Origin of the sequence: Sphingobium terrigena (assembly GCF_003591655.1) — a bacterium.
GTDB lineage: Bacteria > Pseudomonadota > Alphaproteobacteria > Sphingomonadales > Sphingomonadaceae > Sphingobium > Sphingobium terrigena.
In genome coordinates, this window is record NZ_QVRA01000022.1 from 1 (window position 1) to 55435 (window position 55435).

59 protein-coding genes and 1 tRNA gene are annotated in these 55435 nt (G+C 64.0%); 18 read left to right on the forward strand and 42 right to left on the reverse strand.

Going from position 1 to position 55435, the window contains the following annotated elements; all coding sequences use genetic code 11:
• Nucleotides 1-96 precede the first annotated feature (96 nt).
• The 6 genes from D0Z70_RS24990 to pabB all read right to left on the reverse strand — a co-directional run bounded on the left by D0Z70_RS24990 (nt 97) and on the right by pabB (nt 5247).
• Nucleotides 97-816 carry a hypothetical protein gene (locus tag D0Z70_RS24990; protein WP_182914029.1) on the reverse strand — a complete coding sequence of 240 codons (720 nt, stop codon included), beginning with the start codon at nt 814-816 and terminating at the stop codon, nt 97-99.
• A 132-nt stretch (nt 817-948) separates the two neighbouring features.
• A complete protein-coding gene (gene msrA / locus D0Z70_RS18595; RefSeq protein WP_119749037.1) occupies nt 949-1620 on the reverse strand; it encodes a peptide-methionine (S)-S-oxide reductase MsrA in 672 nt (223 codons plus the stop codon).
• Complete coding sequence (locus D0Z70_RS24995; RefSeq protein WP_182914030.1) at nt 1607-1759, reverse strand: hypothetical protein; 153 nt, start codon at nt 1757-1759, stop codon at nt 1607-1609. The genes msrA and D0Z70_RS24995 overlap by 14 nt, the downstream gene beginning before the upstream one ends.
• A 326-nt stretch (nt 1760-2085) precedes the next feature.
• Complete coding sequence (locus D0Z70_RS18600; RefSeq protein WP_119749039.1) at nt 2086-3288, reverse strand: pyridoxal phosphate-dependent aminotransferase; 1203 nt, start codon at nt 3286-3288, stop codon at nt 2086-2088.
• A 126-nt stretch (nt 3289-3414) separates the two neighbouring features.
• Nucleotides 3415-4038 carry an aminotransferase class IV gene (locus D0Z70_RS25485; RefSeq protein WP_119749151.1) on the reverse strand — a complete coding sequence of 208 codons (624 nt, stop codon included), beginning with the start codon at nt 4036-4038 and terminating at the stop codon, nt 3415-3417.
• Between the two features lie 33 nt (nt 4039-4071).
• The gene (gene pabB / locus D0Z70_RS25490) at nt 4072-5247 is read right to left on the reverse strand and encodes an aminodeoxychorismate synthase component I (protein WP_119749041.1); all 1176 of its coding nucleotides are present in this window, start codon (nt 5245-5247) and stop codon (nt 4072-4074) included.
• Nucleotides 5248-5341: 94 nt separating this feature from the next.
• On the opposite strand from pabB, the gene D0Z70_RS18615 reads away from it, so the two are divergent.
• Nucleotides 5342-5725, forward strand: coding sequence for a DUF983 domain-containing protein (locus D0Z70_RS18615; RefSeq protein ID WP_119749043.1), 384 nt, complete (start codon nt 5342-5344; stop codon nt 5723-5725).
• A 163-nt stretch (nt 5726-5888) separates the two neighbouring features.
• Here D0Z70_RS18615 and D0Z70_RS18620 read toward each other — a convergent pair whose 3' ends face one another.
• Nucleotides 5889-6326, reverse strand: coding sequence for an acyl-CoA thioesterase (locus D0Z70_RS18620; protein WP_119749153.1), 438 nt, complete (start codon nt 6324-6326; stop codon nt 5889-5891).
• Nucleotides 6327-6566: 240 nt separating this feature from the next.
• Between D0Z70_RS18620 and D0Z70_RS18625 the strand changes: the two genes are divergently transcribed.
• The 5 genes from D0Z70_RS18625 to D0Z70_RS18645 all read left to right on the forward strand — a co-directional run bounded on the left by D0Z70_RS18625 (nt 6567) and on the right by D0Z70_RS18645 (nt 13601).
• On the forward strand, nt 6567-8864 hold the full coding sequence (locus D0Z70_RS18625; protein WP_119749045.1) for a TonB-dependent receptor: 2298 nt from the start codon (nt 6567-6569) through the stop codon (nt 8862-8864).
• 101 nt (nt 8865-8965) lie between these two features.
• Nucleotides 8966-10309 (forward strand): alkaline phosphatase family protein, encoded by a 1344-nt coding sequence (locus D0Z70_RS18630; RefSeq protein ID WP_119749047.1) that lies wholly within the window; start codon nt 8966-8968, stop codon nt 10307-10309.
• An 86-nt stretch (nt 10310-10395) separates the two neighbouring features.
• Complete coding sequence (locus D0Z70_RS18635; protein WP_119749049.1) at nt 10396-11616, forward strand: YceI family protein; 1221 nt, start codon at nt 10396-10398, stop codon at nt 11614-11616.
• Between the two features lie 125 nt (nt 11617-11741).
• Nucleotides 11742-12101, forward strand: a complete 360-nt coding sequence (locus tag D0Z70_RS18640; RefSeq protein WP_119749051.1) for a Rap1a/Tai family immunity protein — start codon at nt 11742-11744, stop codon at nt 12099-12101.
• A 129-nt stretch (nt 12102-12230) separates the two neighbouring features.
• On the forward strand, nt 12231-13601 hold the full coding sequence (locus D0Z70_RS18645) for a class II 3-deoxy-7-phosphoheptulonate synthase (RefSeq protein WP_119749053.1): 1371 nt from the start codon (nt 12231-12233) through the stop codon (nt 13599-13601).
• Between the two features lie 261 nt (nt 13602-13862).
• Here D0Z70_RS18645 and D0Z70_RS18650 read toward each other — a convergent pair whose 3' ends face one another.
• Complete coding sequence (locus D0Z70_RS18650) at nt 13863-14159, reverse strand: DUF2185 domain-containing protein (protein WP_220475672.1); 297 nt, start codon at nt 14157-14159, stop codon at nt 13863-13865.
• A 458-nt stretch (nt 14160-14617) separates the two neighbouring features.
• On the reverse strand, nt 14618-15403 hold the full coding sequence (locus tag D0Z70_RS18655; RefSeq protein WP_119749055.1) for a TerC family protein: 786 nt from the start codon (nt 15401-15403) through the stop codon (nt 14618-14620).
• Nucleotides 15404-15621: 218 nt separating this feature from the next.
• Between D0Z70_RS18655 and D0Z70_RS18660 the strand changes: the two genes are divergently transcribed.
• A complete protein-coding gene (locus D0Z70_RS18660) occupies nt 15622-16626 on the forward strand; it encodes a class 1 fructose-bisphosphatase (protein WP_119749057.1) in 1005 nt (334 codons plus the stop codon).
• Between the two features lie 434 nt (nt 16627-17060).
• Complete coding sequence (locus D0Z70_RS18665; RefSeq protein ID WP_119749059.1) at nt 17061-18908, forward strand: acyltransferase family protein; 1848 nt, start codon at nt 17061-17063, stop codon at nt 18906-18908.
• A gap of 3 nt (nt 18909-18911) precedes the next feature.
• Here the strand turns inward: D0Z70_RS18665 and D0Z70_RS18670 are convergent, their stop codons facing one another.
• Nucleotides 18912-19805, reverse strand: coding sequence for an N-formylglutamate amidohydrolase (locus D0Z70_RS18670; RefSeq protein ID WP_119749157.1), 894 nt, complete (start codon nt 19803-19805; stop codon nt 18912-18914).
• A gap of 142 nt (nt 19806-19947) precedes the next feature.
• Between D0Z70_RS18670 and cpdR the strand changes: the two genes are divergently transcribed.
• Entirely contained in the window at nt 19948-20325 is a 378-nt protein-coding gene (cpdR, locus tag D0Z70_RS18675) for a cell cycle two-component system response regulator CpdR (protein WP_017182848.1), read from the forward strand.
• A gap of 10 nt (nt 20326-20335) precedes the next feature.
• Here cpdR and D0Z70_RS18680 read toward each other — a convergent pair whose 3' ends face one another.
• Nucleotides 20336-21667: a dicarboxylate/amino acid:cation symporter gene (locus tag D0Z70_RS18680; protein WP_119749061.1), complete on the reverse strand. Its 1332-nt coding sequence runs from the start codon at nt 21665-21667 to the stop codon at nt 20336-20338.
• A 128-nt stretch (nt 21668-21795) separates the two neighbouring features.
• Here D0Z70_RS18680 and D0Z70_RS18685 point away from each other — a divergent pair.
• A tRNA-Val gene (locus D0Z70_RS18685) sits at nt 21796-21870 on the forward strand.
• Between the two features lie 64 nt (nt 21871-21934).
• Nucleotides 21935-22552 (forward strand): 5'-methylthioadenosine/S-adenosylhomocysteine nucleosidase, encoded by a 618-nt coding sequence (locus D0Z70_RS18690; RefSeq protein ID WP_119749063.1) that lies wholly within the window; start codon nt 21935-21937, stop codon nt 22550-22552.
• Between the two features lie 15 nt (nt 22553-22567).
• On the opposite strand, the gene D0Z70_RS18695 is transcribed toward D0Z70_RS18690, so the two are convergent.
• From D0Z70_RS18695 to petA, 5 genes are all read right to left on the reverse strand, one after another.
• Nucleotides 22568-23107 (reverse strand): P-loop nucleotide/nucleoside kinase family protein, encoded by a 540-nt coding sequence (locus D0Z70_RS18695; RefSeq protein ID WP_119749065.1) that lies wholly within the window; start codon nt 23105-23107, stop codon nt 22568-22570.
• Nucleotides 23097-23630, reverse strand: a complete 534-nt coding sequence (locus D0Z70_RS18700; RefSeq protein ID WP_119749067.1) for an adenine phosphoribosyltransferase — start codon at nt 23628-23630, stop codon at nt 23097-23099. Before D0Z70_RS18700 ends, D0Z70_RS18695 begins: the two co-directional genes overlap by 11 nt.
• Before the next feature lie 78 nt (nt 23631-23708).
• Nucleotides 23709-24560 (reverse strand): cytochrome c1, encoded by an 852-nt coding sequence (locus D0Z70_RS18705; protein ID WP_119749069.1) that lies wholly within the window; start codon nt 24558-24560, stop codon nt 23709-23711.
• A 15-nt stretch (nt 24561-24575) separates the two neighbouring features.
• A complete protein-coding gene (locus D0Z70_RS18710) occupies nt 24576-25868 on the reverse strand; it encodes a cytochrome b (RefSeq protein WP_119749072.1) in 1293 nt (430 codons plus the stop codon).
• Nucleotides 25869-25879: 11 nt separating this feature from the next.
• Nucleotides 25880-26446 carry a ubiquinol-cytochrome c reductase iron-sulfur subunit gene (gene petA, locus D0Z70_RS18715; protein WP_119749074.1) on the reverse strand — a complete coding sequence of 189 codons (567 nt, stop codon included), beginning with the start codon at nt 26444-26446 and terminating at the stop codon, nt 25880-25882.
• Between the two features lie 197 nt (nt 26447-26643).
• Here petA and D0Z70_RS18720 point away from each other — a divergent pair, with 197 nt between their 5' ends.
• The 3 genes from D0Z70_RS18720 to D0Z70_RS18730 are packed head-to-tail and all read left to right on the forward strand — an operon-like array spanning nt 26644 to nt 28618.
• Entirely contained in the window at nt 26644-27114 is a 471-nt protein-coding gene (locus D0Z70_RS18720) for a tRNA (cytidine(34)-2'-O)-methyltransferase (RefSeq protein WP_119749076.1), read from the forward strand.
• Nucleotides 27111-28013, forward strand: coding sequence for an oxygen-dependent coproporphyrinogen oxidase (hemF, locus tag D0Z70_RS18725; protein ID WP_119749078.1), 903 nt, complete (start codon nt 27111-27113; stop codon nt 28011-28013). The genes D0Z70_RS18720 and hemF overlap by 4 nt, the downstream gene beginning before the upstream one ends.
• A 5-nt stretch (nt 28014-28018) precedes the next feature.
• On the forward strand, nt 28019-28618 hold the full coding sequence (locus D0Z70_RS18730) for a GNAT family N-acetyltransferase (RefSeq protein ID WP_119749080.1): 600 nt from the start codon (nt 28019-28021) through the stop codon (nt 28616-28618).
• On the opposite strand, the gene D0Z70_RS18735 is transcribed toward D0Z70_RS18730, so the two are convergent.
• Nucleotides 28600-29394, reverse strand: coding sequence for a DUF7847 domain-containing protein (locus D0Z70_RS18735; protein ID WP_119749082.1), 795 nt, complete (start codon nt 29392-29394; stop codon nt 28600-28602). The genes D0Z70_RS18730 and D0Z70_RS18735 overlap by 19 nt on opposite strands.
• Before the next feature lie 80 nt (nt 29395-29474).
• On the opposite strand from D0Z70_RS18735, the gene lipB reads away from it, so the two are divergent.
• The 3 genes from lipB (at nt 29475) to D0Z70_RS18750 (ending at nt 31268) form a co-directional block, all read left to right on the forward strand.
• Nucleotides 29475-30170, forward strand: a complete 696-nt coding sequence (gene lipB, locus D0Z70_RS18740) for a lipoyl(octanoyl) transferase LipB (RefSeq protein WP_119749084.1) — start codon at nt 29475-29477, stop codon at nt 30168-30170.
• A gap of 49 nt (nt 30171-30219) precedes the next feature.
• A complete protein-coding gene (locus D0Z70_RS18745; protein ID WP_119749086.1) occupies nt 30220-30498 on the forward strand; it encodes a hypothetical protein in 279 nt (92 codons plus the stop codon).
• A 74-nt stretch (nt 30499-30572) separates the two neighbouring features.
• Nucleotides 30573-31268, forward strand: a complete 696-nt coding sequence (locus D0Z70_RS18750) for a hypothetical protein (RefSeq protein ID WP_119749088.1) — start codon at nt 30573-30575, stop codon at nt 31266-31268.
• 161 nt (nt 31269-31429) lie between these two features.
• Here D0Z70_RS18750 and queE read toward each other — a convergent pair whose 3' ends face one another.
• From queE to D0Z70_RS18875, 25 genes are all read right to left on the reverse strand, one after another.
• Nucleotides 31430-32077 (reverse strand): 7-carboxy-7-deazaguanine synthase, encoded by a 648-nt coding sequence (gene queE, locus D0Z70_RS18755; protein WP_119749090.1) that lies wholly within the window; start codon nt 32075-32077, stop codon nt 31430-31432.
• Nucleotides 32078-32090: 13 nt separating this feature from the next.
• A complete protein-coding gene (gene queC, locus D0Z70_RS18760) occupies nt 32091-32783 on the reverse strand; it encodes a 7-cyano-7-deazaguanine synthase QueC (protein WP_119749092.1) in 693 nt (230 codons plus the stop codon).
• Between the two features lie 46 nt (nt 32784-32829).
• Nucleotides 32830-33234 carry a DUF3617 domain-containing protein gene (locus D0Z70_RS18765; protein ID WP_119749094.1) on the reverse strand — a complete coding sequence of 135 codons (405 nt, stop codon included), beginning with the start codon at nt 33232-33234 and terminating at the stop codon, nt 32830-32832.
• A 146-nt stretch (nt 33235-33380) separates the two neighbouring features.
• Entirely contained in the window at nt 33381-34346 is a 966-nt protein-coding gene (gene hslO, locus D0Z70_RS18770) for an Hsp33 family molecular chaperone HslO (RefSeq protein WP_239019021.1), read from the reverse strand.
• Nucleotides 34347-34365: 19 nt separating this feature from the next.
• Nucleotides 34366-35292: an ornithine carbamoyltransferase gene (gene argF / locus D0Z70_RS18775; RefSeq protein ID WP_119749096.1), complete on the reverse strand. Its 927-nt coding sequence runs from the start codon at nt 35290-35292 to the stop codon at nt 34366-34368.
• A gap of 122 nt (nt 35293-35414) precedes the next feature.
• Nucleotides 35415-36611, reverse strand: a complete 1197-nt coding sequence (locus D0Z70_RS18780; RefSeq protein ID WP_119749098.1) for an aspartate aminotransferase family protein — start codon at nt 36609-36611, stop codon at nt 35415-35417.
• A gap of 236 nt (nt 36612-36847) precedes the next feature.
• A complete protein-coding gene (locus tag D0Z70_RS18785) occupies nt 36848-37243 on the reverse strand; it encodes a flagellar export chaperone FliS (protein ID WP_119749100.1) in 396 nt (131 codons plus the stop codon).
• A 17-nt stretch (nt 37244-37260) separates the two neighbouring features.
• A complete protein-coding gene (gene fliD, locus D0Z70_RS18790; protein ID WP_119749102.1) occupies nt 37261-38664 on the reverse strand; it encodes a flagellar filament capping protein FliD in 1404 nt (467 codons plus the stop codon).
• 82 nt (nt 38665-38746) lie between these two features.
• Nucleotides 38747-39205 (reverse strand): hypothetical protein, encoded by a 459-nt coding sequence (locus tag D0Z70_RS18795; protein ID WP_119749104.1) that lies wholly within the window; start codon nt 39203-39205, stop codon nt 38747-38749.
• A gap of 90 nt (nt 39206-39295) precedes the next feature.
• Nucleotides 39296-40432, reverse strand: coding sequence for a flagellar type III secretion system protein FlhB (flhB, locus tag D0Z70_RS18800; protein WP_119749106.1), 1137 nt, complete (start codon nt 40430-40432; stop codon nt 39296-39298).
• A gap of 3 nt (nt 40433-40435) precedes the next feature.
• Nucleotides 40436-41218, reverse strand: coding sequence for a flagellar biosynthetic protein FliR (gene fliR / locus D0Z70_RS18805; protein ID WP_119749108.1), 783 nt, complete (start codon nt 41216-41218; stop codon nt 40436-40438).
• Entirely contained in the window at nt 41215-41487 is a 273-nt protein-coding gene (gene fliQ / locus D0Z70_RS18810; protein ID WP_017182874.1) for a flagellar biosynthesis protein FliQ, read from the reverse strand. The genes fliR and fliQ overlap by 4 nt, the downstream gene beginning before the upstream one ends.
• A gap of 134 nt (nt 41488-41621) precedes the next feature.
• Nucleotides 41622-42380, reverse strand: a complete 759-nt coding sequence (gene fliP, locus D0Z70_RS18815) for a flagellar type III secretion system pore protein FliP (protein ID WP_119749110.1) — start codon at nt 42378-42380, stop codon at nt 41622-41624.
• A 94-nt stretch (nt 42381-42474) separates the two neighbouring features.
• The gene (locus tag D0Z70_RS18820; protein WP_037490358.1) at nt 42475-42738 is read right to left on the reverse strand and encodes a FliO/MopB family protein; all 264 of its coding nucleotides are present in this window, start codon (nt 42736-42738) and stop codon (nt 42475-42477) included.
• An 85-nt stretch (nt 42739-42823) separates the two neighbouring features.
• Nucleotides 42824-43159, reverse strand: coding sequence for a flagellar motor switch protein FliN (gene fliN / locus D0Z70_RS18825; protein ID WP_119749112.1), 336 nt, complete (start codon nt 43157-43159; stop codon nt 42824-42826).
• Nucleotides 43156-44040, reverse strand: coding sequence for a flagellar motor switch protein FliM (locus D0Z70_RS18830; RefSeq protein ID WP_119749114.1), 885 nt, complete (start codon nt 44038-44040; stop codon nt 43156-43158). The genes fliN and D0Z70_RS18830 overlap by 4 nt, the downstream gene beginning before the upstream one ends.
• Nucleotides 44041-44091: 51 nt before the next feature.
• The gene (locus D0Z70_RS18835; RefSeq protein WP_119749116.1) at nt 44092-44712 is read right to left on the reverse strand and encodes a flagellar basal body-associated FliL family protein; all 621 of its coding nucleotides are present in this window, start codon (nt 44710-44712) and stop codon (nt 44092-44094) included.
• 27 nt (nt 44713-44739) lie between these two features.
• On the reverse strand, nt 44740-47415 hold the full coding sequence (locus D0Z70_RS18840) for a flagellar hook-length control protein FliK (RefSeq protein WP_119749118.1): 2676 nt from the start codon (nt 47413-47415) through the stop codon (nt 44740-44742).
• A 1-nt stretch (nt 47416) separates the two neighbouring features.
• A complete protein-coding gene (locus D0Z70_RS18845; RefSeq protein ID WP_119749120.1) occupies nt 47417-47842 on the reverse strand; it encodes a hypothetical protein in 426 nt (141 codons plus the stop codon).
• Nucleotides 47839-49167: a FliI/YscN family ATPase gene (locus D0Z70_RS18850; RefSeq protein ID WP_119749122.1), complete on the reverse strand. Its 1329-nt coding sequence runs from the start codon at nt 49165-49167 to the stop codon at nt 47839-47841. Before D0Z70_RS18850 ends, D0Z70_RS18845 begins: the two co-directional genes overlap by 4 nt.
• Nucleotides 49164-49811 (reverse strand): FliH/SctL family protein, encoded by a 648-nt coding sequence (locus D0Z70_RS18855; protein ID WP_119749124.1) that lies wholly within the window; start codon nt 49809-49811, stop codon nt 49164-49166. Before D0Z70_RS18855 ends, D0Z70_RS18850 begins: the two co-directional genes overlap by 4 nt.
• Nucleotides 49798-50814: a flagellar motor switch protein FliG gene (fliG, locus tag D0Z70_RS18860; RefSeq protein WP_119749126.1), complete on the reverse strand. Its 1017-nt coding sequence runs from the start codon at nt 50812-50814 to the stop codon at nt 49798-49800. The genes D0Z70_RS18855 and fliG overlap by 14 nt, the downstream gene beginning before the upstream one ends.
• Nucleotides 50807-52546 (reverse strand): flagellar basal-body MS-ring/collar protein FliF, encoded by a 1740-nt coding sequence (gene fliF, locus D0Z70_RS18865; RefSeq protein ID WP_119749128.1) that lies wholly within the window; start codon nt 52544-52546, stop codon nt 50807-50809. Before fliF ends, fliG begins: the two co-directional genes overlap by 8 nt.
• A gap of 3 nt (nt 52547-52549) precedes the next feature.
• The gene (gene fliE, locus D0Z70_RS18870) at nt 52550-52912 is read right to left on the reverse strand and encodes a flagellar hook-basal body complex protein FliE (protein ID WP_119749130.1); all 363 of its coding nucleotides are present in this window, start codon (nt 52910-52912) and stop codon (nt 52550-52552) included.
• 14 nt (nt 52913-52926) lie between these two features.
• Nucleotides 52927-54186 (reverse strand): sigma 54-interacting transcriptional regulator, encoded by a 1260-nt coding sequence (locus D0Z70_RS18875; RefSeq protein WP_119749132.1) that lies wholly within the window; start codon nt 54184-54186, stop codon nt 52927-52929.
• A gap of 334 nt (nt 54187-54520) precedes the next feature.
• On the opposite strand from D0Z70_RS18875, the gene D0Z70_RS18880 reads away from it, so the two are divergent.
• A complete protein-coding gene (locus D0Z70_RS18880) occupies nt 54521-55330 on the forward strand; it encodes a flagellin N-terminal helical domain-containing protein (RefSeq protein WP_119749134.1) in 810 nt (269 codons plus the stop codon).
• Nucleotides 55331-55435 lie beyond the last annotated feature (105 nt).

Genomic DNA, 55435 nt, shown 5'->3' on the forward strand with positions numbered 1-55435 from the left:
CTGGAAACAATCGGCTCGGTGAGCCATAACCCAATCGTCAGCCTGCCAGCTCTGGCCGCCTGACCCGAACCCGATCCTGCCGTGGATCGACGGTTCCTACACCACCCCGTGGGACACGACCTTCTTGCCGAGAAATTTGCGCTCTCGAAATACGAATTGAAATGGCCCCATCCGAAGCTGGCCCGCCGTCCAATTGTGACCCGACATAATTGTCCAACTGCCTCGGGTTTCATAAATATTCATCAATGCCATCAGCAAATGAAGCGCATCCAGCATCCGATCAACTGCGTCGTCCTCCATTCTCTCCCGGCAACTAAGGATTACGTAGCCAGAATGATTGGGTTGGGCTGGGTCGACGTACCCAATACTAGAGTTTTCAAATGGTTCAAGTCGAAGCCATTTTGGCAATTCTGCAACAGTGCGAATCGAAACATCCGCCCAATTGAATTTAAGATTTTGAACTTGGGCCATTCCCCTAGCCCTAATTTTTGTCCACAGAGTAAACTTCTTTAGCCTGACTGCTCGGTCTTGCCGATAAAACTCCTCTGCTCGCTCGATAACCGCTTCCGCAGTCAGAAGCCCATCACGGCGAGATTGGTAAAGCGCCCTAAGAAAAAGCCGAATAGCTGCCGAACGTCGCAGTGCTGGTTTCACAATAAAGGCATCCGGGAGAATCTCTCTCAGGTGCTGGGTTGTTCGGAAGCCAGGAAAACTGAGGCGTCCATCCTCTAGAACAGTCGAGTTGCTTTCAAAATCATCGAACAATGCCTGCAGCTGTTCATTCGACACGAGCTTGCTATTGCGCTTAATGGGCATCAAACGACCCTACCAGCAACCTGAGCGAACGTCACGTTGCTCGCGTAATATCCGCGATACGCCTTGCTCTACAAACGGCGGTCAGCGCGAACCCTTGGCCCGGATTCCCCGGCCTCAAACTACGCTTTTGAATTATGCCGACGGCTTGTCCCGATACAGCGCCGAAAACATCGCCTTGAACGCCGCCAGCTTGGGGGCGTCCCAGCGCAATATGTAGGGATGGCGCGGGTTATTGCGCATGAAGTCCTGATGGTCGGTCCCGGCATCCTGAAAGCCGGTGAAGCGCTCCACCTTCGTCACCACCGGGTCGCGCCACAGGCCTGCCTTGCTGAGCTGCGCCAGATAGGCGGCCGCTGCCTTGCCCTGTTCGGCGTTCAGCGGGAAGAGCGCGCTGCGATATTGGGTGCCATGGTCTGGCCCCTGATAGTTGAGCGTCGTGGGATCGGCGATGACCGAGAAGAAGATACGCAGCAGCGTGGCGTAGCTGACCTGTTTGGGGTCGTAGGTGACGCGAACCGCCTCGGCAAAGCCGGTGTCGCCGCCGCTGACCATCTCATAATCGACGCGGCGGTTGACCGGGCCACCGGCAAAGCCGGACTTGACCAGATGGACGCCCTTCACATGGGAAAAGACGCCCTCCACGCCCCAATAGCAGCCACCGGCAAAGACGGCGGTTTCCAGCTTGCGGGTGGGTGCGGCGTCGATGGTGGCGACGGGGGCCAGGACCGGGCGCTCGGCGCGCACCGGGGATGCGACGGCAAGCGCCGCGAATATGGCGAGGCTGATGCCGTCAGAGCGCCGCATGATTGGTGCTGGTCGCGGCAATCGCCGGGGAACTGAGGATCGGCTGTTCATCGGGCTGGAGCAGTACCATGCCGACGGCACCGATCGCAAACCCGCCCAGAAAGCGCAGGAACAATTCGGATTTCAAAAACGCCATCATGGCCTGTGCCTTTCTTATGCTTTGGTTTCGGCGGTTCAGGCCGATCGGTTACACCCCGCTGTCTTGCCCCTTGCTGAACATCGCGCGCCGTGCGTGCGGCTTTCGACCAGAACAAGGGACAGAACGACGAACGGGGCGTCGCCTTAAATCAGTTTCACTATGCAACGCGGATATAGAAGCTCCCGCGCTATCTGCAAGACGGCGCGGAAGGAAAAGGACCGTTTCTGTTTGTGCGGGAATGGGGGGTGTTGGCGTCTGGACGCCCCGCCCCTCCACCACTGGCTTCGCCAGCGGTCCCCCTCCCCAAGCAAGCTTGGGGAGGACTGTTATTTCAGGGCGGCGCAGGCTTCCTGGATGCGGGTGCAGGCCTTTTTCAGCACCTCTTCCGACGTCGCATAGCTGATGCGGAAGGCGGGGGATAGGCCGAAGGCGGCGCCATGGACGGCGGCAACCTTGGCTTCGTCCAGGAAGTAGCCGATCAGCGTTTCGTCGCTGTCGATCGTCACCCCCTTGGGCGTCACCTTGCCGATCACGCCGCTGGCGTCGGGATAGACGTAGAACGCGCCTTCGGGCGTGGGGCAATCGAGGCCGGGCGCATCGTTCAGCATCGCGACAACCATGTCGCGGCGCTTCTTGAAGGCGGCGTTGCGATCCTCCAGAAAATCCTGCGGACCGGTGAGCGCGGCGACGGCGGCCGCCTGGCTGATCGAGCAGGGGTTGCTGGTCGACTGCGATTGCAGCTTGCCCATCGCCTTGATGATCCATTCGGGACCACCGGCAAAACCAATGCGCCAGCCGGTCATGGAGAAAGCCTTGGAACAGCCATTGACCGTCAGCGTGCGGTCATAGAGTTCCGGGCAGACCTGCGCGATGGTGGCGAAGGGGGTCGTCGCATACCAGACATGCTCATACATATCGTCGGTCATGATGAGGACATGGGGATGGCGCAGCAGCACGTCCGCCAGCTCCTTCAGCTCCGCCGCCGAATAGGCCGCGCCACTGGGGTTGGACGGCGAGTTCAGCATCACCCATTTGGTGCGCGGGGTGATCGCGGCTTCCAGCTGGGCGGCGGTGATCTTGTAGCCCTGGCTTGCCGGACCCTCGATGAACACCGGGGTGCCGCCCGCGAAATTCACGATGTCGGGATAGCTGACCCAGTAAGGCGCCGGGATGATGACTTCATCGCCCACATCCACGGTCGCGACCAGCGCGTTGAACAGGGTGTGCTTGCCACCGGAGTTCACCGTGATCTGGCTGCGCTTGTAGGCCAGGCCATTGTCGCGCTGGAATTTGAACATGACCGCTTCCTTGACGTCGGCGGTGCCGTCCACGTCGGTATAGCGGGTCAGGTTGTTGCGAATGGCGGCAATGCCCGCTTCCTTGACGAAATCGGGCGTGTCAAAGTCCGGCTCCCCCGCCGACAGGCCAATCACGTCCACGCCCTGCGCCTTGAGCGCATTCACCCGCGCGCTCATGGCAAGCGTGGCGGAAGGCTGGATACGACCAAGGGCGGCGGAAGTCTGGCTCATGGTAATTATCTTTCGAAAGAATCCCCGTATCCGCAAGCAAAGCGGACGCGGCGGTCCTTAGTGCGCAACAGACGCAGGGGCAACCGGCCAGTTAGGGCTTAATGGATTTACGGCAGAATGATGTGGCTAATGCGCCCGCGTCGCCGCGACCATGCCGCGCGCGGCGTTGCCGATGAAGAAGCCATTGTCCAGATCATGCGGGCGCAGGTCCGCCTCGACCGCCTCGCCCATGTCGATCAGGCTCTGGCGCAAGATGCCAGGCAGCAGGCCGCGCGAGCGCGGCGGGGTGAGCAATTTGTCGCCGCGCTCGACGAAGATCGAGGAATAGCAGCCCTCGGTTACATAGCCCTGCGCATCGATCAGCGCGACTTCATAGGTTCCGCCGCGCGCCAGCGCGTCGCGATAGAGCGACCGGTCGGTCGTCTTATGCAGCAGCCGCAGGTCATCGGCAGGCGCATGGCGCGGCACCACCTTGACCGGGACGATCGCGGCGGGCCAGGCGATCCGATCACGCACCTCGATCGCCACCGCCCCGCCGCGCGACACCATTAGCCGCACCCGGCTATGGTCGCGCAGGCGGAAGGTCGCGGCCTGCAATTCGTTGCGCACGCCATGGCGATCGAAGGCAAAGCCGAGCGCGTCGGCGCTCGCCTTCAACCTTGTGAGGTGCAGCTCCAGCAACCTGATGCCTTCGAGCGGATCGAAGGCCATGGTTTCGAGCAGATCATAGCGTCCATCGGCCAGTGACATTGCCATTATTCCAAGCCGTTGGCGGCAAATATGTCAAGCGCCAGCAAGAAACCGCCCCTTGGCCAGACATTCCGCCCATTCCGAACCGGCCTCTGAATCCACCACCAGACCAGAGCCAAGCCCCAACCGTCCGACGCCAGCGCCTTCATCGATGGTCAGGGTGCGGATCGCGACGTTGAACGCCGCGTCGCCATCCGGGTCGATCCAGCCCATCGAGCCGGTATAGACGCCACGCGCATGGGGTTCGAGCGCGTCGAGTATCTCCATCGCCCGCACCTTGGGCGCACCAGTTATCGATCCGCAGGGGAACAGCACCCGCAGCACATCGACCGGCGACAGGCCGGGCAGGATGCGCGCGCGCACGGTCGACACCAGTTGGTGGACTGTCGGATAGGTCTCCACCTTGAACAGGTCGGGCACGGTCACGCTGCCCGCGCGCGACACGCGCGACAGGTCGTTGCGCAACAGGTCGACGATCATCAGATTTTCCGCGCGCTGCTTGGCGTCGCTTTGCAGCCATTGGGCCAGCGCCGCGTCCTGTTGCGGGTCGGCATGGCGGGTCGCGGTGCCCTTCATCGGTCGCGCGGTCAGCTGGCCGCGCACCAGCGTAAAGAAAAGTTCGGGCGAAAAGGACAGCAAAGCCTGCCCGCCGGTGCGGATCACGCCGCCATAGCCTGCCGCCGCGCGGGGGCGGATCGCGGCATAGAGCGCCATCGGATCGCCGGTCAGTCTGGTTTCGCAGGGGAAGGTCAGGTTCGCCTGATAAATGTCCCCCGCGCGAATATAGTCCTGCACCGCGTTGAACGCCGCGCGATACTCTGCCTCGTCGATCAGCGGGCGCGGTGGCGTGACGCTGGCCCCGGCCGGATCGGGCAGTAGGTCAGGCAGCGTCCCCGGCGCGATCAGCCGCACCCCTTCAAACAGGCCGAACCACAGCAGCGGCCCGGCGCTGCTGTCCGCCTGACGACGGCGGGCGATCGGCGCGAGCCGCTCCTCCAGCGCAAGGCCGGCCTCATAGGCCATGTAACCCGCCACATGCAGCCCGCTCTCACGCGCGTCGGCCAGCCGGTCGAGCGCGGGCTGGACCTCGTCCATGCTATGCGCCGCGATGATGCCCACCGGATCGCGATAGAGCCGCGCCGGGGCAGCGCCACGCACGCGCGCATCGTCGAACAGGGCAAAGACTTCGGACGGACCGGGGAGACGCATGGCGGCTTATTAACAGGCTTTTGCGCGGGCGAAAGGGTCAGTAAGGGAATATGCTGTGTTGCGCCGCATGGCCACAGACCCTACCTCAGCGCCTATGCCCGATCAGACCCCCAAAGCCGCCCCCGATCGTCCGCTTGGCGCCGCCATCGGCCTGGCGCTGCGCGGGCGTTGCCCGGCCTGTGGCGAGGGGCGGATGTTCGCCCGCTTCCTCAAGCCGACAACCGCCTGCGCCCATTGCGGCCAGCGCTGGGACACGCATCAGGCCGACGACTTCCCCTCCTATATCGTCATCCTGTTGCTGGGCCATATATTGGTGCCGCTGATGATCGAAGTGAACAGCGCACTCGACATTCCGCTGGGCTGGCAGGCGGCGATCTGGCCGAGCCTGGCGCTGCTGCTGGCGGTCGCGATGATCCAGCCGGTCAAGGGCGCAGTCATCGCCTTCCAATGGTCGCGGCGGATGCACGGGTTTGGGTGAATAGGGACATAGCCCCAATCCCGTTCGTGCTGAGTAGGGACTGAGCCTGTCGAAGGCCCGTATCGAAGCATCGCGCTGATACGCATCCTTCGATACGCCCCCCGGATCAAGTCCGGGGTCAGCGGCTACTCAGGACGAACGGCGGTAGTAAAGCGGCTCGGCGTTACCCCGGCTGGCGGATGAAATTCAGTTCCATCGCCTCGCGCAGCGTCTCGTCAATCTCGCGGCGGCCTTCGGCGCCATGGGTGACGACGGTGGTGTCGCAGGTGGCGACGCAGACGCCCTTCTGGAACCCGGCCGAGCTGATCGTCCAGCTGGTCCGGCCGATATGGCCGATCGCGCAATGGACGTCGAACGGATAGGGAAAGTGCGATTCCTCGATGAAATTGAGGTTCACATTGGCCACCAGCCAGCGCACGCCCTGTTCCTGCGGATGGCGGCCCATATGATGGTGAAAGCGGATGCGCGCGGTCTCGAAGATGCCGGAAATCGCCACATTATTGATGTGGCCCATCGTATCGAGATCCTGAAAGCGGGTGTCGATGCTGGTAACGAAGCGATAGGCTTCGGGACTGAAACGCCAGGATTCGGGTTTGGCCATGTCCTGCTTTCCAATAAGATAGGGATGGCAATGCCATAGCCATGCTGACGAGTGATGCAATCGCGCCAGCGAAAATGGCGCGACTGCGACCTTTATGACACAATCTGGCGCAAGATGCGCGCGCATCACAAGAGTGTCACGCAGACGACGCCAATCCGTCAAGCTCCTAACATTGCAGTGCAACATCACGCGCCTACGGCCCCGGACCAAGCCGATCACGGTCATCCAAGGGGAAATTTCATGCGTCCTGCCACTGCCCTGCTGCTCGCCTCCACCATGCTGGCCGCCACGCCCGCCTTCGCCCAGACGGCAACGCCCGCCGCAGAGGCAGCACCGGACGATGCGACGATCATCGTCTTTGGTCGCGGCGAAACCCGCCAGGTGCAGGAAATACAGGCGCGTGAGATTGTCGTGCTGACGCCCGGCACCAATCCGCTCAAAGCCATCGAAAAGCTGCCCAGCGTCAATTTCCAGTCGGCCGACCCGTTCGGCAATTATGAATGGTCGCAGCGCGTTACCATCCGCAGCTTCAACCAGAACCAGCTGGGCTTCACCTTCGACGGCATCCCGCTGGGCGACATGAGCTATGGCAACCATAATGGCCTGCACATCACCCGCGCCATCAGCAGCGAAAATATCGGCAGCGTGCGCGTGTCGCAGGGTGCCGGTTCGCTCGGTACGCAGGCGACCGGCAATCTGGGCGGCACGGTCGAGACCTTCTCGGCCGACCCGACCGGCGAACTGGGCGCGCAGGGCGGCCTGACCTATGGCAGCAACGAAACGATCCGCGCCTTTGCCCGCCTCAATCTGGGCACCAGGGATGGCGTGCGCGGCTATGTCTCCTACGGCTATGGATCGACCGACAAATATAAGGGCCAAGGCACGCAGGACCAGCATATGGGCAATGCCAAGGTGATCGTGCCCGTAGGCGAGGCCCAGATTGACGGCTGGCTGAGCTATTCAGACCGCCGTGAACAGGATTATCAGGACATGTCGATGGGCATGATCAATCGGCTCGGCTGGGATTGGGACAACACCTATCCCGACTATGCCCGCGCGATCGACTATGCCGCCCGCCTGAATGACGTGGACCGCGTCAGCAACAGCGGCGGATCGCCCTTCCCCGATGGCCGTTTCGACTATAGCGGCGCGAGCGTCGCCACCGGCCAGACCTATCCCGGCAATGTCACCAGCGCCGACGACGCCTATTATGACGCATCGGGCCTGCGCAAGGACTGGCTCGGCGCGATCGGCTTCACCACGCCGCTGGGCGAACAGGCCAAGCTGAACCTCAAGGGCTATTATCACAATAACAGCGGCATGGGCCTGTGGGCGACCCCCTATGTCCCCAGCCCCAATGGCGTTCCCATGTCGGTGCGCACCACCGAATATGAAATGGACCGGATCGGCGGCTTCGGCAGCGTCGATTTTACCATCGGCCGCCAGACTCTGAACGTCGGCGCATGGTATGAAAATAACAAGTTCAATCAGGCCCGCCGCTTCTACGCCTTTGCCAGCCGCACGGAACCCGGCCTGTCGTTCCGTGACTATCCGAAGAACCCGTTTGCGACGCAGTGGGAATTCGACTTCACCACCGACACCTTCCAATATCATGTGCAGGACAAGATCGACCTTGGCATGGTGACGATCAACCTGGGGTGGAAGGGCTTTTCGGTTACCAACAAGGCCGAAGCCGTCGTTCAGGCCAGCTTCCCGCAGGGCAAGATCAAGGCGCAGGACTGGTTCCAGCCCACCGCCGGTTTCGTCGTGCAGGTCACCCCGGAAGCAGAAGTCTTTGGCGGTTTCAGCCAGTCGACCCGCGCCTTTGCCAGCGCCACCACGACCGGTCCTTTCTCGACCAATCAGGCCGGTTTCGACGCGATCAAGGATGATCTGAAACCGGAAGAATCGGACACTTATGAACTGGGCCTGCGCTACAATACGCCCATCTTCAACGGCACGCTGGGCGCCTATCTCGTCAACTTCCGCAACCGCCTGCTCGCGGTGCAGGTCGGATCGGCGATCCAGGGCAACCCGTCGGCGCTCCAGAATGTCGGCGGCGTCCGCGCCATCGGCGTCGAGGCCGCGGGCGACCTGAAGCTGGGCGGCGGCTTTGGCCTCTATGCCAGCTACAGCTACACCGACGCGACCTATCGCGACGATGTGGTGAACGGCAATGGCGTGCTGGTCGCGGCGATCAAGGACAAGACCGTGGTGGACAGCCCCAAGCATATGGCGCGCGGCGAGTTCAACTATGACGATGGCCAGCGCTTCTTCCGTGTCGGTCTCAACTATATGTCGCGTCGCTATTACAGCTACACCAACGACGCCTCGGTCCCCGGCCGCCTGATCGTCGACGCCTCGCTCGGCTATCGCTTCACCGACACGCTGGAGGTGCAGTTCAACGCCACCAACCTGCTCGACAAACGCTATGTCGGCACGATCGGGTCGGGCGGCTTTGGCAATAGCGGCGACGCCCAGACCCTGCTGGTCGGCGCCCCGCAACAGTTCTTCGCCACGCTAAAGGCCGGGTTCTAAACAACACGCTCCGTTCGTTTCGAGCGAAGTCGAGAAACGTCGCGCACAGCGTAATCCGCTTCTCGACACGCTCGAAGCGAACGGCAGTTGGGACAATCATCATGAAAAAGACCGCGCTCCTCGCCACCGCCCTCGCCGCCCTCATTCCGACAACGGCACTGGCGGACCCCGTCCTCCTCATCTCGATCGACGGGCTGCGGCCCGGCGACGTGCTGGAGGCGGACAAGCGCGGCCTTTCCCTCCCCAACCTGCGCCGCTTCGTAACCCAGGGCGCACACGCAGCGGGCGTCACCGGCGTGTTGCCGACACTGACCTATCCCAGCCACACGACGCTGATGACCGGCACCACCCCGGCCAAGCATGGCATCGTCGCCAATAACAGTTTCGACCCCACCGGCATCAACCAGGGCGGCTGGTATTGGTATGCGCAGGACATCAAGGTGCCGACCCTGTGGGAGGCCGCGACCAAGGCGGGCCTGTCCACCGGCAATATCCACTGGCCGGTCAGCGTCGCGGCCAAGGGCGTGACGTGGAACCTGCCGCAAATCTGGCGCACCGGTCATGCCGACGACGCCAAATTGCTCGATGCGCTGGCAACGCCCGGCCTGAAAGCCGAACTGGAGGCGAAAGTCGGCGCGCCCTATGCCATGGGCATTGATGAAAGCCTGCCCGGCGACCAGCTGCGCGGCCGTTTCGCCACTGCGCTGATCGCCGCGCACAAGCCGCAATTCCTGACCGTCTATCTGACCGCGCTGGACCACGAGCAACATGCCATGGGACCGGACACCCAAGCCGCCAGGGCGGTGCTGGAAAAGATCGACGCCATCGTCGGTGATCTGGTGGTGGCCGAAATGCAGGCCCATCCCGACGCTGTCATCGCGCTGGTCAGCGACCATGGCTTTGAAGCGACCCAAACAGCGATCAACCTCTACCGCCCCTTTATCGACGCGGGTCTGATCACGCTCGACAAGGATGGCAAGGTCGCCTCCTGGCTGGCCATGCCCTGGATATCGGGCGGATCAGCCGCGATCATGCTGGCCCGGCCTGACGACGCGGCGCTGGCGGTGCGGGTGAAGGCGCTGCTCGACACGCTTGCCGCCAATCCGGCCAACGGCATCGTCAGGATCGCCGACAAGACACAGATCGCCGCGATGGGCGGCAATCCGCAGGCGAGCTATTACATCAACCTCGCCCCCGCCTATGTCACCGATATATTCCGCGGGGCCACCGCGCCAGTGGTCGCCCGCAGCCCGGTCAAGGGGATGCACGGCTATTTCCCCGGTCCCGCCAATGTGCGCGCGACCTTCATGATCATGGGCAAGGGCGTTGCGCGGGACAAGGATCTGGGCCTGATCGACATGCGCGCGATCGCGCCCACGCTGGCCAAGATCATGGGCGCATCCCTGCCCGACGCGGATGCCGCAGCGCTCCCCCTCAAGCCATAGGCAACGCTGCGTTTCCCGGCAGGGCGATGGACTTCACCCCGCGCGCGGCATAGCTTTCGCGCCACGTCCATCCTGCCGGGGTTTTCATGCAACGCTACAGCCTTGTCGCCATCATCCTGCACTGGGCGATCGCCGCCCTGCTCGCCTTCCAGATCAGCGTTGGCTGGGCGCTGGAGGATCTGGGCGCGCGGGGCTTTGCCCTCTACCAGTGGCACAAGTCGGTCGGCATCACGATATTGCTGCTGACCCTGTTGCGGATCGTCGTGCGCTACTGGAAGCCGCGCCTGGCCAAACTGGAAGGCGGCTGGCAGGGCGCGCTGGCGTCCGGCGTGCATGTCGGCCTCTACGCCTTCATGCTGGGCGCGCCGCTGACCGGATGGGCGCTGGTATCGACTGCCAAGGTCAAGGTGCCGACCCTGCTGTTCGGTGTCCTGCCCCTGCCCCATCTGCCGCTGCCCGCATCAGCGCATGAGTTGGCGGAGGGCGGCCATGGCCTGATCGCCTGGCTCGGCATCGCGCTGTTCCTGCTCCATGTCGCAGGCGCGCTGCGTCATCATTTTCTGATGCGCGACGGGCTGATCTGGCGGATGATACCGGGCCGCTCCACCGCGCTGCTGATCGCCCTGCCCGCGCTGATCCTGCTGGGTCTGGTCGTCGGCAAGGCTATCCTGCCCGCCCCCGCGCCAAAGGCCGCCGCTGCGGTCGAAGCGCCCGAAACGCCGGAAAATATCGCCGAACCCGCAAATGTCGTGGAGGCTGCGCCGGACAACGCCGCCGCCAACATTACCGAAGCCGCACCGGAAGAATCTGTCGGCCCGCCCCCCGCCTGGACCGTGCAACCTGGCGGCACAATCGGCTTTTCCGTCGGCAATGATGGCCAGACGATCAGCGGCAGCTTTGCCAAATGGACCGCCGCGATCGTCATGGACCCGGACCATCCCGAAACCGCCGACATCAAGGTGACGATCGACATGGCCAGCGCCAGCGTCGGCGATGCCTATCAGGACGGGATGCTGCCGGGCGACGAATTTTTCGCCGTGGCCGCCCACCCCACCGCAACCTTCACCGCAAAGGGCGCGGAGAAAACAGGCGCGAACGCCTATCGCGCCACCGGCACGCTCAGCCTCAAAGGCGTCGCCAAGCCCCAGACGATCCGCTTCACCCTGTCGGGCGACGGCGCGACCCGCAAGGTCAGCGGCACTGCCACCATCGCCCGCTCGGCATTCGACGTCGGCAATGGCGAGAGCAGCGGCGGGCTGACCCCGCAGGTAGCACTGACCTTCGCCTTCACGGCGAAGCAACAGTAAAAATCCGCTATCCTCCCGCGCAGGCGGGAGTCCAGTTCCAGTGCCTCGACTGGGCTCCCGCCTGCGCGGGAGCACTATGCTATAGTGTCGCTGATCAACTCTGATCCGTTGCTTGGAAACCCAATATGCGTGCGCTCCTCGTCTCCCTCATCCTTTCTGGCGCTTCAATCGCCGCTTCCCCCAACCCCGCCAGCGCGCAGGCCTTCATGTTTGAAAGCGGCACATCGCTGCTTGCCAAATGCCGCAACAAGGCGCCCGAATATGCGCTGGCCTGCACCGCCTATATCGTCGGCGTAGTCGATGGCATCCGCAAGGACAGCTTCATCGGCCGGGGTCGCCCGATCTGCTGGCCGGACAAGATGAGCGCGGACGACGCCCGCCGGACCGTCATCGCCTATCTCGAACGCTGGCCCGACCAGCGGCGCGGCCCCGCCTCCGTGCTGGTCAGCGTGGCGCTTAACGACCGCTATCCATGCCGGAAATAGCCGCTCGATCAGTCTGATCGAAAGGATCATTGCGTTTGAGCCACGCAAGACTGCTATAAACTTGCCTTGAACGGCGCGGCGGCGTAGGTGCGGCCCCTGTTTTTTTGGTTCATGTTCAGGAGACTCGTCGTGGCGGCGAAATGGACGCCGGATAGCTGGCGCGCGCATAAGGGCATTCAGATGCCCACCTATCGGGACACGCAGGCGCTTGCCGCCGTGGAGACCCAGCTTGGCCAGTTTCCGCCGCTCGTCTTTGCAGGCGAGGCGCGCAACCTGAAAACGGACCTGGCCAAGGTCGCGGCCGGCGAAGCCTTCCTGCTCCAGGGCGGCGATTGCGCCGAGAGCTTTGCCGAGTTCCACCCGAACAATATCCGCGACACGTTCCGCGTGCTGCTCCAGATGGCGGTGGTGCTGACCTTTGCCTCGAAGCTGCCGGTGGTGAAGGTCGGCCGCATGGCGGGCCAGTTCGCCAAGCCCCGCTCGGCCGATACCGAAGTCATTGGCGGGATCGAGCTGCCCAGCTATCGCGGCGATAATGTCAACGACATCGCCTTCACCGCGGAAGGGCGCGAGCCGGACCCGCAGCGCATGGTGCAGGCCTATAACCAGTCGGCCGCGACGCTGAACCTGCTGCGCGCCTTCTCGACCGGAGGCTATGCCAGCCTGGACCGCGTCCATGGCTGGATGCTCGATTTCATGGGGCGTAGTCCGTGGGCGGCAAAGTTCGAACAGATGGCCGACCAGATCGGCCAGGCGCTCGACTTCATGCGCGCCTGCGGCCTGTCGGCGGAGACCGTGCCGCAGCTTGGCGGGACCAGCTTCTACACCAGCCATGAAGCGCTGCTGCTGCCGTTCGAACAGGCGCTGACCCGGCAGGACAGCCTGACCGGCGACTGGTATGACACGTCCGCCCACATGCTGTGGATCGGCGACCGCACCCGTTTTGAAGGGTCGGCCCATGTCGAATATCTGCGCGGCATCGGCAACCCGATCGGCATGAAGTGCGGCCCCAGCCTGGAGCCGGACGCGCTCATCCGCCTGCTCGATGTCGTGAACCCAGGCCGCGAAGCCGGGCGGATCACGCTCATCACCCGCTACGGCCATGACAAGATCGAGGCGGGCCTGCCCAAGCTGGTCCGCGCCGTGATGCGCGAAGGCCATCCGGTGGTCTGGTCCTGCGACCCGATGCACGGCAATGTCGTCAAGGCCGCCAATGGCTACAAGACGCGGCCCTTCGAGCGTATCCTGGCCGAAGTGCGCGGCTTCTTCGCCGTCCACCGCGCCGAGGGCAGCTTTGGCGGCGGCATCCATGCGGAAATGACCGGCCAGAACGTCACCGAATGCACCGGCGGCGCCATCGCCATCACCGATGAAGGGCTGGCGGACCGCTACCACACCCACTGCGACCCGCGTTTGAATGCGGCGCAGAGCCTGGAACTGGCCTTCCTGCTGGCAGAAATGCTCAACGAAGAACTGAAAGAACGCCGCGCCGCTGCGTGAGGGGGACGAGACGGTCCATCTCCTATTCCCCTCCCGTTCACGGGAGGGGCAGCGAGACTTAGGCGCGCAGCGCCTTAGTCGCAGCGGGGTGGGCCAACGCAACCTCGCGCAGGCCCACCCCCTAACCCCCTCCCGCTTGCGGGAGGGGGAACACCCGCCGCAAAAGCCCATCCGTTCTAGAGAGGGAGTTTTTAACTTTATCGATGGGCTGTGGGCCGCCTGCTATTCATCGTCGCGAAGTTTTCGGAAGGTATCACCAACTCATTCATAGCGGCTTCCAAATGGAGCATCGAGATACGGCAGCACGCCTGAATCATAGTTTACGACCGTATTAACATCGTAAATACCATGCCGCTGAGCGTCTGCCATATAGGCGTCGTTTTCATCACCAGCAAAGAAACGCCAGCCGCTATTCTGCGAATTTATGTGGGCTTCCCTATACATGTAGCGCACGGGTTCACCGTCGACAACGATGCGATCGGTGGATAAGCATCCGCCACGACCGAGTGCGATAGGAGCAATTTGGTCGGGTTTGAGCTTGAAAATTTTGTGCAACATTGCAGTCCCTCAGTTAGTCCGGTTTTATATCGGACGGGAATTGATGCAACGTCCACTTTTGGCCGTTGATACCAATTGCCCTTTCGTCATGCCGGGCTTGACCCGGCATCCCGCTTTTCTTCGGAAGCGTCGGGAAAGAAGCGGGACCCCGGATCAAGTCCGGGGTGACGGTGGATTTAGGTCCGACTTGCCCATCGCCCACACCCCTCAACCCCACATCCTTCCAATGTAGGATAATCTCTGATCTATCCTGCCAGATGGAACCCACGCGTCCCCCTCCAGCCCGCGCTACACCAGCCCCGCCCCTGTCGCCTTCCCGGCGCGCAACCGTCGCGTCATTGTCGCCCACCTGTCGCGTCGCTGTGACCCATCTGTTACCTGACAGGCGCATCACAACCGTTTTGCAGGGGCTTGCTCATGACTATTACCCCCAAAATCTATACTTCGCTACTGTGACTCTACTCCGCCCTTTTCCGCGCCTGCGCCCGCCGCGCGAAGATGTTGAGGCACTCCACTAGCGTCGAAAACGCCATCGCCGCATAGATATAGCCCTTGGGCACATGCACGCCGAACCCGTCGGCAATCAGCACCGCGCCGATCATCAGCAGGAAGCCGAGCGCCAGCATCACCACGGTCGGGTTCTTGGCGATGAAGTTGGCGAGCGGATCGGCGGCCAGCACCATCGCCGCCACCGCCACCAGCACGGCGATGACCATGATCGCCAGATTGTCGGTCATGCCCACCGCGGTCAGGATCGAATCGAGCGAGAAGATCATGTCGAGCAGGATGATCTGCACGATCGCGCTGCCAAAGGTGATGGTCGCCACGCTCTTCTTGTCCAGCACATCGTCGCCGCCCGCCGGATCGACGCTGTGGTGGATTTCCTTGGTCGCCTTCCAGATCAGGAACAGGCCGCCCGCGATCAGGATCAGGTCGCGCCAGGAAAATTCGGTCTCGAACGTCGGCGCGCCATATTGGTTGAGTGGGCCGACAATCCCCAGGTTAAACACCGGCGCGGTCAGGCCGACGATCCACGCGATCATGGACAGCAGAACGAGGCGCATCCCCAGCGCCAGGCCGATCCCGATGCGGCGCGCCTTTTGCCGTTGATGCTCTGGCAGCTTGTTGGTCAGGATCGAAATGAACACCAGATTGTCGATACCCAGCACCACTTCCATCACCACCAGCGCGACAAGCGCAGCTAAAGCGGTGGGATCGGTAAAGGCGGTAAGCAGGCTGTCCATATTGATCCTTCCGTGCGGGCTTTTGGCACGCCATCGCAACGACAGGAAAGTCCCCCGGTTCCCCGCGACACACTTTGTCACATGACCACGTTGTCATCACGAGCAGCATGGCCCAAGCGACTGGACGGGAACGGTCCAGTCGCTTAGCGAAGGCCCGTTCTTCTCTTCATGCCGCGGCCTTGTCGCTGCGTCGTCATGCCCCAAGCGAAAGGCAGCCCATGGCCAAAACCACCCTCACCCGTTTCCTGATCGAACAGCAGCGCCTTGCCAATGCGCTGCCCGCAGAATTGCGTCTTCTGATCGAAACCGTGGCGCGCGCCTGCAAGACGATCAGCCATGCCGTCAGCAAGGGCGCGCTGGGCGAAGTGCTGGGCAGTCTGGACAGCGAAAATGTGCAGGGTGAGGTGCAGAAGAAGCTGGACGTGATCGCCAACGAATTGCTGCTCGACGCCAATGAATGGGGCGGGCATCTGGCCGCGATGGCGTCCGAGGAGATGGAGACGATCCATCGCATCCCCAATCGCTATCCCAAGGGCGAATATCTGCTGCTGTTCGATCCGATCGACGGGTCCAGCAATATCGACGTCGACCTGTCGGTCGGCACCATCTTTTCGGTGCTGAAAGCCCCCGACGAATGTGCCGGGCGCGAAGTGACGGAGGATGATTTCCTTCAGAATGGCCGGGCGCAGGTGGCAGCAGGCTATGCCATTTACGGGCCGCAAACGCTGCTGGTGCTGAGCGTCGGCACCGGCGTGCATGAATTCACGCTGGACCGCGAAGTCGGCAGCTGGGTCATGACCGATCGCGACATGAAAATGCCGCAGGGCAAGTGCGAATTTGCCATCAACATGTCCAACCGCCGCCAATGGTCGCCCGGCGTTGCCCGCTATATCGAGGAACGGGTGATGGGTGCCGAAGGGCCGTGCGGGGTGGATTACAACATGCGCTGGACCGCCTCCATGGTCGCCGACGTCCACCGCATCCTCAAGCGCGGCGGCATCTTCATGTATCCTGCCGACCATCGCACGCCGGGCAAGGCGCGGCTGCGCCTGATGTATGAGGCCAATCCGATGAGCTATCTGGTCGAGCAGGCGGGCGGCGCGGCCACCGATGGCTTCATCCCGATCATGGACGTCGACGCCACCAGCCTGCACCAGCGCGTCGGCGTGGTGCTGGGCGACAAGGCGGAAGTGGCAATGGTCACGGCCTATGGACGGGAATAGCCGCCTGGCGGGCAACCATCCTCCCCTTTAAGGGGAGGATCAGGAACAGTACAAAACAGATCGATTGCGACTTTGGGTAGAGTAAAGTGGGGGAGAGCGAAGTGTCGCTCAATCCCCCTTGCTATGGCCTCGCCTTGCCGGTCTTACCGGCGGCCCCTCTCCAGAAACATGTTATATGGCGCGGCTGTAGCCCAAACGGCCTAGCCCAAGCCGAGACCAAAAAAAAGGGCCGATCCGCAGACCAGCCCAAAAAGTTTAGGAGAGGATGCCTGAAAGGCACAGTATCTATGTCGTCCGGGCGTAATTTTCGCAAATGCGAAGGGTGAAGGCACGATTGCGTAAAATGCAATCGCTTGCGGAAACTTTAACCATCTACGGACCGAATCGAGTCGCGGGTAAAGCAAATGTCAGGGCTTTATCCCTAAGCGGGGCCAATGCATTATCGCCGCGACATTGATGGACTGCGGGCCTTGGCGATTCTGCCAGTCCTGCTGTTCCATGCCCATGTGCCGGGCTTTGGCGGCGGTTATGTCGGCGTCGACATTTTTTTCGTCATATCAGGCTATCTGATCACCGGCATCATCGCCCGCGAAGTCGATGAAGCCCGCTTCTCGCTGGCGCGCTTCTACGAACGCCGCTTCCGGCGGATCGTCCCGGCACTGGGGCTGATGATCCTGGTGGTGCTGGGCTTGAGCGCCTTGCTCTATCTGCCCGGCGATCTGGAGGGGGTGCCGCGGTCCGCGCTGGCCGCGACCCTGTTTGCGTCCAACCTGTGGTTTTTCACCGACACCGGCTATTTTGCGGGCGGCGCGGACGTCAAACCGCTGCTCCACACATGGTCGCTGGCGGTAGAGGAACAATATTATATCGGCTTCCCGATCCTGCTGATGGCCATAGCCCGCTTCGCCCCGCGCTGGCGCACGGGGGTGGTGATAGCCATCGCGGCAGGATCGCTGCTGCTGTCGATCGCGATGCAACGCGATACCAGCGGGTTCGCTTTCTACCTGCTGCCGACCCGTGCCTGGGAGTTATTTGCCGGGGCTTTATTGGCGCTGGGGGCGGTGCCTGCGTTGCGGACCCGCTGGTTGCGCGAGGGGGTGGCATGGGGCGGGATCGCCGCGATTGCGCTGGCGGTTACCTGCTATGATCGCGACACTTTGTTTCCCGGCATCGCCGCCCTCGCCCCGGTACTGGGCGCTGCCGCGCTGATCCACAGCGCGCCGGGGACCAGCGCCGGGCGGTTGCTGGGCTGGTCGCCGTTGGTGGGCGTGGGGCTTGTCTCCTACTCGCTTTATCTGTGGCACTGGCCGGTCATCGTGTTCACCGAATATGCGACCGACATGGCAGTGACAGGCTGGACGTGCATGGCCGTGATCGCCGGGTCGGTGATCGCGGCGATCCTGTCCTGGCGCTTTGTCGAACGCCCCTTTCGCGATTCGCAGGCGATGCCGGCGCGGACGATCTTTCGCTTCACCGGCGCGACGATGGCGCTGCTGTGTAGCCTGTCGCTGGCCTTGCTGGCGGCGGGACCATGGCCGTCGCGATTTGCGCCGACAGTGCTGGCGCAGGCGGCGGGACGTAACGACATCAGCCCGGAGCGCAAACGCTGCCATGACATATTCGCCCGCGGCGCGCGCGCCTGTGTGCTGGGGGCGGCCGCCCCGCCCGATGCGATGCTGTGGGGCGACAGTCATGGGGTCGAACTGGCCTATGCGCTGGCGCTGGAGGCGAAGGCGCAAGGACGGGCGCTGGTGCAGCGCACGACGTCCAGTTGCCCGCCGGTGCTGGGCTATGACGCGCCCAAGGATGCGCGCTGCGCGGCGGCCAATCGCGCCGCCTTTGCCGCCTTGCGCGCCGATCCGGCCATCCGCCGCGTCTATCTGGCGGCCTTCTGGGCCAATGGTGATTTTGACGATTCCGGCTTTGTCGCCAGACTGGACCGCACGATCGCCGCGATCCGGGCGGAGGGACGGGAGGTCGTGCTGATCGGCCCGGTGCCGCCGCAGCCCTTCGACGTGCCGCGCCGCCTCGCCCATCTGGCCCGCGCCGGGCAACTGGCACAGGCGGAGGGTGTCGCGCGATCCTGGGTGGACGGGCGCACCGTCCATTTGCGCGCGCTGTTTGCGCGATGGCAGGCGCGCGGGGTCCGGCTGATCGATCCCGTCGCGGCGCTGTGCGATGCCCGGCACTGCGCGATCGAGCGCGACGGCAAGCCGCTCTATTTCGATTCGCACCATCTGAGCGTAGCGGGCGCGCGGCTGGTGATTGCGCGCGGCGGCTGAGCCTTATTCGGCCGCCAGCGCATAGTGAGCGCGCGGCAATTCGTTCGCCAGCGCTTGGGCGATGGCCGTGATGATCCCCTGCATCCGGGCCAGCCCCGCTCCCGGCTGGTCCAGCGCGTCATCCAGATAAAGGCTGCGATCCACCTCTATCTGGATCGCGTGCAGCCCGCTTTCGGGCCGCCCATGGCGCTCGATCAGATGATCGCCCGGATAGGGATGATTTTGCGCCGCGACGATGCCATGGCCCGCCGCGACATCGGCCGCCAGCGTCATCAGCCGGGTGGAGGCGCTGCGCCCGAACCGATCGCCCAGCACGATGCCCGGCGCGGCCTGCCCGGCGGCGGGCGGCGGCAAGGGCGGCATGGAATGGAGGTCGATCAGGATCGCATGGCCATGCGCGTCACGCGCCGCCGTCATCAACCGGGCCAGCTCGGCATGATAGGGCCGGTGGATCGTTTCAATCCGGCGTTGCGCCTCGCTCCACGCCACCGGTTTGTGCCATAATTCATGCGCGCCGACCATGCGGCGGGGGATGAGGCCCAGCCCGCCGCGCAGCTTGGCGCTGCTCTGAAGCGCGGCATCACGCGGCACGCCGACCAGCATGGCAGGGTCGATTTCGCGCTCATGGCGATTGAGGTCGATCAGCGCACGCGGGGCGCTGGCAACGACTACGGTAAAGCCGCGCGCGATCAGCGGATGGACCAGCAGGTCGGCCCAGCGATCCTCCAGCCGTTGCAATTGTTGCCGCCGCACCCGTGCCTGCGCCAGCAGATCGGACGGGTAGTCGCGCCCGGCATGGGGCACGGAAAGGATGATGGGCCGGTCGGGGATGGCGGGGCCAAATCGGTCGAAACCCGCCTCTGTCCTGGCGGGAGGATGCGGCGCGGGACGATCCAACGAGGCTCCTTTCACCAGCTTGCCCAAAAATGGTTACTCGGCTGGATAATATTTACACCTTGTCGCATATATCGGTCAGGGACGCCACCCTGACGGGGGCATGGGGGACAAGCCGGAAACGGCAACAAGAGTAGCTGGCGCAATGGTTCGCATATTACTGGCCGAAGATGATGAGAGTATGCGGGTCTATCTGGCGCGCGCGCTGGAACGGTCCGGCTATGAGGTCGTGGCCGTGGCGACCGGCACGGAAGCGCTGCCCCATATCGCGTCCGACCGGTTCGACCTGTTGCTGACCGATATTGTGATGCCCGAAATGGACGGGATCGAACTGGCGCAGCACGCAGCGTCAGTGGCCCCGGACATGCGGATCATGTTCATCACCGGCTTTGCCGCCGTGACGCTGAAAGCCGGAAAGGCCGTGCCACAGGCCAAGGTGCTGTCCAAGCCGTTCCATCTGCGTGACCTGGTGCTGGAAGTCGAACGGATGTTCGGTAGCGAGAGCCTGACCGGGCTGAACTGAACCCCGCCCCTCAATCCTCGATCACTTCCTCCATATCGGGCGTGGGGTTGAGCGGGATGCCGGCCATGGCGGCGGCGAATCGCTCACGGTCCAGCCCTTTCTCCCAAGCCGATACCACCACCGTCGCGACGGCATTGCCGACGAAGTTGGTGAGCGCGCGGACTTCGCTCATGAAGCGATCGACCCCCAATATCAGGGCCATGCCCGCGACCGGCACCGACGGCACGATCGACAGCGTTGCTGCCAGGGTGATGAAGCCCGCGCCGGTCACGCCCGCCGCACCCTTGGACGAGATCATCGCCACCAGCAGCAGCAAGATCTGCTGTTGCAGGGTCAGGTCGACATTGCACGCCTGCGCGATGAACAGGGCCGCCAGCGTCATATAGATGTTGGTGCCATCCAGGTTGAAGCTGTAGCCGGTCGGCACGACCAGCCCGACCACCGACTTGCGGCACCCGGCCCGCTCCATCTTCTCGATCAGGCTGGGCAGCGCGGCTTCGGACGAGGATGTCCCCAGCACGAGCAGCAATTCGGCCTTGAGGTAGCGGATGAGGTGCAGAATGTTGAACCCCGCCAGCCGTGCGACGGTGCCCAGCACCACCAGCACGAACAGCAGCGAGGTCAGGTAGAAGGTCGCGACCAGCCCGGCCAGATTGGCAAGCGTGCCGACGCCATATTCGCCGATGGTGAAGGCCATCGCGCCGAACGCCCCGACCGGTGCCGCCTTCATCAGGAAGGCGACCAGCTTGAACACCGCATGGCTGGCCGATTCGAGAACCGCCATCAGCGGCGCGGCCTTGTCCCCGATCATGGTGAGCGCGATGCCGAACAATATGGCGACGAACAGGACTTGGAGGATATTGCCGTCCGCGACCGCCGAGACCATGGTCGAAGGAATGATGCTCATCAGGAAGCCGGTGAGCGTGGTTTCATGCGCCTTGTGCGCGAAGTCGGCAACCTTGCCCGCGTCCAGACTGGCCGGATCGATATTGAGACCCGCGCCCGGCTGCACCAGATTGGCGACGATCAGCCCGACAATGAGCGCGAGTGTCGAAAAGGTCAGGAAATAGGCAAAGGCCTTGGCCGCGACCCGGCCGATTGCGCCCAATTCCTTCATCCCCGCAATGCCGGTGACGATGGTGAGGAAAATGACCGGGGCGATGATCATCTTCACCAGCTTGATGAAGGCGTCGCCCAGCGGCTTTAGCTGCACGCCCATATCGGGGAAGAAATGGCCGATTGCGACACCCAGCGCGATCGCGATCAGCACCTGGACATAGAGCTGACGATACCATGGCAGACGCGGCGTCGTCTGGATCGGCGAGGATGGCGATGGCAGCATATGTCTTGGCGTCCCCCTGTTTGCGCCGCAGCATATGGGCCGTCCCTGCGCTGTCCAGAAGAATGTCGCACCCCTGCAATTTCCCGCTTGCGCAGGTCCGGTCCCCCGGCTATTGGCCCAACTCCCGTGGGCGTATAGCTCAGTGGTAGAGCACTGTGTTGACATCGCAGGGGTCGCAAGTTCAATCCTTGCTACGCCCACCATGACAAAGCCCGTCGCCTGTTTTCAGGTGGCGGGCTTTCTCTTTTGTCACAGGCGGAGGACCAGATGATCCCGGTTTGCGAGACGATTTCGGGCCAGCGCCTGTTGTTCGTGATGGCGGCGGAGGCGGAATATGGGCCGCAGTTGCGCGCCCGATTCGCGCCGCTGATGACGGGCGTGGGTCCGATCGAGGCAGCACTGGCGACCGGCATTGCGCTGCACGACATGGCGCTAGCGGATGCCCTGCCCGATCTGGTCGTGTGTCTGGGATCGGCAGGATCGCGCGTGTGCGGGCTGGGCGAGGTAGTGCAGGTCGCCAGCGTGTCCTGGCGCGACATGGATGCGTCGCGGCTGGGGTTCGTGAAGGGGGTGACGCCCTTTGTCGATCATCCGGTCGATCTGCCGCTGGTGACGCCATTGACGTTGCCGACTGCGCGGCTGTCGACCGGGGCCAATATCGTGGGCGGCGATGACTATGCCGCGATCGACGCCGATATGGTGGACATGGAGACATTTGCGGTCGCGCGCGCCTGTGCCCGTTATGGCGTGCCATTGATGGGGCTGCGCGGCATTTCCGACGGGCCGGGCGAGTTGGAGCATATCCATGGCTGGACGGCGTTGCTGGGCTTGCTGGACGAACGATTGGCGGCGGCAGTAGACGGGCTGGAAGAAGCACTGCGCTAGCACGCGGGCCGCAACCTATAGCAGGGCGACGATACGCTCGGCCGCTTGTTCGGGCGACATCAGGCCAGTATCGAGAGTCAGTGATGGCACTGGCATGGCGGCCATGCAGCGATCGCAATCGGCGCGAATGGCACGCAACAGGTCGAGCGAGCGCAACTTGCCAAATGCAGCGCGGCCCGGATCGGCAATCCGATCGTCCTGCACATCAGCAGCAACGGTCAGCGCGATGAAGCAAAGCTTCCCGCCTGCCGCTTCGACCTGGGCCTGAAGGCGCTGCGGGAAATCGGGCGCAACGCTGGGTTCGGGCGCGAAAGTGAAGATCAGCGACTGTCCGGCATCAATGGCCGAGACCATCGCCTCTATCCAGAATCGTTCCCGTAGCCGTACAAACTCCGGCGATCCGAACGGAAAGAGGGCCGCGACCGCGTCCACGATCAGATGGTTGTGAAACAGCGCAAGGCCGGTGCGGTCAGCAACGATCCGCGCAATCGTCAGCTTGCCGGCCGCTGCGGGGCCATAGAGAAAGAGCAGGGTCGGGGTCGTCTCAACGGCCATCGAACGTCATGATCGCCTGCGCGACGATGCCGTCCGCTTCCAGTGCCGCCATGCCGCCGAGATCGGGCAGGTCGATCGCAAATAGTGCCATCAGCACGCTGGCCCCCTGCTCGCGCAGCAATTGCGCCGCGGCCAGCGCCGTGCCGCCAGTGGCGATCAGATCGTCGACTAGCAGCACGCGCGCGCCCTGCGGCACCTGGCCTTCATGCAGTTCCAGCCGGTCGGTGCCATATTCCAGAACATAGTCGATGCCGACGGTCTTGCCGGGCAGCTTGCCTTTCTTGCGCACCGGCACGAAGCCTTTGCCCAGCGCAAGCGCCAGTGCTGCGCCCAGGATGAAGCCCCGCGCCTCGATGCCGACGATCAGGTCCGGGTCGAGTGGCCGGGCGATATCGGCCAGCCGTGCGGTCAGGTCGCGCAGCCCTTCCCCATCGGCCAGCAGCGTCGTGATGTCGCGAAACTGGATGCCCGGCTTGGGAAAGTCAGGAATGGTGCGGATGAGGTCGGTCAGGTCGCTGGTCATGGCGCCCCTATAGAGAAAGGGCGCGGCTTCCTCAAGAAACCGCGCCCTTTGCTATGCTTGTCCTGTCGGACGTGCCCGTCAGGCGGCCTTTTTCTTGTCCGCCCAGATATTCTGATAGGACATATAGGCCAGGCCCGTGGCGATCAGCAGGAAGATCAGCGTCGCCAGACCCGCACGGTGGCGGTTTTCCAGCTTCGGTTCGGCGGTCCAGGTCAGGAACGCCGCGACGTCCTGCGCCATCTGGTCGACCGTCGGCTTGGGCTGGCCCGGACCATAGGTCACCTGACCGTCAGCCGAGAGCGGCGGTGCCATCGCCAGGTTGAGGTTGGCGAAATAGGGGTTGTAGTGCAGCCCCTCCGGCGTCTTGGCGTCCGGGAACTTCTTGAGCAGTTCGGCCGGTTGCGCCTGATAGCCGGTCAGCAGCGAATAGACATAGGCGCTGCCATGATGGCGGGCCTTGGTCATCAGCGACAGGTCTGGCGGGATGGCGTTGTTGTTCGCCGCCGCCGCCGCGACATTGTTCGCGAAGGGCTTGGGGAAATAATCCGACGGCACAGGCTCGCGCGTGGAGGCTTCGCCCGTGGCCGGATCGACCGACGGGGTCTTGATCGCCCACTGCTTGGCGATCGCCTTCACTTCGGCTTCGTTATAGCCAAGTGCTTCAAGATCGCGGAACGCCACGAACTTAAGGCTGTGGCAGGCCGAGCAGACTTCCTTGAACACCTGGAAGCCGCGCTGCAGCTGCTGCTTGTCATAATGACCCAGCGGCCCGTCGAACGAATAGGCCACATGCTTGGGCAACTCGTGGAAAGCCTTTTCCACGGTCGGTACTGGCGGTTCGGAGACATAAGCCACCGCACCGATCAGGAAGGAGATGAACAGCCAGCCTGCAAAGAAGAGGCCGACGAGGAATGCGCCAATGCGAACCATGGTCTTATCTACCCCTTATTCGGCCGGGACCGCGACGGTTGCGCCGTCGGTCTTGCCATATTTTGCCAGCACGGCCTCAGTGATCGAGCCGGGCAGCGGCAGCGGCTTTTCAAAGCGCGAGATCAGCGGAAGGATGATCAGGAAGTGGGCGAAATAATAGGCCGCCGCGACCTGGCTCATCATCACGAACGGCTCTTCTGCCGGCGCGCCGCCCAACCAGCCCAGGATCAGCACGTCGATGACGAGGATCCAGAAGAATTTGTTGAAGGTCGGCCGATATTTGCCCGACCGCACCGGCGAGGTGTCGAGCCAGGGCAGGAAGAAGAGCAGCAGGATCGACGCGAACATCGCCAGCACGCCCAAAAGCTTGGCGGGGACGAAGAAGAAGTCCACGGTGAAGGCGCGCAGGATGGCGTAGAAGGGCCAGAAATACCATTCCGGCACGATGTGCGCGGGGGTCGAGAGCGGGTTCGCCTCGATATAGTTATCCGGGTGGCCCAGGAAGTTGGGGGCGAAGAACAGCAGCGCACAGAAGGCGATCAGGAACACGCCCGCGCCGAAGCCATCCTTGGCTGTGTAATAGGGGTGGAACGGCACAGTGTCCTGCGGCCCCTTCACTTCCACGCCGGTCGGGTTCGATGAGCCCGGAATATGCAGCGCCCAGATGTGCAGGATGATGACACCGGCAATCACGAAGGGCAGCAGGAAGTGGAGCGAGAAGAAGCGGTTGAGCGAGGCGTTGCCGGGGGCAAAACCGCCCAGCAGCCAGGTCTGGATCGGTTCACCCACCACGGGGATCGCGCCGAACAGGCCGGTGATCACCTTCGCACCCCAGTAGGACATCTGGCCCCAGGGCAGCACATAGCCCATGAAGGCGGTCGCCATCATCAGCAGGAAGATGACGAGGCCGAGCAGCCACACCATTTCGCGGGGCGCCTTGTAGGAGCCGAAATAGAGGCCGCGGAAAATGTGGAGATAGACGACGATGAAGAAGAAGCTCGCGCCGTTGGCGTGGGCGTAGCGCATCAGCCAACCGGCATTCACGTCACGCATCGTCTGTTCGACGGTGCTGAACGCGACGAGATCGTTCGCGCCATAGTGCATCGCCATGATCACGCCGGTGACGATCTGGATCATCAGCGCCAGACCGGCCAATACGCCGAAGTTCCAGAAATAGTTGAGGTTGCGCGGCACGGGATAGCCCGCACCCACCGCGTTATAGGCGAGACGCGGAAGCGGCAGCTTCTCGTCGATCCACACCATCACCGGATTTTTCGGCGTATATTGCTCAGCCCAGGGAAAGCTCATCGTTTCTTACCTCAGCCTACGAGAATGGCGGTGTCGGAAGTGAAGCTGAACTTCGGCACTTCCAGGTTCTTGGGCGCGGGACCTTTGCGGATGCGCGCGGCGGTGTCGTAGGACGAACCATGGCATGGGCAGAAATAGCCGCCATATTCGCCCTTATTCTCACCTTCGCCCGCGCCCAGCGGCACGCAGCCCAGATGGGTGCAGACACCCATGGTCACCAGCCACTGCTTCTTGCCGTCGACGGTGCGCTCTTCCAGCGTCTGCGGATCGCGCAGCGTGGAGGCGTCCACCTTGTCGGCTTCGGCGATTTCCTTTTCCGTCAGCTGGCGCACGAAGAGCGGCTGGCTGCGGAAGGTGGTCTTGATCGCCTGACCCGGCTGGATCGCCGAAAGATCGACTTCGGTCGATGCAAGCGCCAGCACGTCGGCGCTGGGGTTCATCTGGTCGATCAGCGGCAGCACGACGGCGACAGCGCCGACGCCTGCAAAACTCACCGCAGCGATGTTGATGAAATCGCGACGACGCACCCCATCATCGCCGGATATACCCGTGCTGTCTGTATGTTCAACGATCGCCATGCATCTCAAACCCTTGCAAGAACGTCCCTGATCCCGCCGCAGCACCGTTATCGGCACCTTTGTGTCAAGGAATTCGGATAGCCATGCGAAATGGCCCCGCCTTCCCCCCGGCGTGGTTCGCGGGCCTGATAACCTCAGTGCGCGCTCTTTGCCAACAGCAAAGTCACGCACCCTATGACAATTTGCCGCGCTGCATTATGGCGCGGGTCATGCGTATAGCCCTTTACCAACCCGAAATAGCGGGCAATGTCGGCGCGATCCTGCGTCTGGCGGCCTGTTTCGCCGTGCCGGTGGACATCATCATGCCGACCGGATTCGCCTTCTCCGACGCACGCCTCAAGCGCGCCGCGATGGATTATGGCGCGTCGGCCGATGTCACCCGCCACGCCAATTTCGCGGCCTTCGACGCGGAAAGGCGGGCGCAGGGCCGCCGCCTGCTGCTGATGAGCGCCCATGCGTCCCAGCGCCTGCCCGACGTCGAATTCCGCGCCGACGATGTGTTGCTGATGGGATCGGAAGGCGCAGGCGTGCCGGTAGAGGTGCGCGATATCGCTGATATTCGCATCCGCATTCCCATGGCGGAGGGGTTTCGGTCCTTGAATATCGCCGTTTCCACGGGCATCGCCGTCGCCGAAGCCCTGCGCCAGACCGGAAAGTTCCCGCAATGACCCCTGCCCCAATAACCCCAGCCCCTGTGCCGACCGTTCCCTTTGCCCTCGATTCCCGGCAGCAGGCCGCGCGCGCATGGTTCGAATCGCTGCGCGACCGAATCTGCGCCGCGTTCGAGGCGATCGAGCGGGAAGCGGGAAGCGATGCCAGCTTTGCCTATACCCATTGGGACAGGGAAGCGGAGGGTCAGGCACCGGGCGAAGGTGGTGGCGGCGTTCGGGGCGTGATGAAGGGCAAGATATTCGAGAAGGTCGGGGTCAATGTATCCACCGTCGGGGGCGAATTTGCCCCCGGATTCGCGCAGACCATCCATGGCGCGGACGAAAATCCCGCCTTCTTCGCCACCGGCATCAGCCTGGTCGCGCATATGGCCAATCCGCATGTCCCCGCCGTGCATATGAACACGCGCTACCTGGTGACGACCAAAAGCTGGTTCGGCGGCGGCGCGGACCTGAACCCGCCTTTGCCGCGCGAAGAGGATACCGCCTATTTCCATGATGTGCTGAAAAGCGCCTGCGACGCGCATGACGCGGACTATTATCCGCGTTTCAAGGCGTGGGCGGACGAGTATTTCTACATTCCCCATCGCGGCGTCCATCGCGGGGTCGGCGGGATTTTCTACGATCATCTCGAATGTGCCGACGATGCGGGATTCGACGCGAACTTTGCCTTCACCCGCGCGGTGGGCGATGCGTTTCTGGACGCCTATCCGCCGATCGTGCGGCGGCGCATGGGCGACACTTGGAGCGAGGCGGACTATGCACAGATGCTGGAGTGGCGCGGTCGCTATGCCGAGTTCAATCTGGTGCATGACCGGGGGACGCTGTTTGGGCTCAAGACCGGGGGCAATATCGACGCGATCCTGATGAGCCTGCCGCCGATGGCCAGCTGGAGCTGAGCGCGATGGGGCTGAGCGCAGTCGAGCCGGGGATGGTAGCGGCGGTCGTTACCCATCTGGAGATGCGCGCGCGTCCCCGCCCTGCGCCCATCCCGCCCGCGCCGCTGCAACTGGTGCGGTGGAAGGCGCCGAAACTTGAGACCTATCGCGCGCTGTTCCGCCGGGTGGGCGAGCCATGGCTGTGGTTTTCCCGGCTGGTGATGAACGACGAATCGCTCGCTACGATCATCCATAATCCGTTGGTGGAGATTTACGCCGTCACTGATCCGCGCGGGATAGAGGTCGGGTTGCTGGAACTGGATTTCCGGGCGATGCCCGATTGCGAACTGGGCTTTTTCGGGCTGGTGCCGCAGTTGAACGGTAAGGGCCATGGCCAATGGCTGATGGCGCAGGCCAAGGCGCTGGCGTGGCGCAAGGGGGTGGAGCGATTCTGGGTCCACACCTGCACGCTCGATAGTCCCGCCGCGCTGGGATTTTACATCAAGGCCGGGTTTGTGCCGACCAAGCGCGAGATCGAGACTTTTGCCGACCCGCGCCTCGCGGGGATTTTACCGCGCGACTGTGCACCGCATGTGCCACTGCTGGATCAGGCTGCCAACGCCTGACGATAGAGGCGGGCGATCATGACGAGCATATAGACCTGCAACACCGTCGAGATGGCAGCCCCCGCAACGCTGCCAGCCAGCCGCGCGGCATCAGCGCCGCCAATCACGCTGCCGAGCAGGCCGAATATCGCCTGTGCCGCCGTGCTGGTGATGGCCGATAAAATCGTGATGATCAGGATGAAGGCCAGCAAACGCCAGAAATGGCCGCGCGTGAGCGCCCAGGCCTGACGCAGCGAGGGCATGACGCCCGCGCTACCGTCAATCACGACCGGGTTCAGCAGCATCAGCCGGATACTGGCGAAGAGCGCCGCACCGGCGACCGCGAATCCAAGCAGGACGGCGAGGCCCGCCGCCAGCGCCTTCGACACGAGCGACAACAGCACCATCACGATCACGACGGCCAGAACCACCACCATCAGCGCGCCGATGACGGCCAGGGCCGTACCGATCAGCACGGGCAGGCGGTGGAAGGCGAGGCGCAGGGCTTCACCCACGCTGATGCCGGGGCGCAGTGCCAGCGCAAACAAAGTGAGCGACCCGAACCAGACGAGGAGGACCGCCATTGTCAGCCCCAGCCAGTAGCTGGCCGGAACCGCTGGCATGGTCGATGCGGTGGGCGCAAGCGACCAGGCGGCCAGTTCCGGCGGGGTCATTTCCTGAAGGATCAGGCCCGGCAGCGCCACGAACAGCAGCGCAACGGGAAAAAGCAGCGTGGCTTCGCGGGCGACGAAGGCAACCGCCTCCTCCCATGCCTTGCCGATCGACATCGTCGCCATATCTTGAATTGCCTGCCTGATAGCTGCGTAAAATCCGGTGGAGACTTGATCGCTCGCCCGGCCCAAGTCAAGGAAGGGTCATGAGCCAGCCCCTCCCCTTTCCCGATAGCGTCGAATGGCGCGTGGACAGATCGCCTGTCGCCTACCCGCAAGCGCTGGCGGACATGGAAGCGCGCGCCGCCGCGATCCATGCGGGCGAAGCGGGCGAGCGGGTCTGGCTGATCGAGCATCCGCCGCTCTACACCGCCGGGACCAGTGCCGATCCTGCCGAACTGATCGACCCGCGCTTTCCCGTGTATGATGCCGGGCGCGGCGGGCGCTATACCTATCATGGGCCGGGGCAGCGGATCGGCTATCTCAACATTGACCTGGGCAAACGCGGCAAGGATGTCCGCAATTTCGTCCATCATCTGGAAGGCTGGATGATCGCGGCGCTGGGCGATCTGGGCATTGCCGCGCGGCGGGCGGAAGGACGGATCGGCATCTGGACCGACGACGCGCAGGGGCGGGAGGCGAAGATCGGCGCGCTGGGCATCCGGGTGCGGCGCTGGGTCACGCTCCATGGCTTTTCGATCAATGTCGATCCTGACTTGTCGCATTTTACCGGCATTGTGCCGTGTGGGATCAGCGACTATCCGGTCACCAGCATCGCCGCGCTGGGCGGCACCGCGTCCATAGCCGCGCTGGACGATGCGTTACGGGCGCATTTCCCTGCTTTTCTCAATCGCTTGGGTCGATGCGGCACGGGGGTTGAGCAATGCGGAACGGACCGCTAGGGTCTGGTCTTTCGCCGGGCGTAGGCTGCCGGGCCTGAAGGAGACCCGGATGCGTCGGAACGCGATGACCGTAGCTTTCGCCATGCTGTTCGCGCTTGCCGCCTGTGGCAGTGCCGACAAGGGCGGCAACAAGGTCGAGATGAAGGATATGGAAGTGGTGGATGGCACCGCGACCGACGCCATGACCGATCTGGATGGGGTGCAGAGCGAAGGCACGGCGGTCGCCCTGCCGAGCGGCAATGCCGCCGACAATGCGGCGACTATGATTGCCAAGCCCGCCGCCGAAAAGGCCCAGGGTGAGGAAGCGGAGGTTCTGGCCGATCAGTGACGGTTCAGGTCTGATAGAGTTATTTTAGAGAATAAGAGGGGGACACACGCCGTCCCGTTGGAGAGTATCGTCTCATGATTGTCCGTTTCCCGCTGCGCCGCATCCTTGCGGGTCTGGCGCTGGCCGCCGCGCCGTTGATGGCGCAGCCTGCCGCCGCGCAATTTTTCTGGTCGCCGCCTGACCTGTCCGCGCCGCCGCTGACCGACGCAGCCGCCGCGACGGCGATGGGCCTGCCGGGTGCCAATGCCGCCGAGATCAAGGCGGGGCTGGTGTGGAACCTGCGCGCGGCGCTGAATATCGCCGCGCTGCAATGCCAGTTCGAACCGACGCTGCTGGCGATCAGCAATTACAATGCGATGATCGCCCATCATGATGCCGAACTTGATTCGGCGCAGGCGGTGCTGCTGGGTTATTTCCAGCGCACCGTGGGCAAGGGACGGCCTGGGCAGGCCGCGTCCGACCAATATGGCACCCGCATCTATTCGGGCTATTCGACGGTGCAGGCGCAAAAGGGTTTCTGTCAGGCAGCCACGGTCGTCGGGCGGCAGGCGATCTTCGCCGATCGTGGTACGTTGCATGAAGTGGCGCGTAATGGCCTTGCGTCGATCAAGAAGTCGCTCGTGGTGGCGGGCGAGCAATATTATGGATCGCCGGGCTATGACTATCATGTCGCCCTACCCTCCTTCTCTCCCAAATGCTGGAAAAAGGGTGTGCTGACTCCCGCTTGCCAGCAACAATGGAATGCGCAGACGGGCGTGACCCAGCCTTAGCTGGGTCGGCCAAATGCCATATTCCTTGTCCGTTCGTGCGGCGTAGGGGCTGAGCGAAGTCGAAGCCCCATATCGAAGCATCTGGCGCTTGTCCTTCGATATGCCATTTCGACAAGCTCAATGGCTACTCCGCACGAACGGCTTTCTGTGAAAGCCCGCGCCTACCGCAGGCCCAGATATTTATGGGCCTGCACCGTCAGTCGCCAGCGCGGGCGGTCCATAACCAGCGCGATCGCGGCGCGGGCATTGTCCTGTGCATGGGGGTCATCAAGCGGCTGGAGCAAGTGATGGGCAAAGGCCCATTGCTCCATTGCCGCGACATCGGCGAGCGAGTGACCGCCGCCCGGCTGGGGCCAGACCAGCTTCAACTCATGGCCTGAACGCTGGACGACCTGGCTGCCCGCCTTGGGGCTGATGCAGATCCAGTCGATGCCGGGATGGACCGGCAGCGTGCCGTTGCTTTCGATCGCGATGGTGAAGCCGCGGGCGTGGAGCGCATCGACCAGCGCATCATCGACCTGCAGCATCGGCTCTCCGCCGGTCAGGACGATATAACGGCCTGCGTCACCCTCGCCCCAGAAAGCCAGCGCAGCATCGGCCAGCGCGTCGGCATCGGCGAATTTGCCGCCGCCATCGCCATCCGTACCGACGAAATCGGTGTCGCAAAAACGGCAGATCGCCTGCGCCCGGTCCTGTTCACGCCCGCTCCACAGGTTGCAGCCGGCAAAGCGCAGGAATACCGCGCGCCGCCCGGCCTGCACCCCTTCACCCTGAAGGGTCAGGAACATTTCCTTGACGGCATAGCTCATCGTCCGTCGCCGTTCAGGGCCGGGTGGCGTAGATGGTGGGGTCGGGCAGGCCTGCTTCCTCAAACCCCTTCGACCGCAGGCGGCAACTGTCGCACAGGCCGCAATGCTTGCCGTCGGGCGTCGGGTCATAGCAGGACCAGCTGACCCCGGCATCCAGCCCCAGCCGATGCGCCTCCCGCACAATATCCGCCTTGCTCATATGTTGCAGCGGGGCGTTGATGCGAATCGGGTGGCCCTCCACCCCCGCCTTGGTGGCGAGGGCTGCCATGGTCTGGAAGGCGTCGATAAATTCGGGGCGGCAATCGGGGTATCCCGAATAATCAAGCGCGTTGACGCCGATGAAAATGTCGCTGGCTCCAGCGACTTCGGCCAGCCCCAGCGTCAGCGACAGGAAGATGGTGTTGCGGGCGGGCACATAGGTGACAGGAATATCGTCGCCCACTCCGCCCTTTGGCACGGCGATATCGGCAGTCAGCGCCGATCCGCCAAACGCGGTCAGGTCAAGCGGTAGGACGATATGGCGCATGGCGTTGAGCGCCTGCGCCACCCGTCCTGCCGCGCGCAGTTCGACCCGATGCCGCTGGTTATAGTCGATCGACAAGGCCAGCAGATGATAGCCAGCCTCACGCGCCAGACCGCCCGCGACCATCGAATCAAGGCCGCCCGACAGCAGGACGACGGCGAATTTTCCTTCATTGGCACTCATGGCCCCGCGCTACCGCCCGCGACGCGCCAGTGCAAGCATGGTGCACTTATTGGCAGGCACCGATGCGCCGGGCTTCCATCGCAAAGGCAAAGGGCGCGCCATCGGCAATCCCCTGCGAATTGATCTGGACCAGCCGGGGGGTTTCGACGCGCAGGTCCGTGCGGCCATTGCCAGCGGCAGCGCAATCATAAGTGACGGTCGCCATGGTGGCGGCGTCGCTGACCACGAAGCTGCGGCACAGCGTTCGGCCATGGCGAATCTGGAGCAACTGGCGCAGGTCCGTGACGCACAGCTTGCGTATTTCCCCGCCTTCGCCGCGTTCGTGCAATTCCCATTGCCCGGTTTGCAGCGGACGCAGGGCCGCGAGCGTCGGGACATGGGCTGCCCCGGCCCAACTCGCCATCATCATTGCTGCCGCGACGGCCAGCGTCCGCAGTCCGTTTCTTGCCATGATCCTAGCCTGTGTCCCGCCATGGGTCGCGCGCCGGGTGAGCCGCAATCCAGTCATCCGACGCATGACCCGCAATTACGGCATTTTGATAGCGCGAACGGACGGCCTTGCCCAAATTACAAATATCGTTAGCGAAATGATTGCGCCTAATGGGTCGTGAAACTGTCGAGCGCCAGCGGGAAGATACGCGAGCAAAAGGCGCAATCGACGCCGATAATGCCGTCGCTGTCCGCCATATCGACCCGCTCCTCCGCCGGGAAGCGACCGATGACATCGCGAATATGGGCGATATCGCAGCGGCATCCCTTGGCCAGTGGCGACGGCTCGGTGACGCGTACTTCCGGCTCCTCATGGAAGAGGCGCCAGACGATGTCGGTCAGCGGCAGCGTCTCATCGGTCAGTTCCGCCTTGCCCAGCGTGATCCCCAAGGCCTGAACATGCTCCCATTCCGGGTGATCGTGGCGGACATGCAGTCGCTCCCGCCCGACTTCGCCTTCGGGCAGATGCTGGATCAACATGCCCCCGGCAATGCAGCCCTGCCCGGCATCATGACGGGTGCCCATGCGGATGATGCTGGGGATTTGTTCGGACTGGAAGAAATATTGCTCCGCCGCATCGGCCAGCGTTTCGCCATCCAGCGGCACGATGCCCTGATAGCGTTCGCCGGTGACCGACTGGTCGAAAGTGATGGCGAGATAGCCCTTGCCGAACAGGCCGAACAGCGTGGGATCAGGACCAAGTTCGGCCAGCCGGTCGGCGTCGAACTTCGCGTAACCGCGCAGCTCGCCATTTTTATAGTCCGCGACCAGCAGCCGGACGACACCATTTTCGGTCTGCGCCTGCAGCGTCAGCTGGCCGCCCGCCTGTTTGAGCGTGCTGCCGAGCAGCGCGGCCAGCACCAGCGCGGACGCCAGCAGCCGCTCGATCGGCGGGGGGTAAGCATGGGCGGCCAATACCTGATCCAGCACCGGACCCAGTCGCACTATTCGCCCGCGCGCATGGCGCGACGGGATGGTGAAGCCGATGGCATGGTCGATAGGGGGAGGCAGGAGCTTTGTTCCTTTTGATCCATCCGTCCCCGGACAATCTCCGGGGGCGGATGGGAATGTCATGCCCGAATATAGGGCGGCTCTAAAGCTTTCCAAGCGCCCAGAGCAGGACCGACTTCTGGCCATGGATGCGGTTTTCCGCTTCGTCCCAGATCAGCGACTGGGGACCGTCGATCACCTCTGCCACCACTTCCTCGCCACGATGGGCGGGCAGGCAGTGGAGGAATTTGGCTTCCGGCCTGGCTTCCACCATCAGCGCGGGCGTGACCTGATAGGGCATCATCGCCGCCAGCTTCTCTTCCGCATGGGACTGGCCCATCGAAATCCAGGTGTCGGTAACGACGACGTCCGCGCCCGCCACCGCCGCTATCGGAGCGCGGGTCAGGGTGATGCGCGCGCCCAATGCCTCCGCCGCCGCCGCGAAGGCCGGATCGGGATCATAGCCCTGCGGCACGGCGACGCGGACGTCGAACTTCAACAGGCCCGCCGCCTCGATGATCGAATGGAGGACATTGTTGCCGTCACCCAGCCAAGCCCACTGGCTGCCGGGAAGCGCCAGCCCATGTTCCACCACGGTCAGCAGGTCTGCGACGATCTGGCAGGGATGCGACAGATCGGTCAGACCATTGATGACCGGGACGGTGGCGTAATGGGCCATCTCCTCGATCTTGGCATGGTCGTCGGTGCGGATCATGATCGCGTCGCACATGCGGCTCAGCACGCGGGCGGTGTCCGCCACCGTCTCGCCCCGGCCCAGCTGGCTGGTCGCGCCATCGAGGATCAGCGACGTGCCGCCCAACTGGCGGATCGCCATGTCGAAGGAAACGCGGGTGCGGGTCGAGTTTTTCTCGAAGATCATCGCCAGGGTGTGACCCGCGAGTGGCGCATCAGTGTCGACGCGGCCCTTGGGCCAGCTGGCCCGTGCGGCCTTCCGGTCGATGGCGTCGGCAATCATTGCGGCGATCGCGTCACCGCCTGCGTCGGACAGGTTCAGGAAATGTCTGGTCATCAGAACCACCTCTTAACCGTTCAGGCTGAGCGAAGTCGAAGCCCCCGCCTGAACGAAGTGAAGGCACCTCGCTTCGCTCGGCGATACCCTTCGACTTCGCTCAGGGCGAACGGAGTTTGATATCAGGCCGCCTGGGCCTCCGCATAGCTGCGCGCGCCGGCGGACAGCTTTTCGATACATTCGGCGATATGGCTTTCGTCAATCACCAGCGGCGGCAGGATTCGGACGACATTCTGCCCCGCCGACACAGTCAGCAGGCCATGATGGTCGCGCAGATGCGCCACGAAGCTGCGCGCCTCCACCGTATCGCTCAGCTTCACGCCCAGCATCAGGCCCATGCCGCGCACGTCCTGGAACAGGCCGTCATGGTTGGGAATGAGCTGTTCCAGCGCCGCGCGCAGGCGCGCCCCAATCGCTTTCACATGATCCATGAACCCGTCGGACATGACTTCTTCCAGCACGGCCAGACCCGCCGCCATGGCGAGCGGATTGCCGCCATAGGTGGTGCCGTGGGTGCCAAATACCATGCCCTTGGCCGCTTCCTCGGTCGCCAGGCACGCACCCAGCGGGAAGCCCGCGCCAATGCCCTTGGCCACCGACATGATGTCGGGCGTGATGCCATATTGTTCATGCGCGAAGAAGGTGCCGGTGCGGGCATAGCCGCACTGAACCTCATCCAGGATCAGCAGCAGGCCATGCTCGTCGCACGCCTTGCGCAGGCCGGTCAGGAATGCGTGCGTCGCAGGCGTCACGCCACCTTCGCCCTGCACCGGCTCCAGCAGGAAACCGGCCGTGTTGTCGTCAATCTGCGCCAGCGCGGCGTCCAGATCGTTGAACGGCACCACGGTAAAGCCGGGCAGCAACGGTTCGAACCCGTCGCGCATCTTGGGCTGGCTGGTGGCCGAAATCGTCCCCAGCGTCCGCCCGTGAAAGGCGTTGTCGAAGCTGATGATCTTGTGCCGGTGCGCCTGGCCATTCACATAATGATAGCGGCGCGCGGTCTTGATCGCGCATTCCACCGCCTCGGCGCCCGAATTGGTGAAGAACACGGTATCGGCAAAGGTCGTGTCGACCAGCTTCTGCGCGAATTTTTCGCCCAGCGGCATTCCGTAGAGGTTGGACACATGCATCAGGGTCGCTGCCTGATCGGCGATCGCCTTCACCAGCTTGGGATGGCCATGACCCAGCAGGTTCACCGCAATGCCACTGGCAAAGTCGAGATAGCGCTCACCGCGCTCGCCGATCAGATGGCACCCCTCGCCTCGCACCGGACGAACATCGCACCGGGGGTAAACGGGCATGAGCGGCGTAATCGACATGAGCCTTCCCTTTCTGGGCTTGATGCGCGTCCTTGCACGAAGGACTGGTGATACAACGCAAAAAGGCGGCCCCCGCCGGGCCGCCCTTTGCGAGCATCGCCTATACAGACGCCATGTTGGGGGTGCAACCCCGCAACACAGGCCATTCGGGTAGCTGTGGTATCCTTGAAAATGCGCGAAAGAGCGCATTTTATATGCCGCACCGGCCCGTACGTCAGCACATTCCCAAAGAAGCCCTACCCGATCTGGTTCCAGGCGTCGGCGATTTCCGCGACCAGTTCGCGCGCCTGATCGACCGGTTCTGCCGACCGTTCCTTGGCCCCTACCAGCAGCAGGCGGCGCGCTTCGCGGTAGATTTGCGCCAGGCCCACGGAAATGTCGCCGCCCTTGTCGAAATCGAGGCTCGATTCGAGCGCGAAGAGGATCGACATCGCCCGCGCCTGCTTGTCGGACACTTTCATCCGGTCGCCATTGCGTTCGGCCAGCGCCGCCGCATCCATCGCGATCAGCAGTTCGTCGAACAAGATCTTGACCAGCGCATGAGGGGTCGCGCCTTCGGTCCGGCTGCCCGAATGGACCGCCGCATAGCGCCGTGCCGCCGTGTTGCCTGCATAACCCTGATTGTAGAACATCGTCTTGGCGTCCCCGGTTAATTGTCGCTGTTGTTCCAGATTTCAATCTGCTGATCGAGATAGCTCTGCGTCGCCTTGAGCGCGGTGAGCCGCGTTTCCATCTTGGAATAGACGCTGGTCAGCTGCGCTTCGTAGCTGGCCATTTGCGTGTCGAGCTTTTCCAGCTGCTCGGCCAGCGTTTCGGCCAATTCCTTATATTTGGCCTGCGCCTGCACCAGTGCGCCATCCTTGTTCTGAATCTTGTCGCGCACGCTGTCCATCAAGCCCGCCAGCCCCGGATTGGTGGCCGAAGTGACCGTGGGGTTGAGCAATTGCGTGATCGCAGCAGGATCGGCGGCGATCGCCTTGTCCAGCGTCTCGGTGTTGAGTTTCAGCGTGCCGTCGCGATTGGTGGCGACGCCAATGTCCGACAGCGTCTTGTAAGTGCCGGTAGCGGACAGCGCAGTGGAGGTCATCGCCGAGAGCTGGCGGCGCATGTCGCGGATCGACGAATCGCCGTTCAACACCCCCGCAGACGCGGAGTCCGCGCCCGTAGCCGTTGCCGTGTTCAGCGCCTTGACCAGCGTATTATAGGCGTCGACAAATTCGACCATCAGGTCGCGCATAGACGTGGTCGGCTCGGTCGTCGCCAGCGTGACCGTGGTGCCGGGCGCGGCCTTGTTAAGGTCGATCCGCAGATTGGCGATCGCGGTGTCGACGGTGTTGCTGGCATAATGCTGCTCCACCCCGTCGAGCTTGATGATCGCATTTTGCGGGCTGGCCTTTGACACCATGGTCGCGCTGTCGGTGCCATTCCAGGCGAAGGCGGCAAGATCAACGCCGCTGACCGAAGTCAGCGAGAAATCATTGGCCGCGCCGGTCGCACCCTTCATCACCAGCCGCGTCCCCTGCATGTCGGTGACGACTGATGCGGTGACACCCAGCCCCGATGCGTTGATCGCGGCGGCAAGGCCGGTATAGCTGTTGTTGGTGGCCGTGATGGTGATGGCGGCGGTGGAGCCGCCAACCGTCAGGGTCAGTTCGCCCTGCCCGACCGCGCTGGCCGCCGTAGCGCCGGACACCGGGGTCGATGCCAGGGTGCGGGCGGATGCGAGTTGCTGCACTTCCAGCTGCGCGGGCAACCCTGTCGGCACGCCGCCCGGCAGCAGGCTGACCGATGCGATGCTGGTGTCGTTGGAGGCAGGCACACCTGCATAGCCGGTGCCGGACAACAAGGTGGACAGCGCGTCGGCAAAAGTATCAAGCGAGCTGGAGGCCGATGCCAGCGCGGAAATCCGCGCGCTGTTCAGGCTCTGGCGATCGGTGATCACCTTTTCCTTGGGATCGCGCGTGGCGGCGACCAGGCTGGTGACGAGCGACTTGGTGTCGATGCCCGATCCGATGCCGAGCGCGGTGGTGATACTGCTGCTGACCGATGCCATTGCGCCGTCCTTTCAGAGGAAAGAACGGCGCTAGCGCAAAGACCTTTAGGAATGATTTTCGCGCGATACGTCGCGCGGTCCGTCAGTTGGCGAAGGCCAGCACCTGATCGACCGTGCCGCGATTGAGGGTGCCTTGCGCGGCATTGGCATAGGCGGCCTGTTCGACCATGCGCCGGGCGATGACGGCGGCATGTTCGACCGCTTCCTTACTGGCGGGCGGTAGCGGCACCAGGATGATCGGCACCGGCATCATCGCCTGAATCGCGCCTGCCGCCGCTTCGACGCTGGGCGGGTTGGTCACCGATCGCAGGTCAGCCAATATGTCGGCAATCTCGACATGGACCTTGGCATATTCAGCGGCGCTGGCGACATCTTCGTCGATCGACGCACGGTCGATCTGCGGCGCGGCAGTGCGCGCGCCGGGCGCTTCGCGATCCGATCGACCCGACGATGCAGGCGGGACGGCCTGCACCGTGGACAGCGCCCGCGATGCGGCCCTGTCTATCGGCGATACTTCGCTGCGTGAACCATAGTCGCTCATGACGCACCATCATAATGCGTCCCCATGAAGAGATTACGGACGAGTGCGGCTAAACTTTAATTCACCAAAACAGATTCGCTGTCACGACCCTTATCGTTTCTTGCCATCCGCGTCGAAGCGCAGGTCGTCGGGGACGGTGATGAACGGACGGTCCATCTCGCTCGCCATGCGGTTTTCGACCCGGAATACGAAGGCCAGCACGGTCGCGACCGCCATATAAAGGCCTTCATTGACGATCTGCCCGGCGCGCGAGGTGAAGTAGATGGCGCGGGCAAGTTCGGGATATTGCAGGACGGTCACGCCATTCTGGTCGGCCAGCTCGCGGATGGCGGCGGCGATCGCATCGCTGCCGCGCGCGACCACGACCGGCGCGGCATCGACGCCGGGCTTGTAGCGCAGCGCGACGGCGAAATGGGTCGGGTTGGTGATGATGACGCTGGCTTCGGCCACGGCCTGCCGGGTGGAGCCGTTGAGCGTTTCAAACTGGCGGCGGCGAATCTGGCCCTTGAGTTCGGGCGAGCCTTCGCTTTCCTTATGCTCATCCTTGATTTCCTGCTTGGACATGCCGAGCCGCTTGGCGCGCTGCATGATCTGGGCGGGCACGTCGATACCCGCGATCAGGAACAGCCCGCCCGCCATCAGCAGACAGGTGAGGATGAACATATTGCCAAGGTCCGCCATGGCCGGCGCAATGCCCTGCTTGCCCAGGCCGATGATCGCGGTCAGCCGGTCCCAGATCATCCACACGCCGATGCTGCCGAGCAGCCCGACCTTCGCGATCGATTTGAGCAGTTCGATCAGCCCCTGAGTGCCGAATATCCTTTTGAGACCCGCGCCAGGGTTCATCTTCGATGCCTTGGGGGCGAAGGCACCGGGGCGGAAGCCGAGCGACCCCAGCAGGGCAGGCGCGGCGATGGCGGCGAGGAAAGTCGCCAGCATGACGCCTGCCACCGGCAGGGCGATGCCGGTCAGCAGGTCCATCCCGCGTTCGGCAGGGGAAAAATCGACGATGTCATCGCGCCGGAAGCGCAGCGCCTGGGTCAGCATGTCCGACAAAGCATCGATCATCGACGGCCCGGCCACCGCCAGCCAGCCGATGCCCGCCATCACCACCAGCGCCGTACCCAGTTCGCGCGACTGGAGGATGTCGCCCTTCTTCGCGGCATCCTGCAATTTTTTGGGTGTCGGTTTTTCGGTCTTTTCGCCGCCGCCGGGACTGTCCGCCATGGCCTAGCGTCCTTCCGCGATCGACTGGGCGTGGTCGAGACCTGCCTTGAGCGCGACCGTCAGCCCCTCGCCCATGATCGGCGCGGCAATCGCCAGCAGGACAAGGCCGGCCATCATCGCCATCGGCATACCCACGGCAAACAGGTTGAGCGAGGGCGCTGCGCGGGCCAGCATCCCCATGACGATCTGCACCAGCACCAGCGCGAAACCGACCGGCAGCGCGACGGTAACACCAGCACCCAGCAGTGCGCCGCCAAATTCGACCAGATGCCAGACCGCATCGTTGGACAGCATCGCCGCGCCGGGCGGAAGCGCCTGATAGCTTTTGACGACGAACCCGGCGAGCAGCAGATGGCCGTCCATGCCAAGCAGCAGGAAGGTCGCGAGGATGGACAGGAATTGCCCCACCACCTGCGTCCCCTGCCCCGATGACGGGTCGATCATCGCGGCGAAATTAAGGCCCATCGCGTTGCCGATCGTTTCCCCCGCGACGAAGGCGGCGGCGTAACCGATCTGCACCGCAAAGCCCATGGCCAGGCCCGCCAGCACTTCGCCCGCGACCATCATCACGCCTTCAAAACTGGCGATGCCATCGGGCGGCAGGGTAATGGTGACGGTGTTGAGCGCGGCAAGGCCGAGCGCGAGGCTGAGGATCAGGCGCAGTTGCAGCGGCACGGCGGGCGCGCCGAATACAGGAGCCGCGATGAAGGCCGCGCCGGGGCGGATCATGGCGATCAGCCAGACCCACAACTGGGCCTCTACCCCGGCGAAGCCCGGTGCGATCATTGGAGCAGGTCCGGTATCCGCTCGAAAATCTCGCGGGTGAAATCGGCGATCAGTACCATGATCGATCCGCCGAACAGGGCGAGCATCCCGCCCACGACGATGATCTTGGGAATGAAGCTCAATGTCTGTTCGTTGATCGAGGTCGCGGCCTGCACCATGCCGATGACAAGGCCCGCGACCAGCGCGGGCAACAGGATGGGCGCCGCGGCCAGCGCGGTGATCCAGAGCGCCTGCTGGGCCAGGCCCATGAAGAAATCGGCGTTTTCCATGCCCTACTTCCGTTCGCCCTGAGCGAAGTCGAAGGGTATGCCTGAGCGCAGCGAAGGCGCGGGCCTCGCCTCGCTCCGCTCGGCTGAAGGCTTCGACAAGCTCAGCCCGAACGGAGGTTGGATATTGGCGCGGCTCATGTCGCGAACGACCCGGCCAAACTCCCCATGGTCAGCGCCCAGCCATCGACCAGCACGAACAACAAGAGCTTGAACGGCATGGAAATGATGGTGGGGGACAGCATCATCATGCCGAGCGCCATCAGCGTGGAGGCGACGACAAGGTCGATGATGAGGAAGGGCAGGAAGATCATGAAGCCGATCTGGAAGGCGGTCTTGAGTTCGCTGGTGACGAAGGCGGGCAGCAGGATGGTGAAGGGGATGTCGGCGGAGGTGCGGAAGGGCGGGGCTTCGGCGAGACCCGCGAACAGCTTGAGATCGCTCTCGCGCGTCTGCTTGGCCATGAAGCCGTGCAGCACCTTGCCCGACCGGCCGACCGCTTCCTCGATCGTGATCTGGCCCTTGCCATAGGGATCGAAGGCCAGCTTGTTGATCTCGTCAATCGCGGGCCGCATCACGAACAGCGAGAGGAACAGCGAGAGACCGAGCAGCACCTGATTGGGCGGGGTCTGTTGCAGGCCCAGCGCCTGCCGCAGAAGCGACAGGACGATGATGATGCGGGTGAAGCTGGTCATCATGAGGATGAGCGACGGCAACACCGTCAGCAGGCTCATGAGGATCAGGATTTGCAGGGAGAGCGAGAGCGAGCGACCGTCGCCCGAAATCTGCCCCATCGCGCGGCTCAGCGCGCCGCCATTGTCGACCGGCGCGGCGGGTGCGGCCTGGGCGAAGGCCGGGGTGGTGAGGATCAGCGCCAGAATAACCATCAATGTCATTCCCGCGAAGGCGGGAATCCATCTCCCGACCTTGCACCACGACACAGCCGTTGGGAGGTGGATTCCCGCCTTCGCGGGAATGACAGGTGTAATTCTAGCGAACACGGACGGCGTCGCCTTCCGCGATCTTTTCGATGCGGCCGCGGGTGACGGAGAGGAGGATCTTCTTGCCCTCAAACTCCACGACCGCGAGCTTGCCGAACGCGCCCATCGGCAGGGCTTCGAGCAATTTGAGCGAACGGTCGCCCTGCGCGCCGATCATGCCGGGCTGATATTTGCGCCACAGCCACAGTGCGCCAAAGGCCATGCCGCCGACCAGCGGCAGGAGGATCAGCAATTTGACGAAATACCAGACCATCATGAAGCCGCCCGCAGATTATGGTTAATGCCCTGCGTTCCGCAGTTTCGGCCCTCAAGGCAAGCGTAAAATCCGATGCGTGCGATCAACCGCGCCGTTCGATCCCAGCCAGCCGGTTTTCGGTCGCGGCGATGTCGATGATGCGGATGCCATAGCGGCCATTGACAGTCACCACCTCACCCTTGGCGATCAGCGCACCATTGACCATGATGTCGAGCAGATCGTCGGCCTGCCGGTCCAGCTCGACGATGGAGCCTTCGGCCAGGTCCATGACTTCGGCCAGGCGCAGCGAGGTCGATCCGACCTCCACCGACATGCGCACGGGAATGTCGGCCAGCAGCTTGAACTGGTGATTATTGGTCATCCGCCCGACCGGATCTTCTCCACGCTCCATGCGGGGGGCTTCGCTCATGTCACTCATTGGTCGGGTCCTTGTACAATCTTTTCAATCTGGAAAGCGGCGCGGCCATCCTGTTCGCCGATGCTGCCGCGCGCGACGATGCGGTTGCCCACGATCAGCGGCAGGCTGCGGCCGATGGTCACAGGAATGACGTCGCCGACCTTGAGCTGCATCAGCTCGGCCAGCGAGAGGTTGGGACGGGCCAGCACGGTGCGGGCAGGCAGGCGGATGTCGCGCATCCGGCGGGCGATACGCGCCTGCCAGACGGGGTCTTTCTGCTCATCATCAGCAGGCAATTTGGTGCCCATCAGCGGCTCGACGGCGCGCAGGGCAGCGAGCGGAAAGACAAGATCGACCGGCCAGAGCTGATCGCGGGTAATGCTGATCATGAAGCGCTGGACCACCATCTGGTCGCCCGGCTGGGCGGAGGCGGCAAAGCCGACCCCGGTTTCGCGCATGATCAGCGCGGGGTCCAGCGGCAATATGTCGGCCCAGGTTTCGACCAGGCGGGCGAGGAAGGATTCAGACAGGCGGGCGATCAGCCGGTCCTCGGTCGGCGTAAATTCGCCGCGCGGGGGCAAGGGGCGATTGCCGATGCCGCCATAGAAACAATCGACCAGAGTGGAAATCATCGCTGCGTCCATGCGCAGCAGCACTTGCCCCTTGAGCGGGGACATGCGGTAGATGGAAATGCTGGTGAAGGCGGGCACCTGTGCCGACCAGGCGGCAAAGTCGAGCAGTTGTGCATCCTGCGCCTCTACCTGCGGGCGCACGCCGCAGATCGGCTCCACCAATGCACGGATGCGCCGGCCAAGCTTTTCGCCCAGCCGGTCCAGCCCGGACAGCATCATTGGTGCCTGCGATTCCCCCCGTCCGAAGGCGTAGGTCTGAACGTCGTCCATCTTGGTCCCCTGCCCTTCGGGTCAGGGGATTTCCCGACCTTTCAGACAGGCCTATTGAATAACGAAATTGGTAAAATAAACGTTATCAACGCCGCCATAACCCGTTTTTTGCTTCAATATATCGTTAATAATGACCTTGATCTTGCCCTGGAGCGTCCGCTTGCCCTCCGGCGTGGACAAAGTCTCTTCCGGCTGCTGGGCGAGCATCATCAGCACCTGGCTGCGGATCGCCATTTCGTGCGTCTTGATCGCGTCGATGACGCGCAGGTCATAATAGGTCGATACCGCGACCGAGATCTGGGCGAAGGCGTCGGTGTCGATCATGTTCGAGGTGAAGGGGGTCTGGAGCTGAAAATAGGTCGCCTGATAGGCCGCCGGGTTTGCGGGTGCGGGCAGGTCCACGCCCTTGCCATGCGCGCCATGGGCCGCCGCTGCGCCTTCGCCATGCGGGACGGCATGAGCCTTGGCGATTTCCTCGGCGCTTTCGCCGACCAGCACCAGCACGGGCTTGTTGGGATCTTCCTTGGGCCCTTCATCCTTGGGGCTGAAGAAACCGGCAGCATAGAGACCCCCGGCCGCGCCTGCGCCGCCGATCACCATGGCGATGACGATCAGCAGGATCATTTTCATGCCCCCGCCCTTTTTCTTCTTGGCCTTAGGCTCGTCGCTCATCGTTCATATCCCCCAGGATAGCGCTGGTCACGCATAGCGCGCGCGGATAGCGTCACCGGCGGTGTCGCCAGCCTGCTCATGGTTAAGAACGGCCGGATCGCCACCCGCTTTATGGGCGAGCGCGATATTTTCGCGCGGCTGCCAGCGGCCCTGCTGTTGCGACTGGCCCGCGCCTTGCCAGTTGGCGGACTGGCCGTTTTGCTGGCCCGATTGCTGCTGGCCGGACTGTTGCTGGGGCGACTGATCGGAGCGGCCAGCGTCGCTCGACTGCGGGGTGCGTTCGATCTTTACCTCGCTGATGCGGACTGCGGACAGGCCCGCGTCGAGGCGGAGCCGGTCGCTGTCCTGGCGCAGGGCGGCTTCGGCCATGTCGCTGGACACGGTCAGGCTGACCGCGGCGCCGTCGACGCCTTGGCGGATATTGACGTCGATCGGGCCGAGCTGGTCGCTGCTGATCTGAAAGCGGCCCTGCGCGCCATTGGCGGACAGGCCGGCAATGTCGCGGGCCAGCCCGTCGATCCACTGGCCCGACACGCCCATATCGACGACCTGCGCGCCAAGGGTGGCGGAGAGGGCGACGGTGGGGAGCGCAGGAGTGGCAGCCGGGGTCGCCAGTGTTGGCGTGACAGCCGCCGGGGCGACCGGTTCAGCGGCTTTGGGCGCAATGTCCACCGTCGGGGCAACGGGCGTATCGATGGGGACGGCGCTGTCCTGCACCCGCGATGTTGCTGGGTGCCGGGTCATATGCTGGCGCACGAACTGGAGCAGCGAGAGCGCTTCCGCCTTGGCCGACACTGAGCCGGACATATTGGCGGCGTTTGCGTTGGGGGCGACGTCCGGTGTGGCTTCGGGCAGCGAAGGCTTTGGCGCGGCATCCGTTGCGGGCACCGAGACTAAGAGCGGCAGCGGTGCGACCGGGGCGGTGGCGGCCTGTATCGGCGCGGGTGCAGCCGGCGCTGACGCAGGCCGGGTGTCAGGCGATTGCGCAAGGAGCGGCGCTGCGGGCGGCGCAATGCTGGTGTCGGGCGCGGCAGGCGTCGGGGTTGCGCTGACGGTCGTGAGCGTTGTCGCGGGCGGCGCGGGTGTCGCGTCGGGTGATGGGGCGATGGGTGGTGCGATCTGACCGTCTGTCGCCAGGGGCGCAGCAGGGAGAATGGCGGGTTGCGCGATCGGGGTCGCGGGCGCGCCGGGCGACGCGGCATGGATCATCGCGGGGTCCGCGTCGGCCATTGCAAAGCGTTGCTGATCCGCAACGACGGGCTGGCTTGCCATGGGTGCTGCCACGATCGGTGCGGCCATGACCACCGGCGCGGAGGATGCCTGCGTGGTTGTGGGCCGTGAGGCGCGCGGCGCGTCCGGGGATAGCTGGTCGGGCGCGGCAGACATCGGTGCAACATGGGGCGTCGGCGCTATGGCGGGCGCGAGCGGCTGCGACGGCAGCATGGGCTGGTCGAGGCGCTCCGGGTCGATATCGGGCGATACCGCATCCGCGTCGGTCATGGGGGCCGCGTCGGATGCCGCGATGGGCGCTACCAGCGATGGCGCGACCTGCGCCGGGGTTGCATGATGGTCGGCCTTGGGCGGCTGTTTGCCGGGTGTCGGTTTGGTCTCGACGGTCGGAGCCTGGGAGGGCGTGTCCGTGACGACGGGGGCTGGCTGGGGCGCTGCACCGGTCAAGGTCGACAGAGGGACCGGGGGAGCCTCTACACCCGTCTCAAGGGCGACAGAGGCAGAGGTGAGCGGCGATGATGTGGGGTCCGCTTCGGCGCGCGTGACGGGCGGTGCAATGACGGGCCGTGTCACCACCGGCAGGATCGTGTCGGGGGCTGGCACTAAGGTTGCTGCTTCGTCGGGGCTCTGCACAATCGGGGGGAGATCGGCGAGCGGCGGCGCAACGGATGCGATGGCTGCGGCAGGCATCGGTGCCGGTGTCTCGGCGCGCGGCGCGGTGGGTGCTGCCTTGGCTGGCTCAGCGGCGTCCTGCGGCGATATGACGGCATCGCGATCCGCTGGCACCGGCGTTGGCATCACGACCTGCGCTGGTACGGCTGCGACTTCAGCGGAGGCGATGGGCGATGTAGCGGGAAGCTGCGCGACCGAGCCAATGATGGGGTCAGGCGTTGGCAGATCGTCGGGGTTCGGCGAGGTCGGCTGGAACTGTTCAGCGTTCCGGGCCGGTTCGGCCTCCTTTGCTGGCTCCGCGACAGGCTGGGCCTGGGGCAGCGTGATGGGCAGCGGATTTTGCACGAGCGGCTGCGGCGCGACAGCGACCGGCGCGCTTGGGGGCGGCGTGAAGGACGGCGCAGCGACCGGAAGCGGCAGGGCTTCGCTGTCCGTAGGGACAGGCGCATCGGCCACCGGCGCATGAGCGACCGGGGCATGGTCGATCAGATCAGGTGCGGCATTAGGGATCGCGGCCGGCATCGCCACGGGTAATGGCATCGGGGCATCGCCCGGTGCGTCCTGTGCGAGAGCGGACGGCAGGCTTTGCGCCACCGGCATCGGGAGGTCGATTGTCGTGTCGCTGGCAACGACGGGGGATGCGGTTGTCGCAACCGGCATCGCCACCGGCGCAACAGTGGCCGCGTTCATCAGGGCGGCAAAGTCGGGCGCGCCGTCTGGCGTCGCGGCAGGCGCAGCCTTGCCGGTGCCCAGCGGCGTGGCGGCGAAGAGAAGCGCCTTGAGGCTGGCGATCATGTTCATGTCAGGCTTCCCCGTTCCGCTGCATCCGGCGATAGCGCGGCAGCGCTGCCAGCTTGTTTTCGCGCCATTCCTCCAGGGTCGCGCGGGCGCGGTCCTTGAGGCGGGTGGCGATTTCCTTCTCGCGGTTCGCTGCAAGAGTCATGCCTTCTTTGGCTTCCACCTTGCGCCGGGCATCATAAAGGGCGCCGTCCAACTGTCGTCCGGCCTGTTCCAGCCGGGTGGCGAGTTCCTGCATCGCCGCGAAAGACGCGCCAGTGGCGGCCCCTTCGGTCTCAAACAATTCGCTGCGCACCTTGTTCAGGCGATCGATATTGCGGGCAAGCCCATCGGCCTCATCACGGGCGCGCGCGGTTTCGGCGACGGCCATGGCGTGCTGGACGTGGCGCACGCGCAGCACGCGCTGGCGGCGGGAGACAAGACTTTTCATGCGCCAAAGCTCGCGACGAGGGCGGCGGCGCTGGTGTCGAGGTCGATGCGGCTTTTCTGGTCCTGCCGGATGAAGTCGAGGATTTCCTGACGGCGCTGGACGGCTTCGTCGATCACCGGATCATTGCCGGGGCGATAGGCGCCCATCAGGATGAGATCGCGATTTTCCTCATAGGCGGCCCAGAGGCGGCGATAATTGGCCGCCGCCATGCGATGTTCGTCAGGCACGACGTCGGCCATGACGCGCGACAGGGACTTGCCGATGTCGATGGCGGGGAAGATCGCCTGTTCCGACAGATGGCGCGAGAGGACGAAATGGCCGTCGACAATGGCGCGGGCCGCGTCGACAATTGGATCGTCGGTATCGTCGCCATCGGCCAGCACGGTGTAGAGCGCAGTGATCGATCCGCCGGTGCGGGCGTCCACCCCTGCCCGTTCGACCAGCCGGGGGATGAGTGCGAGGGCGGAGGGCGGATAGCCCTTCATCGCCGGGGGTTCGCCAAGGGCCAGGCCGATTTCGCGCTGGGCATGGGCGCAGCGGGTCAGGCTGTCGATCAGCAACAGCACCTTCTTGCCACGAGCGCGGAAATATTCAGCGATGGCGGTGGCGCGCGCGGCGGCGCGCAGGCGCAGCACCGGGGGATGATCGGCAGGGACGGCAACGACGATGCTCTTGTGCATCATGTGCTTGAGTTTGGTTTCGAGGAAATCGCTGACTTCGCGGCCTCGCTCGCCGATCAGGCCGACGACGACCACATCGGCTTCGGCCCCGGCGATCATCTGGCCCATCAGCACGGATTTACCGACGCCCGACCCGGCGATGATGGCGATGCGCTGGCCGCGCCCGGCAGTGAGCAGCGCATTGACGGCGCGGACGCCAAGGTCGAAGGGTTCGGTGACCCGGCCCCGGTCAAGGACATTGCCCTTGACGCCATTCAGCGGCCAGACGCCGCCTGCGATGATCGGTCCCTTGCGATCCAAGGGCTGGCCCATGGCATCGACCACGCGGCCGATCAGCCCTTCGCCGACCTGCACCATGTTCGCCTGACTGTCCGGTTCGACCCGGATGCCATTTTCCAGCGGTGCGTCTGCATCCAGTGGCACCAGCAGGGTGCGGTCGCCGCGAAAGCCGACGACTTCGGCACGGCAGATCGACCCGTCGCTGGCCATGACGCGCGCGCCAGAGCCGATCGGACGGCGGAAGCCGGTGACTTCGAGCATACCCGCGTCATGGCTGACCAGACGGCCAACCCGGCGGGGGGTGCGGTTCTGGACCTGGAGATGATCGAACAGGGTTTCGGCCTGGGCCAGCGCAGCGCGGATCAAGGCTTGCCCTCCATATCGTCCATCAGCGCGCGCAGGCGGGCGAGGCGAACGTCCGGGCCATCCTCGACCCAGCCATCAGCGGTTTCGAGCCGCACGCAGCCGCGGTGCATCGCCTTGTCCGCGACCAGTTTGACGCCGATCGTCTCGCCATCCAGCAGGGCGATGTCGTCGGGATGGAGATGCAGGGCGCTCTTGCCCTCATTATCCTCGATAAAGGCCGCGACCGTGTCGCAGCGCTGCACCAGCCGTTCAATGTCGATCTCCACTTCGCCGACAATCTGTTCGACCAGACGGACGACCGTGGCGGAGAGCATGGTGGACAACATGCCGCTGGGCGCGGGGCTGAGCATTTCCAGCGCCTCGATGAGGCGGGTCTGCGCGTCGGTCGCGTCGGCATGGGTCTGGGCGGTGATGCGGCAGCCTTCGTCGAAACCCATGGTGAAGGCTTCCATCCGGGCCTCCTCCATCGGATCGGCCTCTGCCTCCATCTCGATGACGCCATGGCGCATCGTCGCGGTGTGCTGGCCGGGGATCGAGGTGTAGAGGCTGCGAAAGCCGCCACTTTCGACCTGCCGCACGCCCGTCATCGAGACCGGCGCGACATCCTGCACCGCTTCTGCACCCCAGATTTTAGACAAAGTCATTCCCCTTGCCACCCAGCATGATGGTGCCGGCGTCGGCCATGCGGCGCGCGGTGGCGATGATGAGTTTCTGTGCGTCGATCACTTCAGCGAGGCGGATCGGGCCGCGTTCCTCAATCTCGTCGGCGATCGACTGCGCCGCGCGGGCGGACATGCAGCTGAAGATCTTGCCCTTGAGCAGGTCATTGACGCCCTTCAAGGCGACGACCAGCACGGCGCTATCGACGGTGCGCATCAGCGTGCCGAGATTCTTGTCGTCCATGTCGATCAGATTATCGAACACGAACATCTCTTCCTCGATGGTCTGGGCGATCATCTTGTCGCGCTTGGCCACCGCCTTCATGATCCGCTGCTCATTATCCTTGCGGACATTGTTCATGATCGCAGCGGCCTCGATCGTGCCGCCACGCTGGGATGCTGCGCCCTGCTTCTTGGCCGGGCCGCGCAGCAGCAATTGTTCCAGATCGTCGAGCGCCTCGTTCGACACGGGGCCGAGCGTCGCGATGCGATAGACAATTTCTTCCTGATATTCGACCGGCAGCAATTGCAGCACGTCGGCGGCAATCGGCGCCTCCAGATGCGCCAGCACGATTGCCATGATCTGCGGATGCTCCGCCTCGATCAGCGCCGCGATTTCCTTGGCGTCCATCCATTTGAGCATTTCCAGCTGGGTGGAGCGGGTCGGCGGGGTGATGCGCGCGAGGATGGTTTCGGCCCGTTCCTCGCCCAAGGCCTTGGTCATCGCGCCGCGAATATGGCGGGTCGCGCCATAGCCGATGGTGGTGCGTTTCTTCGCCTTGGTCACGAAATGGTCGAGCGCCTCGTTCACCTCTTCGGGATCGACATCGGCGACGTCATACATGGCATAGCCCAGCTGGCGCACTTCTTCAGGTTCCAGACGCGCCAGGATCTGCGCGGCCTCATCCTCATCGAACAGCATCAGCAGGACGGCGGCGGCGGCGCTGCCCTTGAGCGCCTCTGGCCGACCGGGAACGATCTCAGGCATTTTCCTTCTTCCCCTCCTTCAGGAGGTCGCGGACGACCAGGGCAGCGCGATCAGGGTCCTGCTTCACAAAGTTGCGAATGAGGTCGGCGCGCTGGGCATAGTCATAGGTGGAGGAGATCATGTCGAGCGTGATGGGGCGGCTGGGATCGGGTGCCTCGACCGCCTGTTTGGTCAGTTCGCCCGAAATTTCGCGACCGATGCGCTGGCCGTTCTGGGCCGTGTCGGCGGCGACCGCCTCCTGCGCTGCGGCGCGGCGCTTCAAGAGCGGGCGTCCGATGCCGAAGATGACGAGCAGGGCGACGAGCAGGGCGGAGACATTGCGGACCAGCGGCGAGACCCATTCAGCCTCATACCAGAGGGGCTTTACTTCTTGCGTCTTGAGGAAGCTGCGCGAGGAGAGCGCCACAACGTCGCCACGGGCCTGGTCGAAGCCGATCGCGCCCTTCACCAAGGCTTCGAGCGCGGCAATTTCCTGGGGCGTGCGCGCCTTGCCATCGGGGGCATTGTCCAGCGCGACGGCGACCGAGAGGCGCTTGACGGTGCCGATGGCATCCTTGGTTACGGACACTTCACGGCCCAGTTCAAAGCTGCGGTTGAACGTCTCTTCGGTCTTGAGCAGCGGGTTGGGCGGGGTGCCAGGGGTTTGCGCGGCGGCGGTCTGACCCTGCTGGACGGCCTGACCATTGGGATTGGTCTGGGTCACGGTCGGGTTGACGGGTGCCTGATTGGAAAGCGCGCCGGGGATGCCCGATGCTTCGCCAGCGCCCTGACCCCGCGGGTCGGAGGCCCAGGTGCCCTGTTCGGTGCGCAGCCGGGCTTCGTCCTGCGGATAGGTTTCGCGGGTCGCCTGCCGCTCGGCAAAATTGAGTTCGGCATGGACTTCGGTGGAAAAGTTGTTGGCGCCCAGGATCGGGGTGAGCAGCGCGACGACCGACTGGCGATAGCGGTCCTCGATCCGGTTCTGGATCGTGAGCTGACGGTCGTCACCGGAGTCGCTGTCATTCTTGCTGAGGAGGCGGCCATTCTGGTCGACCAGCGAAATCTGGTCGGGCGACAGGTCGGCAACCGACGAGGCGACGAGATGGACGATCGCGCTGACCTGCGCATCGGTAAGGGTGCGGCCATTGGCGAGGCGCAGCATGACCGACGCGGTGGGCTTGGCGCGATCGCGCAGGAACACGCTGGGCGGCTCGACGGCGAGGTGGACCTTGGCGCTTTCGACGCTGTCGATCGCCTCGATCGTGCGGGCGAGGTCCATTTCGCGGGCGGAGCGCAGCTTTTCCCCTTCCACGGCGCGGCTGGCGCCCATGGGCAGGCTGTCGATCATGCTGTTGCCGTCGGGCGCGCTCTTGGGCAGGCCTTGCGCGGCGAGCATCATCTTCGCCTTGAAATAATCGCCCTCCCCCACGGTCATCGCGCCGCTATTGTCGAAATCATAGGGGATGCCGTTCTGGTCGAGGATCTGCGCGACCGCCGACTTGTCGGTATCGGGCAGGCCACGGAACAGGTCACGCTGCGGCGGTTCGCGCAGCGCCATCCAGGCGAGGCCAGCGACCGCAAGGACGCCGAGCAGGCCGAGCAGCGGCAGGCTCTTCGCCACGGCGGGCTGTTTCATGAAGCCGGTCAGCCGCGCCTTGATGGCATCAATCCCCTTGGCTCCCCCGCCAAAGGCGGGAGCGGGGCTGAGAGCGGGCGTCGATGCGCCGACATTGGTGCTGAGTGCGTTTTCCATTGTTTAGACCGGCATGCTCATAATGTCCTTGTAGGCGGACAGAAGTTTGTTGCGGACCTGAAGGGTCGCTTCGAAGCTGACCGACGCCTGCTGCTTGGCGAGCATGACGGCGGCGATGTCGGTGGTTTCGCCCCGCTCGAACGCGGCGGCTGCCTCACCGGCCTTCCCTTGCAGGCCGTTGACCTGTTGCAGCGCATTGTTGAGCGCTTCGGTAAAGCCACCGGGCGCGGTGCCGGGCGCAGTACCGTTTGGGGCGTTCGCGCCGCCGACCGATCCGGTCGAGGCGACGTCGCGCAGGGCGGCGTTTTTTTGCAGGATGGCGTTGCGGATCGCCATCACATTGTCTGTCGGGGAAATGCCGGTCATGCCCTATCCTCCCGTCAAGCCGCGGCCAGCTCGCGCATTTCGGCGAGCCGATAGCGCAGCGTGCGTTCAGAGATGCCCAGCTTGCGCGCGGCGGCGGCACGGTGGCCGTCGGTTTCGCGCAGCGCGGTGCGGATCGCTTCCAATTTGCTGTGATGAGCGACGTCGCGCAGGCGGATCGGTTCAGCCGGTTCGGGCGACACGATGCGCAAACCCTGCTGCCGGGGCGCGCCCGCCAGATGCAGATCATGCGCGTCGATCCGATCGCCGTCGCGCAGCACCAGCGCGCGCTGGAGGACGTTGCCGAGTTCGCGGGCATTGCCCGGCCAGGCGTGGGCGACAAGCTTGTCGAGCGCTGCGGCAGTCGGCCAGACAAAGCCGTCCTTGCCCATATCCGACAGGCGCAGCAGCATGGCGGCGGCGATCGCAGCGATGTCGCCGGGACGCTCGGCCAGCGGGCGCAGGTCGAGCGGCATGACATTGAGGCGCCAGTAGAGATCCTCGCGGAACCGACCGGCGGCACATTCGGTCGCCAGATCGCGGTTGCAGGCGGCGATGACGCGAACATTGACCGGCACGGCATGGGTCGCGCCGACGGGGAGGACTTCGCCTTCCTGAAGCGCGCGCAGCAGCTTGGCCTGAAGCGCGATCGGCAGTTCGGCGATTTCGTCGAGGAAGAGCGTGCCGCCGTCTGCGGCCAGGAACAGTCCTTCGGACGCATTGGCCGCGCCGGTGAAGCTGCCCTTGCGATGGCCAAACAGCATCGCTTCCATCATGGTTTCAGGCAGGGCGGCGCAATTGACGGCGATGAAGTCGCCCGACGTGCGGCCCGACTGGGTGTGGAGGAAGCGCGCCATGCCTTCCTTGCCGGTGCCGGTGTCACCCTGAATGAGGACAGTGGCTTCGCTGCGCGCGACCCGGCCAGCGAGCGTCATCAGCCGGGCGCTGGCGCTGTCGCCCACGGCGGGGATGGCGGCGGGACGGGCCAGTTCGGCGATGAGGGCGAAGGCAAAGCCCATATCCTCAAGGCCGAAGGCGACGCGGGCGGGAAGGCCATTGGCGGCGGTCACCAGCGAGGGCGCGCCGTCGACAAGGTTGATGAGGATGTCGCGATGGGTGGCATGGCCGATTTCGGTCGCCAGCAGCACGCGGCGGCTGTCGCGTTCACGCGGCGCGGCGGCGTCCACGACCCGGACGGCGAACAGGGCATTTTCCAGCCAATGCTGCAACCCTGGAACGAGCGCACAAACATCTCGGCTCATATCGAGCGATGACATGACTTGGTCCCCAAATGGCTGGCCAGCTTGTACCCCCGTACGCCCTGGCCTTCTTCGATGGTCCCAATGTGCGCCACCATGGTTAGCAATTGGTTAATTGCCGCTAACCATTGCCGCCGACCGGCAATTATTTTCCGCCGCGGCAACCGGGCAAGTGCACTTAATATACTATGTGCGCGCGTAGAGGGCCGTTAAGCGACGGGCAAAACACGAAAAATGCATAAAAATCGACATGGCCCCTAAAAGCCGCTCGCCCCCCGCCGTTATCCCCTTTCGAGGCCGCAAGCGCTCTAACGGATGGCAGCGACCTGATTGACACGGAAAGGGAAACACCATGACTGTTATCGGAACCAACACCGCCGCTCTGCGCTCCGCCAACGCTTCCACGATGGCCAGCAAGTCGCTGAGCACCGCAATGGAACGCCTGTCGACCGGCAAGCGCATCAACAGCGCCAAGGACGACGCCGCCGGCCTCGCCATTGCTTCGAGCATGACCTCGCAGATCCGCGGCATGACCCAGGCGGTCCGCAACGCCAATGACGGCATCTCGCTGGCCCAGACGGCGGAAGGCGCGCTCGGCGAAGTCACCAACATGCTGCAGCGCATCCGCGAACTGGCGGTCCAGAGCGCCAGCGGCACCTACACCGACGACGACCGCGCAAACATGCAGGCGGAAGTTGCCGAACTGGGTGCGCAGATTGACGACGTGATCGCCAACACCAAGTTCAACGGCACCAACGTATTCGGCGCAGCCGACGTGACGATCGCAATCCAGACCGGTGCCGGCTCCGCCGACCAGGTCGACCTGGTCATCACTGGCCTGGACGTTTCGGCCGCTTCCGCTTCGGACATCGGCACTGCTGCCGGTGCCACCACCGCGCTGGACGATGTGGACGATGCTCTGGCCGCCGTGGGCACGACCCGCGCTGCACTGGGTGCCGGTCAGAACCGCCTGGAATCGACCGTCAACAACCTGACCAACAACATCACCAACCTGACCGACGCCCGCAGCCGGATCGAAGACGCCGACTTCTCGTCGGAAACGACCTCGCTCGCCAAGTCGCAGATCCTGAGCCAGGCTTCGACCGCGATGCTGGCACAGGCCAACCAGAGCCAGCAGGGCGTGCTGAAGCTGATCGGCTAATTCAGGTTACCCCATTGGTCGGCTGAGGTCCTGGTCACCGGACAGCCGCCCAACGTAACCCCCGGCACATCAACAGTCCCCACCGTGCCGGGGGTCACATCTTCG

Bases quoted from the DNA above. Each gene is read 5' to 3' on its own strand.
- D0Z70_RS18620 (WP_119749153.1), bottom strand. From the start codon at position 6,326: ATGGCCAAACCCGAATCCTGGCGTTTCAGTCCCGAAGCCTATCGCTTC.
- D0Z70_RS18785 (WP_119749100.1), bottom strand. From the start codon at position 37,243: ATGTTCTACAATCAGGGTTATGCAGGCAACACGGCGGCACGGCGCTAT.
- D0Z70_RS18820 (WP_037490358.1), bottom strand. From the start codon at position 42,738: ATGGTCTGGTATTTCGTCAAATTGCTGATCCTCCTGCCGCTGGTCGGC.
- D0Z70_RS18745 (WP_119749086.1), top strand. From the start codon at position 30,220: ATGCGTCGGAACGCGATGACCGTAGCTTTCGCCATGCTGTTCGCGCTT.
- hemF (WP_119749078.1), top strand. From the start codon at position 27,111: ATGACCCCTGCCCCAATAACCCCAGCCCCTGTGCCGACCGTTCCCTTT.
- D0Z70_RS18695 (WP_119749065.1), bottom strand. From the start codon at position 23,107: ATGGCCGTTGAGACGACCCCGACCCTGCTCTTTCTCTATGGCCCCGCA.
- fliE (WP_119749130.1), bottom strand. From the start codon at position 52,912: ATGACCGGCATTTCCCCGACAGACAATGTGATGGCGATCCGCAACGCC.
- fliP (WP_119749110.1), bottom strand. From the start codon at position 42,380: ATGACATTGATGGTTATTCTGGCGCTGATCCTCACCACCCCGGCCTTC.
- D0Z70_RS18690 (WP_119749063.1), top strand. From the start codon at position 21,935: ATGATCCCGGTTTGCGAGACGATTTCGGGCCAGCGCCTGTTGTTCGTG.
- D0Z70_RS18640 (WP_119749051.1), top strand. From the start codon at position 11,742: ATGCGTGCGCTCCTCGTCTCCCTCATCCTTTCTGGCGCTTCAATCGCC.
- fliN (WP_119749112.1), bottom strand. From the start codon at position 43,159: ATGAGTGACATGAGCGAAGCCCCCCGCATGGAGCGTGGAGAAGATCCG.
- D0Z70_RS18700 (WP_119749067.1), bottom strand. From the start codon at position 23,630: ATGACCAGCGACCTGACCGACCTCATCCGCACCATTCCTGACTTTCCC.
- cpdR (WP_017182848.1), top strand. From the start codon at position 19,948: ATGGTTCGCATATTACTGGCCGAAGATGATGAGAGTATGCGGGTCTAT.
- D0Z70_RS18835 (WP_119749116.1), bottom strand. From the start codon at position 44,712: ATGAGCGACGAGCCTAAGGCCAAGAAGAAAAAGGGCGGGGGCATGAAA.
- D0Z70_RS18650 (WP_220475672.1), bottom strand. From the start codon at position 14,159: ATGTTGCACAAAATTTTCAAGCTCAAACCCGACCAAATTGCTCCTATC.
- D0Z70_RS18735 (WP_119749082.1), bottom strand. From the start codon at position 29,394: ATGGCGACGATGTCGATCGGCAAGGCATGGGAGGAGGCGGTTGCCTTC.
- D0Z70_RS18845 (WP_119749120.1), bottom strand. From the start codon at position 47,842: ATGAAAAGTCTTGTCTCCCGCCGCCAGCGCGTGCTGCGCGTGCGCCAC.
- D0Z70_RS18615 (WP_119749043.1), top strand. From the start codon at position 5,342: ATGCCCGATCAGACCCCCAAAGCCGCCCCCGATCGTCCGCTTGGCGCC.
- D0Z70_RS18780 (WP_119749098.1), bottom strand. From the start codon at position 36,611: ATGTCGATTACGCCGCTCATGCCCGTTTACCCCCGGTGCGATGTTCGT.
- D0Z70_RS18730 (WP_119749080.1), top strand. From the start codon at position 28,019: ATGGGGCTGAGCGCAGTCGAGCCGGGGATGGTAGCGGCGGTCGTTACC.
- D0Z70_RS18630 (WP_119749047.1), top strand. From the start codon at position 8,966: ATGAAAAAGACCGCGCTCCTCGCCACCGCCCTCGCCGCCCTCATTCCG.
- D0Z70_RS18710 (WP_119749072.1), bottom strand. From the start codon at position 25,868: ATGAGCTTTCCCTGGGCTGAGCAATATACGCCGAAAAATCCGGTGATG.
- msrA (WP_119749037.1), bottom strand. From the start codon at position 1,620: ATGCGGCGCTCTGACGGCATCAGCCTCGCCATATTCGCGGCGCTTGCC.
- D0Z70_RS24990 (WP_182914029.1), bottom strand. From the start codon at position 816: ATGCCCATTAAGCGCAATAGCAAGCTCGTGTCGAATGAACAGCTGCAG.
- petA (WP_119749074.1), bottom strand. From the start codon at position 26,446: ATGGCGATCGTTGAACATACAGACAGCACGGGTATATCCGGCGATGAT.
- D0Z70_RS18660 (WP_119749057.1), top strand. From the start codon at position 15,622: ATGGCCAAAACCACCCTCACCCGTTTCCTGATCGAACAGCAGCGCCTT.
- D0Z70_RS18655 (WP_119749055.1), bottom strand. From the start codon at position 15,403: ATGGACAGCCTGCTTACCGCCTTTACCGATCCCACCGCTTTAGCTGCG.
- flhB (WP_119749106.1), bottom strand. From the start codon at position 40,432: ATGGCGGACAGTCCCGGCGGCGGCGAAAAGACCGAAAAACCGACACCC.
- D0Z70_RS18875 (WP_119749132.1), bottom strand. From the start codon at position 54,186: ATGTCATCGCTCGATATGAGCCGAGATGTTTGTGCGCTCGTTCCAGGG.
- fliF (WP_119749128.1), bottom strand. From the start codon at position 52,546: ATGGAAAACGCACTCAGCACCAATGTCGGCGCATCGACGCCCGCTCTC.
- fliG (WP_119749126.1), bottom strand. From the start codon at position 50,814: ATGCCTGAGATCGTTCCCGGTCGGCCAGAGGCGCTCAAGGGCAGCGCC.
- D0Z70_RS18765 (WP_119749094.1), bottom strand. From the start codon at position 33,234: ATGGCAAGAAACGGACTGCGGACGCTGGCCGTCGCGGCAGCAATGATG.
- pabB (WP_119749041.1), bottom strand. From the start codon at position 5,247: ATGCGTCTCCCCGGTCCGTCCGAAGTCTTTGCCCTGTTCGACGATGCG.
- D0Z70_RS18600 (WP_119749039.1), bottom strand. From the start codon at position 3,288: ATGAGCCAGACTTCCGCCGCCCTTGGTCGTATCCAGCCTTCCGCCACG.
- lipB (WP_119749084.1), top strand. From the start codon at position 29,475: ATGAGCCAGCCCCTCCCCTTTCCCGATAGCGTCGAATGGCGCGTGGAC.
- D0Z70_RS24995 (WP_182914030.1), bottom strand. From the start codon at position 1,759: ATGATGGCGTTTTTGAAATCCGAATTGTTCCTGCGCTTTCTGGGCGGG.
- fliR (WP_119749108.1), bottom strand. From the start codon at position 41,218: ATGATCGCACCGGGCTTCGCCGGGGTAGAGGCCCAGTTGTGGGTCTGG.
- D0Z70_RS18625 (WP_119749045.1), top strand. From the start codon at position 6,567: ATGCGTCCTGCCACTGCCCTGCTGCTCGCCTCCACCATGCTGGCCGCC.
- D0Z70_RS18680 (WP_119749061.1), bottom strand. From the start codon at position 21,667: ATGCTGCCATCGCCATCCTCGCCGATCCAGACGACGCCGCGTCTGCCA.
- fliD (WP_119749102.1), bottom strand. From the start codon at position 38,664: ATGGCATCGGTCAGCAGCAGTATCACCACCGCGCTCGGCATCGGATCG.
- fliQ (WP_017182874.1), bottom strand. From the start codon at position 41,487: ATGGAAAACGCCGATTTCTTCATGGGCCTGGCCCAGCAGGCGCTCTGG.
- queE (WP_119749090.1), bottom strand. From the start codon at position 32,077: ATGAGCTATGCCGTCAAGGAAATGTTCCTGACCCTTCAGGGTGAAGGG.
- D0Z70_RS18750 (WP_119749088.1), top strand. From the start codon at position 30,573: ATGATTGTCCGTTTCCCGCTGCGCCGCATCCTTGCGGGTCTGGCGCTG.
- argF (WP_119749096.1), bottom strand. From the start codon at position 35,292: ATGACCAGACATTTCCTGAACCTGTCCGACGCAGGCGGTGACGCGATC.
- D0Z70_RS25485 (WP_119749151.1), bottom strand. From the start codon at position 4,038: ATGTCACTGGCCGATGGACGCTATGATCTGCTCGAAACCATGGCCTTC.
- D0Z70_RS18830 (WP_119749114.1), bottom strand. From the start codon at position 44,040: ATGGACGACGTTCAGACCTACGCCTTCGGACGGGGGGAATCGCAGGCA.
- D0Z70_RS18840 (WP_119749118.1), bottom strand. From the start codon at position 47,415: ATGAACATGATCGCCAGCCTCAAGGCGCTTCTCTTCGCCGCCACGCCG.
- D0Z70_RS18880 (WP_119749134.1), top strand. From the start codon at position 54,521: ATGACTGTTATCGGAACCAACACCGCCGCTCTGCGCTCCGCCAACGCT.
- queC (WP_119749092.1), bottom strand. From the start codon at position 32,783: ATGAGTGCCAATGAAGGAAAATTCGCCGTCGTCCTGCTGTCGGGCGGC.
- D0Z70_RS18705 (WP_119749069.1), bottom strand. From the start codon at position 24,560: ATGGTTCGCATTGGCGCATTCCTCGTCGGCCTCTTCTTTGCAGGCTGG.
- D0Z70_RS18635 (WP_119749049.1), top strand. From the start codon at position 10,396: ATGCAACGCTACAGCCTTGTCGCCATCATCCTGCACTGGGCGATCGCC.
- hslO (WP_239019021.1), bottom strand. From the start codon at position 34,346: ATGACATTCCCATCCGCCCCCGGAGATTGTCCGGGGACGGATGGATCA.
- D0Z70_RS18855 (WP_119749124.1), bottom strand. From the start codon at position 49,811: ATGACTTTGTCTAAAATCTGGGGTGCAGAAGCGGTGCAGGATGTCGCG.
- D0Z70_RS18720 (WP_119749076.1), top strand. From the start codon at position 26,644: ATGGCGCGGGTCATGCGTATAGCCCTTTACCAACCCGAAATAGCGGGC.
- D0Z70_RS18665 (WP_119749059.1), top strand. From the start codon at position 17,061: ATGCATTATCGCCGCGACATTGATGGACTGCGGGCCTTGGCGATTCTG.
- D0Z70_RS18795 (WP_119749104.1), bottom strand. From the start codon at position 39,205: ATGAGCGACTATGGTTCACGCAGCGAAGTATCGCCGATAGACAGGGCC.